The organism is Acidocella sp. (assembly GCF_050253495.1).
Taxonomy (GTDB): domain Bacteria; phylum Pseudomonadota; class Alphaproteobacteria; order Acetobacterales; family Acetobacteraceae; genus Acidocella.
Genome location: NZ_JBFWIX010000006.1, coordinates 101,563 through 155,879 on the forward strand (window position 1 = coordinate 101,563; position 54,317 = coordinate 155,879).

Annotated in this window: 57 protein-coding genes (2 of these 57 only partly in view); 26 read left to right on the forward strand and 31 right to left on the reverse strand. The window is 65.1% G+C overall.

Annotated features, from left to right (window positions below):
* The 3 genes from AB7D48_RS06865 to AB7D48_RS06875 all read right to left on the reverse strand — a co-directional run.
* A protein-coding gene (locus tag AB7D48_RS06865; RefSeq protein WP_427976902.1) for a glycine cleavage system protein R crosses the window boundary here: on the reverse strand, positions 1–252 show its 5' portion. 267 nt of this gene lie to the left of the window's left edge; the window shows 252 of its 519 coding nt (coding positions 1–252); it begins with the start codon at positions 250–252; its stop codon lies off the left edge, out of view.
* Between the two features lie 9 nt (positions 253–261).
* A complete protein-coding gene (locus AB7D48_RS06870; protein WP_427976904.1) occupies positions 262–1,038 on the reverse strand; it encodes a Bax inhibitor-1/YccA family protein in 777 nt (258 codons plus the stop codon).
* 395 nt (positions 1,039–1,433) lie between these two features.
* Positions 1,434–4,190 (reverse strand): Rne/Rng family ribonuclease, encoded by a 2,757-nt coding sequence (locus AB7D48_RS06875; RefSeq protein WP_427976906.1) that lies wholly within the window; start codon positions 4,188–4,190, stop codon positions 1,434–1,436.
* 275 nt (positions 4,191–4,465) lie between these two features.
* Between AB7D48_RS06875 and AB7D48_RS06880 the strand changes: the two genes are divergently transcribed.
* Together AB7D48_RS06880 and AB7D48_RS06885 are read left to right on the forward strand one after the other, a co-directional pair.
* Positions 4,466–5,815 (forward strand): glycosyltransferase family 2 protein, encoded by a 1,350-nt coding sequence (locus AB7D48_RS06880; RefSeq protein ID WP_427976908.1) that lies wholly within the window; start codon positions 4,466–4,468, stop codon positions 5,813–5,815.
* A gap of 87 nt (positions 5,816–5,902) precedes the next feature.
* Positions 5,903–8,056, forward strand: a complete 2,154-nt coding sequence (locus tag AB7D48_RS06885) for a malate synthase G (protein WP_427976910.1) — start codon at positions 5,903–5,905, stop codon at positions 8,054–8,056.
* 54 nt (positions 8,057–8,110) lie between these two features.
* On the opposite strand, the gene AB7D48_RS06890 is transcribed toward AB7D48_RS06885, so the two are convergent.
* Positions 8,111–9,130 carry an aldo/keto reductase gene (locus tag AB7D48_RS06890; protein WP_427976912.1) on the reverse strand — a complete coding sequence of 340 codons (1,020 nt, stop codon included), beginning with the start codon at positions 9,128–9,130 and terminating at the stop codon, positions 8,111–8,113.
* A 101-nt stretch (positions 9,131–9,231) separates the two neighbouring features.
* Here AB7D48_RS06890 and AB7D48_RS06895 point away from each other — a divergent pair, with 101 nt between their 5' ends.
* A complete protein-coding gene (locus tag AB7D48_RS06895; protein ID WP_427976914.1) occupies positions 9,232–9,690 on the forward strand; it encodes a hypothetical protein in 459 nt (152 codons plus the stop codon).
* Between the two features lie 63 nt (positions 9,691–9,753).
* Here the strand turns inward: AB7D48_RS06895 and AB7D48_RS06900 are convergent, their stop codons facing one another.
* From AB7D48_RS06900 to AB7D48_RS06915, 4 genes are read right to left on the reverse strand one after another with little or no spacing between them, the layout of a single operon-like run.
* On the reverse strand, positions 9,754–10,425 hold the full coding sequence (locus AB7D48_RS06900; protein WP_427976916.1) for a chloramphenicol acetyltransferase: 672 nt from the start codon (positions 10,423–10,425) through the stop codon (positions 9,754–9,756).
* Entirely contained in the window at positions 10,425–11,222 is a 798-nt protein-coding gene (gene phnE, locus AB7D48_RS06905; RefSeq protein WP_427976918.1) for a phosphonate ABC transporter, permease protein PhnE, read from the reverse strand. The genes AB7D48_RS06900 and phnE overlap by 1 nt, the downstream gene beginning before the upstream one ends.
* Positions 11,219–11,980, reverse strand: coding sequence for a phosphonate ABC transporter ATP-binding protein (locus AB7D48_RS06910; RefSeq protein ID WP_427976920.1), 762 nt, complete (start codon positions 11,978–11,980; stop codon positions 11,219–11,221). The genes phnE and AB7D48_RS06910 overlap by 4 nt, the downstream gene beginning before the upstream one ends.
* Position 11,981: 1 nt before the next feature.
* Positions 11,982–12,866, reverse strand: a complete 885-nt coding sequence (locus tag AB7D48_RS06915) for a phosphate/phosphite/phosphonate ABC transporter substrate-binding protein (RefSeq protein WP_427976922.1) — start codon at positions 12,864–12,866, stop codon at positions 11,982–11,984.
* Between the two features lie 219 nt (positions 12,867–13,085).
* Here AB7D48_RS06915 and phnF point away from each other — a divergent pair, with 219 nt between their 5' ends.
* Together phnF and AB7D48_RS06925 are read left to right on the forward strand one after the other, a co-directional pair.
* Positions 13,086–13,829 (forward strand): phosphonate metabolism transcriptional regulator PhnF, encoded by a 744-nt coding sequence (gene phnF / locus AB7D48_RS06920; protein WP_427976924.1) that lies wholly within the window; start codon positions 13,086–13,088, stop codon positions 13,827–13,829.
* On the forward strand, positions 13,826–14,950 hold the full coding sequence (locus AB7D48_RS06925) for an alpha-D-ribose 1-methylphosphonate 5-triphosphate diphosphatase (protein ID WP_427976927.1): 1,125 nt from the start codon (positions 13,826–13,828) through the stop codon (positions 14,948–14,950). Before phnF ends, AB7D48_RS06925 begins: the two co-directional genes overlap by 4 nt.
* 145 nt (positions 14,951–15,095) lie before the next feature.
* On the opposite strand, the gene phnN is transcribed toward AB7D48_RS06925, so the two are convergent.
* The 9 genes from phnN to phnG are packed head-to-tail and all read right to left on the reverse strand — an operon-like array spanning position 15,096 to position 21,747.
* Positions 15,096–15,611, reverse strand: coding sequence for a phosphonate metabolism protein/1,5-bisphosphokinase (PRPP-forming) PhnN (gene phnN / locus AB7D48_RS06930; RefSeq protein WP_427976929.1), 516 nt, complete (start codon positions 15,609–15,611; stop codon positions 15,096–15,098).
* Positions 15,608–16,273 (reverse strand): DUF1045 domain-containing protein, encoded by a 666-nt coding sequence (locus AB7D48_RS06935; protein ID WP_427976932.1) that lies wholly within the window; start codon positions 16,271–16,273, stop codon positions 15,608–15,610. Before AB7D48_RS06935 ends, phnN begins: the two co-directional genes overlap by 4 nt.
* Positions 16,266–17,384, reverse strand: a complete 1,119-nt coding sequence (locus tag AB7D48_RS06940; protein ID WP_427976935.1) for an alpha-D-ribose 1-methylphosphonate 5-triphosphate diphosphatase — start codon at positions 17,382–17,384, stop codon at positions 16,266–16,268. The genes AB7D48_RS06935 and AB7D48_RS06940 overlap by 8 nt, the downstream gene beginning before the upstream one ends.
* A complete protein-coding gene (gene phnL, locus AB7D48_RS06945) occupies positions 17,381–18,076 on the reverse strand; it encodes a phosphonate C-P lyase system protein PhnL (protein ID WP_427976937.1) in 696 nt (231 codons plus the stop codon). Before phnL ends, AB7D48_RS06940 begins: the two co-directional genes overlap by 4 nt.
* Positions 18,073–18,825 (reverse strand): phosphonate C-P lyase system protein PhnK, encoded by a 753-nt coding sequence (gene phnK, locus AB7D48_RS06950; protein WP_427976940.1) that lies wholly within the window; start codon positions 18,823–18,825, stop codon positions 18,073–18,075. The genes phnL and phnK overlap by 4 nt, the downstream gene beginning before the upstream one ends.
* The gene (locus tag AB7D48_RS06955; RefSeq protein ID WP_427976942.1) at positions 18,822–19,655 is read right to left on the reverse strand and encodes an alpha-D-ribose 1-methylphosphonate 5-phosphate C-P-lyase PhnJ; all 834 of its coding nucleotides are present in this window, start codon (positions 19,653–19,655) and stop codon (positions 18,822–18,824) included. Before AB7D48_RS06955 ends, phnK begins: the two co-directional genes overlap by 4 nt.
* Positions 19,642–20,733 (reverse strand): carbon-phosphorus lyase complex subunit PhnI, encoded by a 1,092-nt coding sequence (locus tag AB7D48_RS06960; RefSeq protein WP_427976944.1) that lies wholly within the window; start codon positions 20,731–20,733, stop codon positions 19,642–19,644. Before AB7D48_RS06960 ends, AB7D48_RS06955 begins: the two co-directional genes overlap by 14 nt.
* A 1-nt stretch (position 20,734) precedes the next feature.
* On the reverse strand, positions 20,735–21,301 hold the full coding sequence (phnH, locus tag AB7D48_RS06965) for a phosphonate C-P lyase system protein PhnH (RefSeq protein ID WP_427976946.1): 567 nt from the start codon (positions 21,299–21,301) through the stop codon (positions 20,735–20,737).
* Positions 21,301–21,747 (reverse strand): phosphonate C-P lyase system protein PhnG, encoded by a 447-nt coding sequence (gene phnG, locus AB7D48_RS06970; RefSeq protein ID WP_427976949.1) that lies wholly within the window; start codon positions 21,745–21,747, stop codon positions 21,301–21,303. Before phnG ends, phnH begins: the two co-directional genes overlap by 1 nt.
* Before the next feature lie 227 nt (positions 21,748–21,974).
* Between phnG and AB7D48_RS06975 the strand changes: the two genes are divergently transcribed.
* Positions 21,975–22,487, forward strand: coding sequence for a cytochrome b (locus AB7D48_RS06975; RefSeq protein ID WP_427977092.1), 513 nt, complete (start codon positions 21,975–21,977; stop codon positions 22,485–22,487).
* Between the two features lie 4 nt (positions 22,488–22,491).
* Here AB7D48_RS06975 and argF read toward each other — a convergent pair whose 3' ends face one another.
* Positions 22,492–23,430, reverse strand: a complete 939-nt coding sequence (gene argF / locus AB7D48_RS06980) for an ornithine carbamoyltransferase (protein ID WP_427976952.1) — start codon at positions 23,428–23,430, stop codon at positions 22,492–22,494.
* Entirely contained in the window at positions 23,427–24,617 is a 1,191-nt protein-coding gene (locus AB7D48_RS06985; RefSeq protein ID WP_427976954.1) for an aspartate aminotransferase family protein, read from the reverse strand. Before AB7D48_RS06985 ends, argF begins: the two co-directional genes overlap by 4 nt.
* A gap of 44 nt (positions 24,618–24,661) precedes the next feature.
* On the opposite strand from AB7D48_RS06985, the gene AB7D48_RS06990 reads away from it, so the two are divergent.
* From AB7D48_RS06990 to dnaQ, 4 genes are read left to right on the forward strand one after another with little or no spacing between them, the layout of a single operon-like run.
* Positions 24,662–25,882 carry a glycosyltransferase family 87 protein gene (locus AB7D48_RS06990; RefSeq protein ID WP_427976956.1) on the forward strand — a complete coding sequence of 407 codons (1,221 nt, stop codon included), beginning with the start codon at positions 24,662–24,664 and terminating at the stop codon, positions 25,880–25,882.
* Positions 25,789–26,613, forward strand: coding sequence for a shikimate dehydrogenase (locus tag AB7D48_RS06995; protein WP_427976958.1), 825 nt, complete (start codon positions 25,789–25,791; stop codon positions 26,611–26,613). The genes AB7D48_RS06990 and AB7D48_RS06995 overlap by 94 nt, the downstream gene beginning before the upstream one ends.
* Positions 26,610–27,194, forward strand: coding sequence for a dephospho-CoA kinase (gene coaE, locus AB7D48_RS07000; RefSeq protein WP_427976963.1), 585 nt, complete (start codon positions 26,610–26,612; stop codon positions 27,192–27,194). Before AB7D48_RS06995 ends, coaE begins: the two co-directional genes overlap by 4 nt.
* On the forward strand, positions 27,191–27,865 hold the full coding sequence (gene dnaQ / locus AB7D48_RS07005) for a DNA polymerase III subunit epsilon (protein WP_427976971.1): 675 nt from the start codon (positions 27,191–27,193) through the stop codon (positions 27,863–27,865). Before coaE ends, dnaQ begins: the two co-directional genes overlap by 4 nt.
* Here dnaQ and AB7D48_RS07010 read toward each other — a convergent pair.
* The 3 genes from AB7D48_RS07010 to thiS are packed head-to-tail and all read right to left on the reverse strand — an operon-like array spanning position 27,855 to position 29,524.
* A complete protein-coding gene (locus tag AB7D48_RS07010; protein ID WP_427977094.1) occupies positions 27,855–28,505 on the reverse strand; it encodes a VC0807 family protein in 651 nt (216 codons plus the stop codon). The two genes, dnaQ and AB7D48_RS07010, sit on opposite strands and share 11 nt — an antisense overlap.
* The gene (locus AB7D48_RS07015) at positions 28,502–29,293 is read right to left on the reverse strand and encodes a thiazole synthase (protein ID WP_427976974.1); all 792 of its coding nucleotides are present in this window, start codon (positions 29,291–29,293) and stop codon (positions 28,502–28,504) included. Before AB7D48_RS07015 ends, AB7D48_RS07010 begins: the two co-directional genes overlap by 4 nt.
* A 3-nt stretch (positions 29,294–29,296) precedes the next feature.
* Complete coding sequence (gene thiS / locus AB7D48_RS07020; protein ID WP_427976976.1) at positions 29,297–29,524, reverse strand: sulfur carrier protein ThiS; 228 nt, start codon at positions 29,522–29,524, stop codon at positions 29,297–29,299.
* A gap of 100 nt (positions 29,525–29,624) precedes the next feature.
* Here thiS and aroQ point away from each other — a divergent pair, with 100 nt between their 5' ends.
* The 4 genes from aroQ (at position 29,625) to AB7D48_RS07040 (ending at position 34,364) form a co-directional block, all read left to right on the forward strand.
* Complete coding sequence (aroQ, locus tag AB7D48_RS07025) at positions 29,625–30,077, forward strand: type II 3-dehydroquinate dehydratase (RefSeq protein WP_427976979.1); 453 nt, start codon at positions 29,625–29,627, stop codon at positions 30,075–30,077.
* Entirely contained in the window at positions 30,074–30,535 is a 462-nt protein-coding gene (accB, locus tag AB7D48_RS07030) for an acetyl-CoA carboxylase biotin carboxyl carrier protein (protein WP_427976981.1), read from the forward strand. The genes aroQ and accB overlap by 4 nt, the downstream gene beginning before the upstream one ends.
* Positions 30,536–30,633: 98 nt before the next feature.
* Entirely contained in the window at positions 30,634–31,974 is a 1,341-nt protein-coding gene (gene accC, locus AB7D48_RS07035) for an acetyl-CoA carboxylase biotin carboxylase subunit (protein WP_427976983.1), read from the forward strand.
* 74 nt (positions 31,975–32,048) lie between these two features.
* Positions 32,049–34,364 (forward strand): aminotransferase class III-fold pyridoxal phosphate-dependent enzyme, encoded by a 2,316-nt coding sequence (locus tag AB7D48_RS07040; RefSeq protein ID WP_427976986.1) that lies wholly within the window; start codon positions 32,049–32,051, stop codon positions 34,362–34,364.
* Between the two features lie 55 nt (positions 34,365–34,419).
* Here AB7D48_RS07040 and AB7D48_RS07045 read toward each other — a convergent pair whose 3' ends face one another.
* Positions 34,420–35,004, reverse strand: a complete 585-nt coding sequence (locus AB7D48_RS07045) for a hypothetical protein (RefSeq protein WP_427976989.1) — start codon at positions 35,002–35,004, stop codon at positions 34,420–34,422.
* A gap of 220 nt (positions 35,005–35,224) precedes the next feature.
* Between AB7D48_RS07045 and AB7D48_RS07050 the strand changes: the two genes are divergently transcribed.
* The 3 genes from AB7D48_RS07050 to rho all read left to right on the forward strand — a co-directional run bounded on the left by AB7D48_RS07050 (position 35,225) and on the right by rho (position 38,080).
* Positions 35,225–36,184, forward strand: a complete 960-nt coding sequence (locus tag AB7D48_RS07050) for a homoserine kinase (RefSeq protein WP_427976991.1) — start codon at positions 35,225–35,227, stop codon at positions 36,182–36,184.
* A 19-nt stretch (positions 36,185–36,203) separates the two neighbouring features.
* Positions 36,204–36,662 (forward strand): ribonuclease HI, encoded by a 459-nt coding sequence (gene rnhA, locus AB7D48_RS07055; RefSeq protein WP_427976994.1) that lies wholly within the window; start codon positions 36,204–36,206, stop codon positions 36,660–36,662.
* Positions 36,663–36,805: 143 nt separating this feature from the next.
* A complete protein-coding gene (rho, locus tag AB7D48_RS07060; RefSeq protein ID WP_427976997.1) occupies positions 36,806–38,080 on the forward strand; it encodes a transcription termination factor Rho in 1,275 nt (424 codons plus the stop codon).
* 57 nt (positions 38,081–38,137) lie between these two features.
* Here rho and AB7D48_RS07065 read toward each other — a convergent pair whose 3' ends face one another.
* Together AB7D48_RS07065 and AB7D48_RS07070 are read right to left on the reverse strand one after the other, a co-directional pair.
* Positions 38,138–39,001 (reverse strand): prephenate dehydratase, encoded by an 864-nt coding sequence (locus AB7D48_RS07065; RefSeq protein ID WP_427976999.1) that lies wholly within the window; start codon positions 38,999–39,001, stop codon positions 38,138–38,140.
* Positions 38,998–39,726: a 3-deoxy-manno-octulosonate cytidylyltransferase gene (locus AB7D48_RS07070; protein ID WP_427977001.1), complete on the reverse strand. Its 729-nt coding sequence runs from the start codon at positions 39,724–39,726 to the stop codon at positions 38,998–39,000. The genes AB7D48_RS07065 and AB7D48_RS07070 overlap by 4 nt, the downstream gene beginning before the upstream one ends.
* 92 nt (positions 39,727–39,818) lie before the next feature.
* Here AB7D48_RS07070 and AB7D48_RS07075 point away from each other — a divergent pair, with 92 nt between their 5' ends.
* Both AB7D48_RS07075 and AB7D48_RS07080 read left to right on the forward strand, forming a co-directional pair.
* Entirely contained in the window at positions 39,819–40,388 is a 570-nt protein-coding gene (locus AB7D48_RS07075) for a c-type cytochrome (RefSeq protein WP_427977003.1), read from the forward strand.
* Between the two features lie 47 nt (positions 40,389–40,435).
* Positions 40,436–41,239, forward strand: coding sequence for an inositol monophosphatase family protein (locus AB7D48_RS07080; RefSeq protein ID WP_427977005.1), 804 nt, complete (start codon positions 40,436–40,438; stop codon positions 41,237–41,239).
* Between the two features lie 81 nt (positions 41,240–41,320).
* Here AB7D48_RS07080 and htpG read toward each other — a convergent pair whose 3' ends face one another.
* A complete protein-coding gene (gene htpG, locus AB7D48_RS07085) occupies positions 41,321–43,111 on the reverse strand; it encodes a molecular chaperone HtpG (RefSeq protein WP_427977007.1) in 1,791 nt (596 codons plus the stop codon).
* A 122-nt stretch (positions 43,112–43,233) separates the two neighbouring features.
* On the opposite strand from htpG, the gene AB7D48_RS07090 reads away from it, so the two are divergent.
* Positions 43,234–43,698: a hypothetical protein gene (locus tag AB7D48_RS07090; protein WP_427977009.1), complete on the forward strand. Its 465-nt coding sequence runs from the start codon at positions 43,234–43,236 to the stop codon at positions 43,696–43,698.
* Between the two features lie 41 nt (positions 43,699–43,739).
* Here the strand turns inward: AB7D48_RS07090 and AB7D48_RS07095 are convergent, their stop codons facing one another.
* A complete protein-coding gene (locus tag AB7D48_RS07095; RefSeq protein ID WP_427977011.1) occupies positions 43,740–43,976 on the reverse strand; it encodes a YMGG-like glycine zipper-containing protein in 237 nt (78 codons plus the stop codon).
* Between the two features lie 97 nt (positions 43,977–44,073).
* Positions 44,074–44,331, reverse strand: coding sequence for a YMGG-like glycine zipper-containing protein (locus AB7D48_RS07100; RefSeq protein WP_427977014.1), 258 nt, complete (start codon positions 44,329–44,331; stop codon positions 44,074–44,076).
* A gap of 176 nt (positions 44,332–44,507) precedes the next feature.
* Here AB7D48_RS07100 and AB7D48_RS07105 point away from each other — a divergent pair, with 176 nt between their 5' ends.
* The 6 genes from AB7D48_RS07105 (at position 44,508) to ade (ending at position 51,432) form a co-directional block, all read left to right on the forward strand.
* Complete coding sequence (locus AB7D48_RS07105; RefSeq protein ID WP_427977017.1) at positions 44,508–45,545, forward strand: rod shape-determining protein; 1,038 nt, start codon at positions 44,508–44,510, stop codon at positions 45,543–45,545.
* Between the two features lie 55 nt (positions 45,546–45,600).
* Entirely contained in the window at positions 45,601–46,419 is an 819-nt protein-coding gene (gene dapF, locus AB7D48_RS07110) for a diaminopimelate epimerase (protein WP_427977019.1), read from the forward strand.
* 2 nt (positions 46,420–46,421) lie between these two features.
* Positions 46,422–47,342, forward strand: a complete 921-nt coding sequence (gene ftsY, locus AB7D48_RS07115; protein ID WP_427977021.1) for a signal recognition particle-docking protein FtsY — start codon at positions 46,422–46,424, stop codon at positions 47,340–47,342.
* 301 nt (positions 47,343–47,643) lie between these two features.
* On the forward strand, positions 47,644–48,957 hold the full coding sequence (locus AB7D48_RS07120) for a polymorphic toxin type 46 domain-containing protein (RefSeq protein ID WP_427977023.1): 1,314 nt from the start codon (positions 47,644–47,646) through the stop codon (positions 48,955–48,957).
* Positions 48,954–49,244 (forward strand): immunity protein Tsi6 family protein, encoded by a 291-nt coding sequence (locus AB7D48_RS07125; RefSeq protein WP_427977026.1) that lies wholly within the window; start codon positions 48,954–48,956, stop codon positions 49,242–49,244. The genes AB7D48_RS07120 and AB7D48_RS07125 overlap by 4 nt, the downstream gene beginning before the upstream one ends.
* 469 nt (positions 49,245–49,713) lie before the next feature.
* Entirely contained in the window at positions 49,714–51,432 is a 1,719-nt protein-coding gene (gene ade / locus AB7D48_RS07130) for an adenine deaminase (protein WP_427977028.1), read from the forward strand.
* Here the strand turns inward: ade and AB7D48_RS07135 are convergent.
* The 3 genes in view from AB7D48_RS07135 to AB7D48_RS07145 are tightly spaced (at most 13 nt apart) and all read right to left on the reverse strand, a layout consistent with a single transcriptional unit that may run on beyond the window.
* The gene (locus tag AB7D48_RS07135) at positions 51,429–52,220 is read right to left on the reverse strand and encodes an aminotransferase class IV (RefSeq protein WP_427977030.1); all 792 of its coding nucleotides are present in this window, start codon (positions 52,218–52,220) and stop codon (positions 51,429–51,431) included. The genes ade and AB7D48_RS07135 overlap by 4 nt on opposite strands.
* Positions 52,213–53,532 (reverse strand): aminodeoxychorismate synthase component I, encoded by a 1,320-nt coding sequence (gene pabB, locus AB7D48_RS07140; RefSeq protein WP_427977032.1) that lies wholly within the window; start codon positions 53,530–53,532, stop codon positions 52,213–52,215. The genes AB7D48_RS07135 and pabB overlap by 8 nt, the downstream gene beginning before the upstream one ends.
* Before the next feature lie 13 nt (positions 53,533–53,545).
* A protein-coding gene (locus tag AB7D48_RS07145) for a CobW family GTP-binding protein (protein ID WP_427977035.1) crosses the window boundary here: on the reverse strand, positions 53,546–54,317 show its 3' portion. The gene runs 188 nt beyond the window's last position; only the last 772 of its 960 coding nucleotides appear in the window; its start codon lies beyond the right edge, outside the window; its stop codon occupies positions 53,546–53,548.

Genomic DNA, 54,317 nt, shown 5'->3' on the forward strand with positions numbered 1-54,317 from the left:
GGGCGGGGTGGGCTGCGTGCCGGCGATAATCCGCACCGCCAGCCCCGTTTCCGACAAAGACGAAAGGGCGGCGGCCAAGGCCTCCGCCCCTTCATCGGGTACCCGGACAAGAACGATCCCCGCGAAGGTTCCCGCCAGATGCGCCAACCGGCTTTCCAGCCAGCTTCCGCCCCCGGCGGTAATCCGTTCAGAGAGGCTGTTCACCAGACCTGGCCGGTCGGGACCGGCCAAGCTGACAACCAGGGAAGCCATGCAGGCGGATCAGCGCTGGCCGCGCTGGCCGAAGAGTTGCAGCAGGAACATGAACAGGTTGATGAAGTTCAGATAAAGCTGCAACGCGTCATAGACCGAGCGCTTGCCCGCCATGTCCACCCCGTAGGAGGAGCCGAACTGAATATAGTCGGTCTTGATCCGCTGCGTGTCATAGGCGGTGAGGCCCAGGAAGATGAACACGCCCAGGATGGAGACCGCGAAGGACAGGGCGGAAGAATGCAGGAAGATGTTCACCACGGAGGCCAGGATGATGCCGATCAGCCCCATGAAGAAAAAGCTGCCCCACCCCGTCAGGTCGCGCCCGGTGGTGTAGCCATAGAGGCTGGTGGCGGCGAACATGCCCGCCGTGATGAAGAACACCGAGGCGATGGAGGTGGCCGTATAGATCACGAAGATATTGGTCATGGACGCGCCCATGGTGGCGCAGAAAATCCAGAACAAGGTTTGCGCGGCCGTGGTGGACAGCTTGTTCACGCCAAAGCTGAGCACCATCACGAACACCAGCGGCGCGAAGATGGCCGCATAGGCGAGAATGGTGGGGTGAAGCGCCATGCCGCCAGCGGTCTGGACCGGCTGGTAGAACAGGTTCATCAAGGACGTATTGGCGATGGCGAAGGCGATCAGTCCGGTCAGGACCAAGCCGGATGCCATCCAGTTATAAACGCGCAACATATAGGCGCGCAGGCCCGCATCCAGCGCGGCGCTGCCATAGGCGGCATAGCCCGCCTGCACAGTGCGGTAGGATTGATTCGGGTTGAAGGCCATGAGTGTTATTGCTCCTAGAGTCGTGCCCGAAGGGGACACACCCCTATGATTCGCAGGATTCTCTGGGTTTTCAAGTGAAATGGAGGCAAAAAACGCCATCATTGCGCGACGAAGTGTAAATTACGAAACCTTAACAAATGGCGCGCGCCGGGGTTCGCCGCGCGCCGGTTCAAATATCCATCCAGCCGGCAAGGCTGGACGCGGTTTCGTCCTCAGGCGCTGGCGGTGCCGCGCCAGCGCGGCCCCTGCCTTACAAGTCGTTGTTTGGGCTTGTTTTTAGGGGTGTTTGCGGCCCCTGGCCTGGTTCGGGGAAACTGCTTCGAACCGGATCGGCCCTGAGCTGGAGCCGTATCCGATCAGATGAGGTCATCTGATCGGATAAAGTTGTTCGCCAGTTAGCGGCGCCACCAGCCGGTTTTCTTCGCCGCGGGTGCCTCGCTGGCCCCGACCAGAATCGGCTTCACCGCGGAATCCTCCAGGTCGGTGGCGGGGGCGAGCTCGGCCACGGTGGCGTCTTCCGTTGCCACCGGCGCGGGTGCCTCCTCTGGCGTGGTCTTTGCCTCGGCTTCCATCTCGGCTTTCGTCTTGCGTTTGCGCACGGTGCGGCGGCGCTTCGGCGCGGGGGCTTCCGCCTCGGTGGAAGGGGCGGCTTCGGCGGGCGGCGCCTCGGCCTCTGGGGCTGCCTCGGCCACGGGGGCCGCTTCTGGCGCGGCCTCGGCTGCTGCTTCGGTCTTTGCCTTTGCCTCGGCCTCCATCTCGGCCTTCGTCTTGCGTTTGCGCACGGTGCGGCGGCGCTTCGGCGCGGGGGCCTCCTCCTCGGTGGAGGGGGCGGCTTCAGCGGGCGCCGCCGCAACCGGTTCCGGCGCTGGTGCGGCCGCTTCGGGTTCAGGCGCTTGCGGTGCCGACGTCTCGGCGGCGCCGGCGGGCTCAAGGGTCTCATCGCCGCCCAGCGCGGCCTCCAAGGCCAGATCCAGCGCCGAGGGTTCGTCGTTCACCGGTTCGCTGTCGCTCGCGGCTTCGGCCTCGCTCTCCGGCATGGCCGCGGTGCTTTCGGTCTGGCCGGTCTCGCCCCGGCGCCGGCCCCGGCGGCGGCGGCGGCGCTTGCGCTCCCCGCGATCCTGTTGCCCTTCGCCGTTTTCGGCCTCTTCCGTCTCGGCCTCGGCTTCGTCCGGTTCCGCCGCCACGGCTTCCAGCGGCCGTTCGGGCCGCACGGGGGCTGGGGCAGGCGGGGGGGCTGTCTGCGCTTTCAGGCGTTCCAGCTTGAAATGGCTGCCGGTGAGGGTGGCATCCGGGTTGAAGATCACCCGCATCGCATAGCGCCCCTCGATCTGGGACAGACGCTCACGCTTATGGTTGAACAGATAGAACGCGATTTCCGGCGGCAGGGAGACGGAGATCTCGGCGGCGCGGAACTTGGCGCCCTCATCCTCTATGGCCCGCAGAATATGCAGCGCCGCGCTTTCCGGGCTGCGCACATACCCCATGCCGTTGCAATGCGGGCAGGTGATGAGCGAGGCCTCGGTCAATGAAGGGCGCAGACGTTGGCGGGACATTTCCATGAGCCCGAAATGGCTGATGGACCCCACCTGAATGCGCGCCCGGTCATGCTTGAGCGCATCCTTGAGCTTACGCTCGACCGCATGGTTGTTCTTGCGGCTTTCCATGTCGATGAAATCGATCACGATCAGCCCGGCCAGATCGCGCATGCGCAACTGCTTGGCCACTTCTTCCGCGGCCTCCAGGTTGGTGCGCAGCGCGGTGTCCTCGATGCTCCGCTCGCGTGTGGCGCGGCCGGAATTCACGTCGATGGCCACCAGGGCTTCCGTCTGGTTGATGACGATATAGCCGCCGGAGCGCAGTTGCGCCACCGGGTTCAGCATCGCATCGAGCTGCGTCTCCACCTGATATTTTGAGAAAAGCGGCTGGCCTTCCTGCCAGAACTGCACCTTGCGGGCATTGGCGGGCATCAGCATGCGCATGAAATCCCGCGCCGCCTTGTAGCCGTCCTCGCCATCCACCAGCACATCCTCGACATCGCGGGTATACACATCCCGGATGGCGCGCTTGATGAGGTTGGCTTCCTCATAGATCAGCGCCGGCGCGCTGGATTCCATGGTCTTGTCGCGAATATCGTCCCAAAGCCGGAGCAGATATTCGCAATCCCGCTTGATCTCGGGCTTGGGCCGGTTGGCCCCGGCGGTGCGCACGATCAGCCCCATGCCTTGCGGAATATCCAGCTCGGCCATCGTCTCCTTCAGGCGGCGCCGGTCGGTCTGGGATGTGATCTTGCGCGAAACCCCGCCCCCGGTGGGGGAGTTGGGCATCAGCACGGAGAAACGCCCCGCCAGGGAGAGATAGGTGGTCAGCGCCGCGCCTTTATTGCCACGCTCCTCCTTGACCACCTGCACCAGCATGATCTGGCGGCGGTGAATCACGTCCTGGATCTTGTAATTGCGCAGGAAACGCTGGCGCATGCGGCGTTCGCGGGCCTCTGCGGCATCGTCGCCGTCGCCGCCCACTTGCTCGGGCGCCGGGGCCTCGGCGGTTTCGGTTTCGATGGTCTCGACGCTGTCTATCTCCCCGGCCTCGGCCGAGATCTCGGCCGGCATGGCTTCCTCGGCGGCGGCATCGGCGGGTGCCTCGGCATCCGGGGCAATCTCGGGGGCGCCGGCGGGCTCGTCCAACGCTTCGGCGATCATCGTGGGCTCGTCCAGAGCCTCGCCGGGCGGCGGCGCGGCGACAATCTCGATCGGCTTGATCTCAAGCGCCCGCGCGGTTTCGCCGGCCTCGGGCGTCTCGGGCGGGGCCTCTCCGGCGTCCTCCAGGGCCTCGTCCAGGCTGGCCTCGTCTTCCGCTTCGGCGGCGGCCTCGGCCTGCATATCCAGCAGTTTTTGCCGGTCGGCGACGGGGATCTGATAATAATCCGGGTGGATTTCGCCAAACGCCAGGAAGCCATGGCGGTTGCCGCCATATTCCACGAAGGCGGCCTGCAGGCTGGGCTCGACCCGGATAACCTTGGCTAGATAGATATTGCCCTTGATCTGCTTGCGGTTGACGGTCTCGACATCGAAATCCTCGAGACGGTTACCATCCAGAACCACCACGCGGGTTTCTTCCGCGTGGCTGGCATCGATCAGCATTTTTTTCGACATTAACGGCACAACTCCGGCGCGCGCGTGGCGGAGCGGCCCTTGCGGGGCGGCCCTGCGCCAAGGGCGCGTGATAGGGATGGAACAAAGGGGAAGCGGAGCCGAACCGGGCCTGAACCTTGAAAGACTTGGTAATTTCGGTAGGCGGAGCGGTCATCGGTTCCATAAACTCGCCAACGCCGGGGCGCTGGCCATGCGGTATTTTTTTCTTTGGACGCGGCGCGCCTGGCAGGCTGGTCAATCTCCTGCTGCGCGCTGCGCGCATCCTGACATTGTAGATGACGCAAAAACCCCGCTCCCGCAAGGGGGTTGTGAGGGAAAGGGTTTATGGTCAAAACAGCACGCGTATCGCAGGCGTCTCAGGCACGGGTGGGAACATGGCTTGGAAATACCGTTTCGTGATCGCCGCCTGTGCCCGCTGGGAAAGCCCTTATGCCGCCGAATGGCTGACCTATCACCGGGCCGTCGGGTTCGAGCATGTCTATCTTTATTGCAACGACGACGACCCGGCCGAGCTGTATGAGGCTATTCTGCCCTTCACCCAGGGGCCTGACCCGTTCGTGACCTTCCGTTATTTTCCCGAGCAGGGGATGCAGCGGCAGATGCTGATGCATTTCTGCGCCCATGACGGGCGGGATTCCGAATGGGTGAGCTTCCTGGACCTGGACGAGTTCCTGCGCCTGCCCCCCGGCCAGACGCTGCCGGACTATATGCGCGCCTTCGAGGACCAGACCGATTGTCTGATGTTCAACTGGGTGTATTTTGGCCCCAACGGCCATAAAACCCATCCCGGCACGCGCGTGCTCGCGACCTATACGCGGCGCGAGGCCCACTTGCACCCAAACACCAAATATCTGGCGCGCAGCCATCTTCTTCTGTCGCCGGATCTGTTCGTGAACTGCACGGATAACGCATTCGTTCACCAATTGGCGGGTTTCATCTCGCATCCCATCCGGGCAATGAACGTTCTGGCCGAGGATATGGCCGATTATTACGAGGCATTTCCAGATCGTGCCGCCGCGTTCGTTCATGATCCGTCGCGTTCGGCGCGAATTTTCGATGCGGCCCTTATCCATCATTACGCGTTCCGCTCGGAAAAAGCGTTTGAGGACCGGGTGGCGCGCGGTCTTAAAGGCAACTACGCCGCGGAAAAAATGTGGGGAGACGTTGCCGCGGACCCTGTGGGTTTTGCCAATCTCCTGACCCAGTTGAATGCCGTGGAGGATACCAGCCTGTCCCGCTTTTGGGATGGTTTGATCGCCCGCGCCTGGGAGAGCACGGTGGGCCCGGGCTCGGCCGTGGGGTTCGTCGTGGTGGAGCACGACCCCGCTCTCATCGACTCCATCCTGGCCGGGATGGACAAGGTCGTGCTCGTGCAGCCCGACGCCAGGCTTTATTATGCCCTGGCCGCGCGCTTCGCGGCGGAGATCGCCGAAGGCCGGCTGGTGCTGGAAAATTTCGCCCCCGCCCCGCGCGGCGGTGAAATCGCGATGCTCGCGCCCAGCGATGGCGGCCGGCCCTACCCGGTGGCCACCATTAGCTGGGACGAGCTGGTGGCCAAGCATGGCCGCCCCGTCCGGGTGCATATGGCGGCGGAAATCCCCGGTTTCCCGGCCCCGGTGGAATAAGCCGTTCCCCCGGCGCTTGCATGCCGCCCCGGCTTTGCGGCAAAAGCGCCGGGGGAAGGTGCCGCATATAAGTTAAGGAGTTCCGTAATGTCTGAACCCAGGACGTCTGTTTCCGGCCTTTCAGTCGCCACTGTTCTGTATGATTTCGTGAATCAAGAGGCGTTGCCGGGAACCGGGCTGGACCAGGCCGCGTTCTGGGAGGGGTTCGCGGCACTGCTCAAGCGCTTCGCCGCCACTAACGCGGTGCTGCTGGCCAAGCGCGATGACATCCAGGCCAAGCTGGACGATTGGTACAAGGCGCATAAAGGCCAGCCGCGCGACCAGGGCGCCTATGAGGCCTTCCTGCGCGAGATCGGCTATCTGCTGCCGGACCCGGCGCCCTTCAGCGTCGACACCTCGAATGTGGATGACGAAATCGCCCGCATTCCCGGCCCGCAGCTGGTGGTGCCGGTCTCCAACGCCCGCTACGCGCTGAACGCCGCCAATGCCCGCTGGGGCAGCCTGTACGATGCGCTCTATGGCACGGATGCCCTGCCGGAGACGGATGGCGCGGCCCGCGGCAAGGGCTTCAACCCGGTGCGCGCGGATGCGGTGATCGCCCGCGCGCGCGCCTTTCTGGATGCGAGCTTCCCGCTGGAGGAAGCCAGCCACGCCGATGCGCTGGGCTACCGGGTGGAAGGCTCCCGCCTGGTGGCGCTGCTGCCCTCCGGCGATGCATGGCTGAAAAACCCGGCTCAGTTCGCCGGTTACAAGGGCGAGGCCGTCAACCCCAGCGCCGTGTTGCTGAAGAACCATAATCTGCACGCGGAGATCGTCATCGACCCCACCCACCCGATCGGCAAGAACGATACCGCCCATATCGCCGATATCGTCCTGGAATCGGCCATCAGCACCATCATGGATGCCGAGGATTCCGTGACCGCCGTGGATGCCGAGGACAAGGTGCTGGTCTATCGCAACTGGCTGGGGTTGATGCGGGGCACGCTCTCCGCCCCGGTGGAGAAAGGCGGCAAGAGCTTCGAGCGCAAGCTGAACCCGGACCGTGACTACACCGCGCCGGACGGTTCCACCCTCAGCCTGCATGGGCGCTCCCTGCTGCTGGTCCGCAATGTCGGTCACCATATGCTGACGGACATCATCACCCAGGACGGCGCGGAGCTGCCGGAAACGGTGATCGACGCCGTGCTGACCTCCCTCATCGCCAAGCACGACCTCGCGGCGAAGCGCAATTCCCGCAAGGGTTCGGTCTATATCGTCAAGCCCAAGATGCACGGGCCGGAGGAAGCGGCCAACGCCAACGCCCTGTTCGGCGCGGTGGAGGAATTGCTGAACCTGCCCGCCAACACGCTGAAAATGGGCATCATGGACGAGGAGCGCCGCACCAGCGCCAATCTGAAAGCCTGCATTGCGGCCGCCAAGAGCCGGGTGGTGTTCATCAATACCGGCTTCCTGGACCGCACGGGCGATGAAATCCACACCTCCATGGAAGCAGGCGCCTTCCTGCGCAAGAACGACATCAAGTCCCAGCCTTGGATCAAATCCTATGAGGACCGGAATGTCGATTTCGGGCTGGAATGCGGCTTGCAGGGCAAGGCGCAGATCGGCAAGGGCATGTGGGCCGCGCCGGACCAGATGGAAGCGATGCTGGAGCAGAAGGTCGCGCACCCCAAGGCGGGCGCCAACACCGCCTGGGTGCCCAGCCCCACCGCCGCCACGCTGCACGCGCTGCATTATCATCAGGTGGACGTGTTTGCCCGGCAGAACGAGCTGAAGACGCGTCCCGCCGCCAAGCTGTCCGATCTGCTGACCGTGCCGCTGGCCCAGGGCGTGAACTGGAGCCCGGAGGAAATCCAGCAGGAGCTGGACAATAACGCCCAAGGGCTGCTGGGCTATGTGGTCCGCTGGGTGGACCAGGGGGTCGGCTGCTCCAAGGTGCCGGACATTCACGATGTCGGGCTGATGGAAGACCGCGCCACCTTGCGGATCTCCTCCCAGCACATCGCCAACTGGCTGCATCACGGCATCGTCACCAAGGATCAGGTGCTGGAGACGCTGAAGCGCATGGCCCTGGTGGTGGACAAGCAGAACGCGGACGATGCCGCCTATACCCCGATGGCCCCCGCCTATAACGGCCCGGCCTTCAAGGCGGCGATGGATCTGGTGTTCGAGGGGCTGACCCAGCCCAACGGCTATACCGAGTTCATTCTCACCCGCCGCCGCCGTGAGGCGAAAGCGGCGTAAGGACCAAGAATTTTCACGGCTTTGGGGGATTTTTCACAAATCCCCCAAACGCGTTCACCGCAGGCTGACCCTCGGCGTCTCGGCCTTGCGCGTCATGCTCACGCCCGCCACCGGATGCGGCGCATAAGGCGCTTCCAGCGCCGCCACGTCCTGCGCGGACAATGTCACTTCCAGCGCGCCCAGCGCATCCGTCAGATGAGACGGCCGGGTCACCCCGATAATCGGCGCGGTGATTTCCGGCTTGCGCAGCAGCCAGGCCATTGCCAGTTGGGCCCGCGCCACCCCCTTGGCGGCGGCCAGGCGCGCCACTTCCTCCACCACCTTGCGGTCCTGCGCCTCGGTCTGACCATAGATGGATTTCAGCACCGCATCCGTCTCGGCGCGCTTGGTGGTCTCCGTCCAGTCGCGGGTCAGCCTGCCGCGCGCCAGCGGGCTCCAGGGGATCACCCCCACGCCCATATCCGCGCAGAGCGGCAGCATCTCGCGCTCCTCCTCCCGGTAGATCAGGTTCACCTGGTTCTGCATGGAGATAAACGGCGTCCAGCCATTCATCATCGCGGTATATTGCGCCTTGGAAAACTGCCAGGCGGACATCGAGGACGCGCCGATATACCGGACCTTGCCGGACTTCACGATGTCATGCAGCGCCTCCATCGTTTCCTCGATCGGCGTGGCTTCGTCCCAGCGGTGGATCTGGTACAGGTCAAGATACTCCATGCCGAGCCGCTTCAGGCTGTCATCCACCGCCGTGAACAAGGCCTTGCGCGACAGCCCACCCGTGTTCGGCGCCCCCCGCCAGGGAAAAAACGCCTTGGACGCCACCACGATCTCATCCCGGTAGGCGAAATCCTTCAACGCCCGGCCGACGATCTCCTCGGACGAGCCGTTTGAATACATATTGGCGGTATCGAAGAAATTGATGCCCGCCTCCAAAGCCTGGCGGATGATCGGGCGGCTGGCCTCTTCATCCAGCGTCCATTCATGCGGGCCGCGCCCCGCCTCGCCAAAGCTCATGCAGCCCAGGCACAGGCGCGAGACGGTCAGCCCGGTGGGGCCGAGATTGCGATAATCCATGGCGTCGATTCTCCTTGGTTCACGCCGCAACATAGGAAGCCCGCCGGGTGGATCACAGAGGTGGTTTGACGGAAAGATCCGCCTTGTGTCAGGCTCGTTCCATGCTGAAAACCATGTTCATCGCGCTGCTTCTCGGATTGGGTCTGCTGCCCCCCTCGGCCGCGCGCGCGGCCGGGCTGTGCGCGGCGCATCCCAACGACGATACGCTGCGCCCGCTGCCCGCCGCCTTGGCGCCACGGGTCCAGCAGGCGTTCGGGCTGCGGGACATGACCGCCGCGCAGACCCAAAACATGACCGTGATGCGCTGCATGGATGGCAAACCCTATGCTTGTTTCGCGGGGGCCAACCTGCCTTGCGGCAAGGCCAACATGGCCACAAACCTGCCCGGCACGGCGCAATGGTGCGCCCGCAACAAGAACGCGGATTTCATCCCCGCTTATATCTCGGGTCACGATACCCCGTATCATTGGCGTTGCCGGGGTGGCGAGGCGGTCATCGTCGCCCCCACGGCGGGGCTGGATGTGCAAGGGTTTTTCACCCAATATTGGAAACCTCTATAGGTTTGGCCAGCCGCCGGGCTCAAACCAGCCCACCTCCAGGAGCCGATGCGGATGGAGACTGGTTCAAAGCGCGGGCGGTCCGCCTGGCGTGCAGGGAGCTGGGTTTGCCTCCGTCGCGTCATGGCGTTTGCAGAACCCTTCTATATCGCCGCTTTGAAACGCGCTGAGCTCGGCGAAGAGTTTCTCCTCCGGCCAGTCCCACCAGGCGATGGCGGCGAGCCGGTCGGCGATCGCGCGGGGGAACCGCTCACGGATCGGTTTCGCCGGCACGCCGCCGACAATGCTGTAAGGATCGACGTTTTTTGAAACCACCGCCCCGGCGGCGATCACCGCGCCATCGCCCACCCTCACCCCGGGCAGCAGAATCGCGGCATGGCCGATCCAGACATCATGGCCGACAACAACCAGATCCGCCCGCCGGTTTTTGAAAAACCCGGCATCGCGCCTGGCGCTCTCCTCGTAATATTCCGGCACATAGGTAAAGCGGTGCTGGCTTGGCCGCTCCATCGGGTGGTTGGGAGCGCCGATCCGTACTTTATTGGCGATGGCGCAGAATTTTCCAATCCGCGCATCCGCCACCTCGCAATGCTCGCCGAGATAGGAATAATCGCCAAGGCTGGCATATTCGATGCGTGAATGGCGCAGCACCTCGCATCGCCGGCCGATCCTGGCCTCGCGCAATTGCACGCTGGGGTCGATCGCCGTTTCAGAGAGTTTCGGCATGGTCTTGTCCATCACAGCATCCTCCTGCGCAGCATGGCGGAGCCGCGCTCCGCGCCGATCACCAGCACGAAGGTGACGATGATCAACAATGAGACGGTTCGGTAGTCGAACAGATTCATCGCGGTGAGAAGCTGAAAACCGATGCCGCCCGCGCCGACAAATCCCAGCACCAGCGAGGAGCGGATATTATCGTCCAGACGGTAAAGCGTGATCCCCAGCAGCGATGGCAGAACCGTGGGCACCACGGCATGCGCGAAAATTTGCAGCCTTCCGGCGCCGGTGGAGGCCAGGGCATCCATCGGCCCCATATCCATGTCCTCGATCGTCTCGGCCAGGAGCCGCCCCAGCATGCCGATGGAATGGATGGTCAGGGCCAGCGCCCCGGCAAAGGGCCCAAGCCCCACGGCGGTGACGAACAGCAACGCCCAGACCAGATCCGGCACCGCCCGGCAAATGCCGATGACGGCGCGGGTCGCATGATAAACCACCGGGGCGGGCGCGGTGTTGCGTGCCGCGAGCCAGGCCAGGGGCAGGGCCAGCGCCACGCCGAAAAACGTGCCGAACAAGGCGATGTCGATCGTTTCCAGCACGGGCCAGAGCTGTGCCGGCAGGCTGGCGAAATCCGGTGGAAAGGAGCGCGAGAGCAGATCCGCCATGCCATGCACGCCGGTGATCAACGCTCCAGGCTGGGCCTGCACCACGATCAAGGATTGCGCGATCAGGGCGGTGATCAGAATCACCACGGCGCCGCCCTTCAAGGCGGAGAACCGCGCCGCCGGCAAGGGGGAAGGGGCGGGCGGGGGCGTCATGACGGGCGAAACCCTTCATACAGATCGTTGATGGCCGCCGCCGGCACATGGCCCGGTGGCGCGTCGAAAACCATGGCGCCCTGGCGCAGCCCCAGCAGCCGGTCGGCATAGCGCCGGGCCAGCTCGGGCTGGTGCAGCACGCAGAGCACGGCCATGCCGTGGCCGCTGGCCAAGCCGCGTAACAGGCGCATCACCTCCTCGGCGGCTTCTGGGTCCAGGCTGGCCACCGGCTCGTCCGCCAGCAGGGCGCGCGGGCGCTGGGCCAGGGCCCGGGCAATGGCCGCGCGCTGGGCTTGCCCGCCAGACAGGGTGGAGGCGCGCTGGCGGGCATAGGGGGTCAGCCCCACCTGCTCCAGGCACGCCATCGCGTGGGGAAATTCGCAGGCCGGCAAGCCGCCAAGGGCGGTGAACATGGTTCTGTGCCGCCCCAGCGTGCCGGTGGCGACATTGGCGACCACCGATCGCCGCTTCACCAGATGCGCATGCTGAAACACCATGCCAAGGTTCATCCGCGCCTCGGACAGGGCGCGTCCATTCAGCCGGGTGATGTCCTGCCCGGCCACCCGCACCTCGCCGCCGCTGGGCTTCTGCATGCCCGCGATGATGCGCAGCATGGTGGATTTGCCACAGCCATTGGCGCCGAGAATCACGGCGAGCTCCCCCGGATGCACGGTCAGGCTGGCACCTTGCAGCGCCAGCCTTCCCGTCGGGTACCGCATGTTGAGGCCATGCGCCTCGATCAACGGAAGCTTCGACAATTTAGTTCAGCTTGCTCAGGTCGATATTGAGCACATGCACCAGCGAGCGGACCTGGTCATAGGCCGCGTCTGTGGTCGGCACGAGCGTGGCGGACTGGCTGCCGATGACTTTCTGCTCCGCCGGGGTGAGGTTGGCGAGGCTGAGAGATTGCAGCGCCACCGTCAGCTTTTCCTTCAGGGCCGGATTCAGCTTGCCATAGACCGTGATCGGATCCAGCGGGATCGGCTTGGACTGCCAAAGCACCACGAAATTCTTCGGATCGTAATCATGCTTCAGTTCCGCCGCCTGGATGGTCTGGCTGTTCAGCTCGCCCGCATCAACCTTGTGATGCACGAGTGTTTCATAGGAAGCCGTGTGCGAGCCGGCATAAAGCGCCTTCACGCCCTTTTCGGGGTCGATGCCGGCACTCTTCAGCGCGAAGGCGGGAAACAGATGGCCGGAGGTGGAGGCCGGGTCGGAATAAGCGAAGCTATGGCCCTTCACCCCAGCCAGGCTGGTGATGCCCGAGCCCGGCCAGGTCACCACCGAGGCGGTATAGGTGGATGGTTTGCCATCGGCGTCCGCCACGGTGGCCACGGCCTGTGCATCCGCCACCTTATGGGCCAGAACATAGCCAAGCGGCCCGAACTCGCCCACTTCCAGCTTGCCGGCGCGCATCGCCTCGATCTCGGCATTATAGGAGGTGGTGATGTTGATCTTGACCGGGCAGCCGATTTTGGCGCTCAGATCGCTGGCGATCTTCTGATAGATCGGCATGAGCAAGGCGGTGGATTCATAAGGCTCGACGCCAAAGCGCACGGTGCCGCCCGGTGGGCAGATCGTGGCCGCGCAGGCGGGCGACGCGGCTAGGGCGAGGCCGAGAACGGCCAGAACGGAATGCTTCATCGGTGAGGATTTCCCTGTGATGCTTTCAAGAGGGGCCATGCCCGCTCTGCCGTTTCGCGGCCCCCGTTACCTAGCGCCATTCCAAGACAGCACGTTGTCCATTCCATGAAGCTTTTATGACTCATTCGGATGTCTAGACAAACAGGAAAACATACCCGATAACACCCGGCCGGCCGAAGCGCTGGCGGCGTTGGCCTTTCAGGATGGATAGGGACAAGGATGGCGATGGAGTTTGAACGCAAGCGCGGCGAGGCCTTATGGAGCCAGATCGCGGCGAGGCTGGCCCAGGACATAGAGCAAGGGCATTACAAACGCGACGACAAGCTGCCGACGGAAGCGCAACTGGCCCTGGATTACGGGGTGAACCGCCACACCATCCGCCGCGCGCTGGAAGAGCTGTCCGCCGCGCGCATCATCCGCACCGAGCATGGGCGCGGCTCCTTCGTGAATGACGAGGTGATGGATTATCACATCGGCGCCCGGCCGCGTTTTTCCGAACTGGTGCGCCGTTATAATCGCACACCCTTGGGAGATATTCTGGAGCTTTCCGAAACCAGCCTGGGCGCCCTGCCCGAGGCCATGGCCGCCGCCAGCGTGCTCGGGCTCGATCCGGAGGATAAGGTGATCCTGCTGGAACGTCTGGGCACGGCGGATGCCAAGCCCATTTCGCTCTCCCGCCACGTCTTTCCCGCGGCCCGGTTGCCCGGTTTGATGGCGGCCCTGCAAGGCCATGGGTCCGTCACCGCCGCCCTCGCCGCCATCGGCGTTGACGATTATACCCGCCGCTGGACGCGTGTGGGGGCCCGCCTGCCGGATGCGCGCGAAGCCAGGCTGTTGCGCGTGGCCCGCACGGATGCGCTGCTCACCACGGAATCGGCCAATGAGACCCAGGATGGCGCCATCGTCGAATATGGCTCCTCCTGCTACCCTTCCACCCGCATGCAATTGGTGTTCGAACCATGATGGCCGATCTTGCCCTGCGTTCGGGGCTGAGCGCGGCGGGCGGTGTGTTCATCGCTCCGCGCGCGGCCGCCAGGCTGTGTTTCGACGATACGGGGCTCGACATTCTTCCAGGTTTCATCGACCTTCATGGCGACGCCTTCGAGCGTGCCCTGGCGCCGCGTCCGGGCGTGACGCTGCCCGTGGGCATCGCCATCGCGGAGGTCGAGGCGCAGCTTCTGGCGGCCGGGGTCACCACCGCCTATCTGGCCGTCACCCTCTCCTGGGAGGCCGGGCTGCGCTCGGCGGAGACCTACCGGCTCCTGCGCGATGCCCTGGCCAGGCGCCCGCCCGGCCAATTGCCGGATCTGCGGCTGCATGTACGGTTCGAGGCGGCCAATCTCGACGCGCTGGACATGCTGCTGGCCGACATCGCCAGCGGGCATGTGCACATGCTGTCCTTCAACGATCACACGCCCAGCATCGTGAAAAAGCTGCCCAATCCCGTCGCGGTGTCGAAATTCGCGGAACGGTCGGGCCAAAGCTACGAGGCCTTCTGTGCGGATGCGCGCCGCGCTGGCGAGGTGCCGCGCGCCCGGATCGAGGCGGCGCATCTGCGTCTGGCCGGGGCCGCGCGCGAGGCGGGCATTCCCATGGCCAGCCATGACGACCGCACGCCGCGGGAGCGTGCCTATTTTCGCGCTCTTGGCGCGCAGATTTCGGAATTTCCGACCACCGTGGAGGTGGCGCTGGCCGCCATGGCGTCTGGCGAGCCAACCGTGATGGGAGCCCCCAATGTCGTGCGCGGCGGCTCGCATACGGGTTGGCATGGGGCGGAGGCGCTGGTCAGGCGGCGTGCCTGTTCCATACTCTGCTCCGATTATCATTATCCGTCTTTGTTGCAGGCGGTGTACCGGCTGGCGCGCAATGCCAGCGCTTCCTTCGGCGAGGCCGTGGCCCTGGTGACCGGCAACGCCGCCGCCGCCGCCAACCTGAGCGATCGCGGCAGTCTGGAGCATGGGCGGCGCGCGGATTTTCTGCTGGTTGAATCAGGGGATTTACCAAGGATCGTGGCCACCGTCGCGGCCGGGCGGATCGCCTATCTCGCGCCCGGCGCGGCGGCCCGGCTGCAAACCAGCGCCTGAATAGGCCTGGATATTCAGGTTTTGAAGAAACCCCCGCCAAACCTCACGGAAATATTTGGCCGGCCGAGCATTCGCCGCCCCGCGCTCCATCATTGAGCGGCGCGCTTGTTCCTGAAATTCACTCGTGAATTTCAGGAACAAGACCCTAGCCCAGCAGGGAGAGAAACAGCGCGCCGGCGGCCTCGGGCGCGCCGTCATTCACGATCACCGCATCCGCCGCCATGGGTGGCGCCTGGCGTGCCAGCCTGGCCGCGATGTCGGCTGCGCTTTCCCGCCCGCGCGCGGCCAGGCGCTTGGCCAGAATGTTGGCGGGCGCGGTGATCTCGATCACCTTGCAACGATAGCGTGCCCGCGCCTCGCCGATCACGGCGCGCGAGACATTGGCGATGACGGTGCGCCCTTGCGCGAGATCCGTCTCGATCTCTTGCGCGATACCATAGCGCAGCCCATGCGCGGACCAGGAAAGCGCGAAGCACCGCCGCGTGAACTCGCCCTCGCTCACGCATTCATGCGCCTCGCCTGGTCCGGGCGGGCGGGTGACGACCCGCCGCGCGAACACCATGTCCTCACGCCCGGCAAGATGCGCCCGCGCATGGTCCAGAACCGTGTCCTTGCCCGCTCCCGAGGGGCCGGCCACCAGCACGAGCAGCCCTTGCCTCACGGCGCGAAAGCCAGCCGCCGGTAAAGCCGGAAGGGGGCGCCCTTTTCATCCTCGACGAATATGGCAAGGCTGTTCACCATGCGCGGGCATGCCAGCGCGGGCGCGAAATAGGCGCTGGCGGCTGGCTCATAGGGGTTGTCGTCCATTTTGTCCGTCAGGGTCATATGGAAACGGAATTCGTCGAACACCAGCGGATAGCCCCAGCGTCTGATATGTTCCACCTGGCTGGGGGGGCGTCCCTCGGCGCGCCGGGTCTGGGCGGCTTCGTCCTCCGGGGTGCGGTGCTGGTCCAGCTCCGTCACACAGGCATCGGCCAGTTGACGCAAGGGCAGGCAAGGGGCCGCCGGGCACAAGGCGAGGAACCCGCGCAAGTTCATCACTTGCAGGCGTGGCAGCGGGAAGGAGGCTTGCCTGGCGGCGAAATGCTCCGCCGCCTTCAGGAAGATTTCGAAACCGAAAAACGGGATGAACGGCGCCTTCAGGGTGGCATGAAACCCATATCGGCGCGGCGCCCGCGTCTGCGGCGGCAAGCCGGGCAGGGTGGGCTGCGCCACCGGGGCCCCGCTCTGCGCGTCGCGCCCCAGCCAGGCGCATCCGGCCCGCCAGAGCGGGTCTGTCTCCTCCGGCGCATAATAGAGCGCGGCGCGATAAGGTTCACGCAACGCGCCGTCCCTCCCGCCAGACGGAACGGATGACCGGCATGCCGTCATAAAGCCTGACCTGCAACAGATCCGCGCGCAGGCCGGGGGCCAGGCACCCGCGATCCGTCAGTCCCGCGATCTGCGCCGGGCCGGCTGTCACCAGCGCTAGCGCCCGCGGCAGGGACAGCGCGCCCAGCGCCGCGGTGGCGAAGGCGGCCTCCAGCATCGAGGCGGGCACATAGTCGGAGGCCAGCGCATCCAGCAAATCCCGCCGCACCAGGTCCAAGACCGAGACATTGCCGGAATGCGAGCCCCCGCGCACGATATTCGGCGCCCCGGCGATCACGCGCATGCCGCGCGCCTTGGCCTCCCGCGCGGCGGCGAGCGAGACGGGAAATTCGGCGATGGAGATGCCGTCCGCCTCGTTGCGGGCGATGTCCTCCTCGCTGTGATCGTCGTGCGAGGCCAGTGGAATGCCCCTTGCGCGCGCCAGCGCCACCACCAGCGCGCGGTTGGGCAGGTGGTTGTCATGGTGCGCGGCCTTCAGCTCGGCAATCACCTGGTCGATTTCCGCGCCACTGAACCCCTCGGCCGCGCGCATGCGCCGGTAGCGCGCCTCGTCCTTATATTGCCCGCCAATACCCGGGCTGTGGTCCATGATGGAGAGCAGCCTCACCAGCTCGTCGTCGATCACGGCCCGCAACATCCCGGGCATCTCGGCGGCGGGCAGTTCGCAGCGCAGATGCAGGAGATGTTCGACCTTCAGCGCCCCGGCGCGATGCAGCATGGCAAGGTCGGCATAGCCATCCTGAAAGGTCTGGTTGCGTTCCTTTTCAAACCCTATATCGCCGATGCAGAGCGCGTCGAACACGGTGGTGATGCCCGCCGCCGCGCATTGCGAATCATGGATCAGCAGCGCCGAGCGCGAGGGCCAGCGCGCATTGGTGCGCGGCTTGGCCTGGCGTTCCAGATTGTCCGTGTGCAGATCGATCATGCCCGGCATCAGGAAATCGCCTTCGAGATCGTATCCCTCATCTCCCTCCAGCGCCGCGATCACACCGCTTTCGGCGCGCAGCCCGCCCTCTTGGATTCCGTCGCGCAGCACGAGCCGGGCATTCTTGAAACTTGTCATGCGTCCTCTTTCACCGGCTCCAGGCGCAATGCTGTGTCGGCCACCGCATCGCGGATGAATTCATCGTGGAAAATGCCGATCAAGGCGGCGCCACGTGACTTGGAATCGTTCATCAGCCCGATCACCATATCACGGTTGGCCGGGTCGAGCGAGGCGGTGGGCTCGTCCAGCAGCAGCACCGGCCAATCGCAGACAAAGGCGCGGGCCAGATTCACGCGCTGCTGCTCCCCGCCTGAAAAAGTCACGGGCGGCAAATTGTGCAATCGGGGGTGCACATGCAGCCGGCCCAGCATGGCCCCGGCCTTCTCGCGGGCGGTTTGTGGGTCCTCTCCGCGTTCCAGCAGGGGAGCGGCGACAATCTCCAGGGCGCAGACACGCGGCATGGCCCGCAGGAATTGCGAGACATATCCCAATGTCTCGCGCCGCAGCGCCAGCACGGTCGTGGTGTCCGCGCGGGTGAGATCCACCATCTCCCCGCGATGGCGGATCGCGATCCGCCCGTCATCCACGAGATAATTGCCGTATAACGCGCGCAGCAGCGTGGATTTGCCAGCACCGGACGGGCCCGTCAGCGCCACGCATTGCCCCGCCCTGGCGGTGATCCCGGCGCGGTGCAGCACATCCAGGCGCATGCCGTTCTGCAGATGCAGGATGAAGCTTTTCCGAAGCCCCGTGGCGTGCAGCGCGATCATGCCGGCAGCACCGAGGAGACAAGCAATTGCGTGTATTCATGATGTGGGTCGTCCAGCACCTGGTCGGTCAGGCCCTGTTCCACGATTTCTCCGCGCCGCATCACCACCAGCCGGTCCGCCAGCAGCCGCGCCACGCCAATATCATGCGTCACCAGCACCACGGCGAGGCCGAGCCCGCGTACCAGGGTGCGGATGAGATCCAGAATCCGCGCCTGCACGGACACATCCAGCCCGCCTGTCGGCTCGTCCATGAACACCAGCTCCGGCCCCGTCACCAATGTCGCCGCGATTTGCAGGCGCTGCATCATGCCGCCGGAAAAATGCCTCGGATAATCGTCCAGGCGCGCCGGGTCGATTTCCACCGCCTCCAGCCAATGCCCGGCGGTTTCGCGGATCTTGCCGTAATGCCGGTTGCCGGCGGCCATCAGCCGCTCGCCGATATTGCCCCCGGCGGACACCGAGAGCCGCAGCGCCTGACGCGGATCCTGGTGGATATATCCCCAGCGCGAGCGTTGCAGTTTGCGCAGCCCCAGCTCGCCAAGTTCCGAAATGGGCGCGCCATGGTACAGCACCGTGCCCGCATCCGGCCGCTCCCGGCCGGAGAGCACGCCAAGCAAGGTGGATTTGCCCGAGCCGCTCTCGCCCACGATGGCGAGGATCTCATGGCGGCGCAGCGTGAGCGAGACATCGTGCAACGCCTCGATGGCGCCGAAGCGTTTTTGCAGATTTTTGGCTTGCAGCAACATCATGCGGCCTGCTCCCGGCGGGATTCGCAATAATCGGTATCGGAACAAATAAAGATCCGCCCGCCCTGGTCGTCGGCGACGATTTCATCCAGATAGCTCTCCGTGGAGCCGCACAGCGCGCAAACCTCATTGGCGCGGCCAGGATGAAACGGATGATCCTCGAAATCCAGCGGGCGCGCCTCCGTATAAGGCGGCAGCGCATAGATGCGTTTTTCCCGCCCCGCGCCGAACAGCTGCAAGGCTGGGTTCATCGAGAGCTTCGGAGTGTCGAAGGCCGGAATCGGCGAGGGCGACATCAGATAGCGCTCATTCGCCATCACCGGATAATCGTAGGAAAGCGCCACCCGGCCAAAACGCGTGATCTCCTCATAGAGTTTCACATGCATGGCGCCGTAATCGGCGGTGGCGTGCAGCCGCGCGGCTTGGCGGCGGCTTGGCTCCAGCCGGTAAAGCGGCTCGGGCTGGGGCACCTGGTAAACGATGATCTGCCCCTCGCGCAGGGCCGTTTCGGGAATCCGGTGGCGCGTCTGCACGATGCTGGCCCGTGTTGTGCGCGTCGTGACCGAAACATTCGCCACCCGCGCGAAGAATTGGCGGATGGACACGGCATTGGTGGTGTCGTCAGCCCCCTGGTCGATCACTTTCAGCACGTCGTCCGGCCCGATGATCGATGCCGTCACCTGAATCCCGCCCGTCCCCCAGCCATAAGGCAGCGGCATCTCACGCCCGGCGAAGGGGATCTGATGCCCAGGAATGGCGATGGCCTTCAAAATGGCCCGCCGGATCATCCGCTTCGTCTGCTCGTCCAGATAAGCGTAGTTATATCCTTCCATCTTCCGCCTCCCCATCTTCCGCTTCCTGGTCGGCGCGCATGGCGCGGATGGTTTGCAGCTCGCTCTGAAAATCCACGTAATGCGGCAGCTTCAAATGCTCCACAAAACCGGTCGCCTCGATATTGTCGCAATGAGAGAGCACGAATTCGCCATCCTGCGCGGGGGCGGAACTGTCCTCGCCCAGCTCGCCGGCGCGCATCGCCCGGTCCACCAGCGCCATGGCGATCGCCTTGCGGTCGCCCTGGCCAAAGCAGAGCCCATAGCCGCGGGTGAATTGCGGCGGGGCGGATTTGCTGCCGGTGAACTGGTTCACCATCTGGCATTCCGTCACCAGGATGTCGCCGATCTCAATGGCAAATCCAAGCTCCGGCGGCACGATGCGCACCGCCACCTCGCCCATGCGCAGCTCCCCGACGAAAGGATGGTGGTTTCCGTAGCCGCGCTGGGTGGAATAGCCCAGCGCCAGCAAAAACCCCTCATCCCCGCGCGCCAGGGCCTGCAAGCGTGCATCCCGCCCGGCGGGAAAAGCCAGCGGCTCCATGGTGAGGTCGTGGCGCGGCGTGGCGTTGGCCTCGCCATCGGGTTCGATCAGCGATTCCGCCCCCAGCATGTCCGTGGCGCGCGGCATGGGCGCCGGGCAGGCCTGGGCCATCCGCGCGGGGGGCGGGTCTTGCTCGGGCGCGAAATCCAGCAGCCGGTGCGTGTAATCCATCGTCGGTCCCAGGCGTTGCCCGCCGGGCAGATCCTTGAAGATGGCGGAAACCCGGCGGCGCGGCGCCATCGCGGCGGTGTCGATGGGGGCAGAATCCACCAGCCGCGGCAAGGTGGTCCGGTAGGCGCGCAGCAGAAAGGCCGCCTCGATCAGGTCGCCCTGCGCCTGGCGGATGGCCCGCGCCGCCAGCGCGCGGTCGTAAAGCGCGCCCTCGGCCATCACGCGGTCGATGGCCCGGCCAAGCTGCGCCTCGATCTGCTCCAGGGATAAAGCCGGGATTTCACGATTTCCCCGGCGTTCCTCCGCCATCCATCCATGCGCGGCGTCGATGGCGGCTTGTCCGCCCTTGACGGCGATATAAGCCATGCTACCCCTCCTCGATCCGCAGGCTGCGCGGCAGCGCCACCATCTCCATCCCCGCGCAAAGCACCACATCCACCCCGCGTGGCGCGGCGCGCGACTGTACCCGCCATTCCTGGACGAAGCCGTCGTCCAGCGGCAAAGCCGTGGTCGTCTCCTCCTTCAACCCCGGGCCGGAGAGGCGCATGGCCCGTCCCGGCGCGAAGGCCGGCAGGTCGAGGATCAGGGTGGCGCCATCCTCGGGCACCTCGTCGCTGCCCTGGCGCAGCGTGGCCAGGGCGGGACGCGTGGCGCTCACATGGAAATCGGCGTCCCGCGCGCCGGTCAGCCGCGCGCCGCTATGGAAAACCAGCCAGTCCCGCGCCGGGTGCGCCTCGTCCAGGGCGACCCGGGTCTGCGCGTCCGCCAGCGTCAGCAGCAGGGCGGCGCAGGCGCGGGAGAGGCCCGGCGGCGCCACCGCCGGGGGTACCGGCAGCGCCACGCGGTGCCCCGGGCGGGAAAACGCGCTCAGCACCGCGCGGAAACAAGCCTGTGCCTCCAGGGGCGAGCCAAAACCGGGGGAGAGATCGCGCATCAGCGCATCGCCGCCAGCGTGAAGAATTGCACATCGCTCGCCGCCGCCTTGGCGGCGTTCTGGGCCCGGCGGTCACGCTCGGCCTGGGCCAGCGGCAGCAGCACCTCCCGCTCATAGGCGGGGTAGAGTGCCGCATCCTGCAAGGCCGCATCCAGCCGCGCGATCAGTTCCACCAGCGCTCCGTCCCGTCCCGCCGCGTAGCCATGGCCGATCCGCCCCGCCTCGTCGCGGATGGAGCAGCGCGCCAGCGTCATTTCACCGAGATTGAAGGCCTCGCCGCCGCCGCCCGCCCGGGCCCGCACCATGGACATGCCGATCTCCGGTCCACGCAGCCGGCTGAAGCCGGGCAAGGGCGGGGTTTGCGACAATAATCTGTCCAAGCTTCGCGTGTCGCTGCGGGACAGCAGGCTGAGCCAATCCTGGCGGGCAAAAGGAGGATCAAACATGTCTAGACATCTATTCAAAATAAAAATGCCTGTAAATCCCGCCAGGCCGGATCCGGTCTCTTGTCACAAAAGCTTATCGGGTGCGCGAGGGGGGCGCCGGTGAAACGACGATGACATTTCAACCCGTCCATGGGGCGGGGCGCTTGCGGGCCGTGCGACAGGGGCGTAAGGAGTTAGTTATTAATAATGATTCTCATTTACAACAGATTGGCATGCCACATCCATCCATGGCCGCGCCCGGTTACAGCCGGGCCAGAATCCTTCTGCATTGGCTGTCGGCCGCCGTCATTTCATGGGCGACCATCACGGGGTTCGCAGCCTCTCTTTGCCCCAGGCAGACTCTGTTCCGTATGGCGATCGACCTGGTCAACCCGCAACTGACCACGTTGTTCATTCCGTTTTTTCTCTGGCGGACGGGCTTATATCTGCGGGCCCGGCCCTGGTCGCGCTGGGCCGGTGCCGGCCCGCGCGAGCGCGTGGCCATGCTGGTACACGGGCTGCTATACGGCGCGGTCCTGGTGGTTCTGGCCAGCGGCGTGCTGATGATGCCCCGCCCCTGGGCGTTGCTGGGCCTTTTGCCCATGCCGGTGCTGGGCGCCGGGCAGGCGGGGCTGTTCCTGCTGCACCGGGGGGCCTGCATGGCCCTGGCGGGGCTGATCGCGCTGCATCTGGGCGCTGTCGTCATGCATCTCGGTCTCGGCCATCCGGTTCTGCGCCGGATGAGCGTGGGCAGGGTCTGAAAGGTTACTCCATCGCCCAGGCCAGGATGGCCTTCTGCGCGTGCAGCCGGTTCTCGGCCTCGTCGAACACAACGGAGGCCGGGCCGTCGATCACCTCGGCGGCAACTTCCTCGCCCCGGTGCGCGGGCAGGCAATGCTGGAAGATCGCCCCCTTCGCGGCCTTGCCCATCAGCGCCGCCGTCACCTGATAAGGCGCGAACACATGGGCGCGCGCGGCGGCCTGGTCCTCGGAATCGGACATTGAGAGCCAGGTATCCGTCACCACGCAAGCGGCCTCCTCAACCGCCCAGTCGGGGTCGATGCCCACCTCCACGTCGGCCCCTTCCTCCTTCGCCCAGTTCAGCACCTCCGCGCGCGGCATATAGCCGGCGGGGCAGGCGAGGCGAAGGCTGAAATTGAACCGCGCCGCGGCCTCGATGAAGGAAGCGGCGACATTATTGCCATCCCCCACCCAGGCGATGCGCTGCCCCGCGATGGGCCCCTTATGCTCTTCGAAAGTGAGAATGTCGGCCATGATCTGGCAGGGATGGGAGAGTTCCGTGAGCCCGTTGATCACCGGAACGCTCGCATGGCGCGCCAGCTCGTGCAGCTTGGCGGCGCTGTCCGTGCGCAGCATGATCCCGTGCACGAAGCGCGAGAGTACGTTGGCGGTATCGGCGATGGTCTCGCCCCGCCCGATCTGCATGTCCCGCGAGGACAGCACCACCGCATCGCCCCCCAGCTCCTTCGCCGCCACCTCGAAGGAGACGCGCGTGCGCGTGGAGGGTTTCTCGAACACCATCGCCAGCATCTTGCCCGCCAGCGGTTTTTTCACCGGGTTGCGGCGGGTGCGCTTCAGCGCGGCGGCGGACTCGATCAAGGCGCGCAGCTCCGCGCCGGAAAAATCTTTCAGATCCAGGAAATGCCGGGGCCCGGATTCCCGCAGGGACAGCACAGCGCTCATTTCGCCGCCTCCGTTGTCTTGGCCAGCGCGCTGGCGGTCTTATCGAGCAGCGTGATAGCCGCGTCGCATTCATCACGGTTTATGATAAGCGGAGGAACCAGGCGCAGAACATTCTCGCCCGCCGCCACGCTCAGCAGCCCTTGCCTCAGGGCCTCGGCCTGCACATCGCCGTTCGGCACGGCGCATTTCAACCCCAGTAGCAGCCCCTTGCCGCGCAGCTCGGTGAAGACAGCCGGGTGGCGGGCCACCAGCGTTTCCAGCCCCGCATGCAGATAAGCGGCGGTGTCGTTCATCTGGTCCAGGAAGCCATCGGCCAGAATCACGTCCAGCACCGCATTGCCCGCCGCGCAGGCCAGCGGGCCGCCGCCGAAGGTGGTGCCATGGCTGCCCGGCACCAGTGCCTTGGCCACGCGCTCCTTGGCCAGCAGCGCCGCCATCGGGAAGCCCCCGCCAATGCCCTTGGCCAAGCTCGCCACGTCCGGCTCCACATCGCTCCATTGATGCGCCAGCAGCTTGCCGGTGCGGCCCATGCCGGTCTGCACCTCGTCGAAGCCCAGAAACAGCCCGAACTCGTCGCAGGTGGCGCGCAGGTCGCGCAGGAACTGCGTTTGCGCCGCGCGGATGCCGCCCTCGCCCTGAATCGGCTCGATCAGGATGCCCGCCGTCTCGGCGGTGATGGCGGCGCGCACGGCGTTGAGGTTATTGAAAGGCACATGGTCGAACCCTTCCACCGGCTTGCCGAAGCCCGCCAGATATTTCGGGTTGCCGGTGGCGGAAATGGTCGCCAGGGTGCGGCCATGGAAGGCGCCCTCGAAACAAATGATCCGCGTGCGCTCGGGGTGCCCGGCATCGGACTGCGCCTTGCGCATGGCCTTGATCAGCCCCTCATTCGCCTCGGCGCCGGAATTGCAGAAGAACACGCTGTCGGCGAAGCTGGCCGCCACGAACCGCGCCGCCAGCGTTTCCGCCTGCGGCACCCGGTACAGGTTGGAGACGTGAATCAGCTTGGCCGCCTGCTCGGCGATGGCCTTGACCAGATGCGGATGCCCATGGCCGAGCGAGCTGGTGGCGATGCCCGCGCCGAAATCCAGGTAACGTCGCTCCTGCATGTCGAACAGCCAGGGGCCCTGGCCATGATCGAAGGCGATGTCGGCCCGGTTGAAGTTCGGCATTAGCGCGGAAATCATGGATATGCTTTCTAAAGCGACAGAAAGCCCGGACTAAAGCGCACATGTCTGAAAAAAATCAACCCTCGGCCCGGCTGAAGCTGGCTCTGATCGTCGCCTTTTGCACCCTGCCCTCGCTGGCGGAGGGGGTGGCGATCCTGTGGGGCGCGCGCCAGGGCTATACCGGCAAGGCCTTGCGGGACGGGCTGGATTTCTGGGCCGGGGGATTTCTGTTCCTGCACCAGCAACTCGCCCTGCTGTTCAACCACACGGCCTATCAGAGCTTTTTGCAAGGCATGTATGGGCATTTGCCCTATCACCTCTGGAGCTATCCGCCGAGCTACGGGCTGCTCGCCGCCGCCTTTGGCTGGCTCTCCCCCTGGCATGCGGTGCTGGCCTTCGATGCGCTGTCCCTGCTGCTGCTGGCCGGTGTGCTGCGGCTGGCGGGGAAGGGCTGGTGGTTTATCGCCGCCATGCTGCTGGCCCCCGCCACGCTGGAAAACGCCATGGAGCATCAGAACGCGGCGCTGATCGCGGCATTGATCGGCGGCGGGCTGCTACTGGCGCGGGCCCGGCCGCGCCTGGCGGGCGGGTTGATCGGGCTGGCCAGCTTCAAGCCGCAGCTCGGGCTGGTGCTGCCGCTTTATCTGCTGCGCCGCGCCCCCCTGGCGTTTTGCTACGCGGCGCTGGCGGCGGTGGGGCTGGCGGCGGCGTCGCTCTGGGCGTTTGGCCCGGCGGCCTGGGTGGGGTTCTGGCATTATACCCGCCCGATGATGAGCAATGTGCTGCTCACCGGCCAGCCGCCGGAATTCGCGGGCGGGTTGATCAGCGTGTTTGCCTCGGTCAAGGCGCTGGCGGGGGTGCGCGCGGCGTTGGCGCTGCAAGGCGCGGTGTCGCTGGCCTGTATCCTCGCCGGGCTGTTGAGCCGGTCCGTGCCGGCGCTGCTGCTTCTCTCCGCCCTGGCCAGCCCCTATCTGCATGATTACGATTTGCTGGGCACCAGCCTCGCCGTGGCCTTGCTGGTGGAGCGGCGTTTGGCCGAAGGCGGGTTCAAGGCCGGGGAACCCTTGCTGTTCTTCCTGGCTTGGTTTGGCCCCGGCTTGCTGCCCTGGCATCCGGCCTATGCGCATCTGGCGCCGCTTCTGCTTTTGCTGCTCTTGGCAAGCGCCGGCCGGCGTGGTGGTGTCCGCCCATGCGACTCATCTCCGGCTCAGCCCGGCTCGCCGGCGTCACCGGCTGGCCGGTCGCCCATTCCCGCTCCCCCCGGATCCACAACACCTGGCTAGCCCGCCATGGGATCGACGGCGCCTATGTGCCCCTGCCCATCCGTCCGGATGATTTTCCCGCCGTGGTCCCGGCCCTGGCCAAGGCCGGGTTCGCGGGGCTGAACGTCACCATCCCGCATAAGGAGGCGGCCTTCGCCCTGTGCGGCAAGGTGGATGATTTCGCCCGCCGCGCCGGGGCGGTGAACACGCTCACCTTCACGCCGCGCGGCATCGAGGGGAGCAATACGGACGGGTATGGCTTCATCGCCAATCTACGCCGCCATGGCGTGAATCCGGCCGCCGGGCCGGTGCTGATCCTGGGGGCGGGCGGCGCGGCGCGCGGCATCGGCGCCGCCTTGCAGGACGAAGGGGCGGAGATCGCCTTCACGAACCGCTCGCCCGAGCGCGCCGCCGCCCTGGCCGCCGCCTTGCCGCCCGCGCGGGTGCTGCCCTGGGAACGGCGCGAGGATGCGCTGGGCGATTACGCGCTGCTGATCAACACCACCTCGCTGGGCATGGTGCATGAGCCGCCCTTGCCGATGGATCTGGACCGCGCGGCGGCGGGCATGGCCGTGGCGGACATTATTTTCGCGCCGCTGGAAACCAGGCTCCTGGCCGATGCCAGGGCGCGCGGCTTGAAGCCCGTGGAAGGGCTGGGCATGCTGCTCTATCAGGCGGTTCCGGGTTTCACCGCCTGGTTCGGCGTGGCGCCGCAGGTGGATGAGGAGCTGTACCGGATCGTCGCCGCATGAGGCGCCTTGGCCTCACCGGCGGCATCGGCATGGGCAAATCCACCGTGGCGGGCCTGTTCGCCGCGCATGGCGTGCCCGGCTTCAACGCCGATGAGGCGGTGCACGGCCTGCAAGCGCGCGACGGCGCGGCGCTGCCTGCCATCGCCGCCGCCTTTCCCGGCATGGTGACAGGCGGCGTGCTGGACCGCGCCGGGCTGCGCGCCCTCGTGCTGGCGGACCCGGCCCGCATGCGCGTGCTGGAAGACATCATGCATCCGCTGGTGCGCGCCGCGCAGGCGGATTTCGAGGCGCGGGCCAAGGCGGCCGGCCGCGCCGCCGTGCTGCTGGACATTCCGCTGCTCTTCGAGGGGCGGCGCCAGGCGGGGTTCGACAAGGTGATCATCGTGTCCTGCCCGTATGAGACGCAGATCGCCCGGGTGGAGCGGCGCGGCCTGCCCCGCGCGCAGATCGAGGCGCTCATCGCCCGGCAGATGCCGGATTCGCAAAAGCGCGCCCTGGCGGATTATGTGATTGAAACCGGCGGCACGCTGGCGGAAACAGAGGCGCAAGTGCGGGCCATCATCAAGGAGCTGGGGCTATGAGCCGTTCCGTTCTGTTCGATACCGAGACCACGGGCTTCGAGCCGCTGACCGGCGACCGGGTGATCGAGATCGCCGCCATCGAGCTGGATAACGACCTGCCGACCGAGAATAAATTCTACGCCCTGCTGGACCCGGAGCGCGATATCCCGGCGGACAGCACGCGCATCCACGCCATCACCAACGCGCATGTCGAGGGCAAGCCGAAATTCGCCGATGTGGCGGAGGAGATGCTGGCTTTCTTCGGCGATTCCCCGCTGATCGCCCATAACGCGCCGTTCGATTTCGGCTTCATCTCCGCCGAGCTGGAGCGTATCGGCAAGCCGCCGCTCGACAAGGCCAGGATGATCGACACGCTGGTGCTGGCCAAGGAGCGTTTCCCCGGCATGCCCAACAGCCTGGACGCGCTATGCCGGCGTTTCGAGATCGATCTTTCCGCCCGCACCACCCATAACGCGCTGCTGGACTGCAAGCTGCTGGCGGAGGTGTATGTGGAACTCACCGGCGGGCGCCAGCGCGGGCTGACGCTGGATACGGAAGCCTCGCTCTCCTTCGCGCGCTATGAGGCGCCCGCGAACCGGACCCAGCGCCGAATCGCGCTGACCGGCGCGCAACGCGAGGCCCATGCCGCCTTTATCGCCAAGATCAAGGATCCGGTCTGGCTCAAGGAGTAGGTCCGCCTGGCGGCACGGGGGCGGGGGCGCGCAGCACGCTCAAGGCCTTGCGCCGCGCGCCATACCAGACGCTCCAGAGCATCAGCAGGCCGAACAGGCCATAGCCGATGAACGGCGAGAGCAGCAGATAGCGCTCGATGCTCCAGACCCAGGCGAGGAGACACAGCAGCGCCGTCTGCAATATCAGCCCCGCGCCCCAGACGCAGGTCATGACCCGGAAGGTGCGGCGCACGTCCGGCAGGATCCACATGGCCTCGAACCGAGACGCCCCTTGCGCGGTATTGCGGGCGGAGACGGCGCGGGCCAGGTAGTAGATCAGCGGTTTTTTCAGCAGCAGCGAGGCCAGGAACAGCCCCCCGACCGCCCCCGTGACCAGCGCGTCGCGGATCTGGATGATTTTCGGCGGCCCGCCAAGGGCCGTGGCCGCCACGGTGAGCAGGATGCTGGCCACCACCAGGCAGGACACCGCATCCAGCCGCCGGGTTTTCACCAGTTCATAGCCGCTCCAGAGCAGTGGCGGCACGGCCGAGGCGATGAGCGCATTGGTGTCGCCCAGCCTGTTGTCCAGCGTTTCATAGACCAGATAGGGCGCCAGAAAATTCGCGGCGAGTTCCGGCGCGAGCCGCAGGGCGGAGTTCAGCTGATCAGCCCGGTCATGGGCGAGGAGGCGGCGGCATGACCCTTGCGCGGAATCCGTCCGGCCTCGAAGGCCAGCCGCCCGGCGATGACGCCATGCTTCATCGCCACCGCCATTTTCACCGGGTCGTCCGCCATGGCGATGGCGGAATTCACCAGCACCGCGTCGCATCCCAGCTCCATGGCGAAGGCGGCATCCCAGGCGGTGCCGACCCCGGCATCCACCAGCACCGGCACCTTGGCGTTCTCGATGATCATCTGGATCATCAGCGGGTTCTGCACCCCCAGCCCGGAGCCGATGGGCGCGCCCAGCGGCATGATGGCGACACAGCCCATCTCCTCCAGCCGTTTCGCCGCCACCGGGTCGTCGGCGCAATAGACCATCACCTCGAACCCGTCCTTGATCAGCGCCTCGGCGGCCAGCAGGGTGGCGGCCATGTCCGGGTACAAGGTGGGGGGCGGGCCAAGAACCTCCAGCTTCACCAGATTCCAGCCGCCCGCCTCGCGCGCCAGGCGCAGCGTGCGCACCGCCTCGTCGGCGGTGAAGCAGCCGGCGGTATTGGGTAAATAAGTGTAACGGCGCGGATCCACGAAATCCTGTAGCATCGGGGCCTTGCGGTCATGGACATTCACCCGCCGCAGCGCCACGGTGACCATCTCCGCGCCCGAGGCCGCGATGGCGGCGGCGGTGGTTTCCAGATCCTTGTATTTGCCGGTGCCGACGACCAGCCGGGACGCGAAATGCCGCCCCGCCACGGTCCAGCCGCCAGCGGTGTGCGCGATGCCGTCCATACCCTAACCCCCTCCGACGAAATGCACGATCTCCAGCGCATCCCCCGCCGCCAGCATTGTCGCGGCATATTGGGAGCGGGGCACGATCTCCAGATTGCGTTCCACCGCCAGCTTGCGCGTGTCCAGTTCCATCAGCGCGACCAGCCCGGCGACGTTGGTGCCCGCGGGCACCTGCATCGATTCGCCGTTAACGTTCAGCGTGATTGGCTCGATGGTTTGGCTCATACTCATATTATCGGCCGCCGCTCCTCCGCCCGCAAGGCGGGCTCTTGCAAAAAACGCATGCAAAAATTTGGCGGCGCGCGGGCACTATGCTACCGCAGCCGGCACCATGGCAGCACCGCTCATCCTGGTCCTCAACGGACCGAACCTGAATCTCCTCGGCACGAGGGAACCGGACATTTACGGTCACGGAACCCTGGACGATCTGGAAACGCTCTGCGCGGAGGTCGCGGAAGGGGCGGGGCTGTCCATCGATTTCCGGCAGAGCAACCATGAGGGTGAGCTGATCACCTGGGTGCAGGAGGCGCGCAGCAGCGCCGCCGGTCTGATCATCAATCCGGCGGGTTATTCCCACACTTCGGTGGCGTTGATGGATGCGTTGAAGAGCCTCGATATTCCGATCATCGAGGTGCATCTCTCCAATATCCATCAGCGGGAAGCCTTCCGCCACCATTCCTATGTGTCCCACGCCGCGACGGGGGTGATTTGCGGGCTCGGTTTCGCGGGCTACCGGCTCGCCCTGCTCGCCCTGTCCGAAATCCTGGAAGAAGACGAACAATGAGCCTTTCCTTCGACCCGAAGGCGCTTGCGGAACTCGCGGCGCTGCTGAACGAAACCGGCCTGTCGGAAATCGAGCTGGAGGAAGGGGACCGCAAGGTCCGCCTCGCCCGCGCCCTGGCGCCGGTGAGCCTGCCGGCCGCCATGCCCGTGGCCGGCGCGCCCGTCCCGGCGCCAGCCCCCGCCCCGGTCGCGTCAGCCCCCGCCGCCGCCGACCCGGCCAAGCATCCCGGCACGGTGAAATCCCCCATGGTGGGGGTGGCCTATCTCTCCGCCGAGCCGGGCGCGCCGCCTTATGTCGCGGTTGGCCAGACGGTCGAGGCCGGCGCCACCTTGCTGCTGATCGAGGCGATGAAGACCTTCAATCAGATCAAGGCCCCGCGCGCGGGCACCGTGAAGCAGATCCTGGTCGCCAGCGGCGCGCCCGTCGAATTCGACGAGCCGCTGATGATCATCGAGTAAGGCGGTTTTCGCCACATCCATCTTGACCCTGGGGCTGCGGCGCGGCGCGGCCAGCGCCTTCAGCCCCGGACCATTTCCGACAGGACCGGCCTGCTGACATGTTCAAGAAAATCCTGATCGCCAATCGCGGCGAGATCGCGCTTCGTGTGCTTCGTGCCTGCCGCGAGATGGGCATTGCCTCGGTCGCGGTGCATTCCACCGCCGACACGGATGCCATGCATGTGCGCCTGGCTGATGAGAGCGTGTGCATCGGCCCCGCCCTGGCGCGGGATTCCTACCTCAACATGCCCGCCATCATCTCCGCCGCCCTGGTGACGGGCGCGGAGGCGATTCATCCCGGCTATGGGTTCCTGTCCGAGAACGCGAAATTCGCGGACATGGTGGAGGCGCACGGCCTGGTGTTCATCGGTCCGACCGCCGAGCATATCCGCATGATGGGCGACAAGATCACCGCCAAGACCACCATGGCGGCTCTTGGCGTGCCGCTGGTGCCCGGCTCCCCGGGCGAGCTGGCCTCGTTGGAGGACGCGCGCGAGGTGGCGGCGCGGATCAAGTTCCCGGTGCTCATCAAGGCGGCGGCGGGCGGTGGCGGGCGCGGCATGAAGGTGGCGCAGTCCGAGGCTGAGCTGGAGTCCGCCTGGCGCGAGGCGCGTGCCGAGGCGCTGGCCGCGTTCGGCAATAACGCGGTCTATATGGAGAAATATCTCGACAAGCCGCGTCACATCGAATTGCAGGTTCTGGCCGATAATCATGGGGAGGTGGTGCATATCGGCGAGCGTGACTGCTCGCTCCAGCGCCGCCATCAGAAAGTGCTGGAAGAGGCGGGGTCCCCGGTCATCTCCGCCGAGGCGCGCGACGCGCTGGGAAAGACCGCGACGGATGCCTTGAAGAAGTTCGGCTACCGCAACGCGGGCACGCTGGAATTTTTGTACCAGGATGGGCAGTTCGCCTTCATTGAGATGAATACCCGCTTGCAGGTGGAGCATCCGGTCTCGGAAATGATTTCCGGGCTGGATCTGGTGCGTGAGCAGATCCGCATCGCCGCCGGGGAGCCGCTGGGCTATACCCAGGAAGATATTCATTTTTCAGGCCATGCCATCGAATGCCGCATCACGGCGGAAGATCCGGAGAGTTTCACCCCCTCGCCAGGCATGGTGGAGATGTTCCATCCGCCGGGCGGTTTGGGCGTGCGCGTCGATTCCGCGCTTTATGCCGGCTACCGCGTGCCGCCGCATTATGACAGCCTGATCGCCAAGCTGATCGCCTATGGCCGCGACCGCGACGAAGCCATTGCCCGCATGAGCCGCGCGCTGCGCGAATTCGTGATCACCGGGATCAAGACCACGATTCCGCTGCACCAGAAGATTCTGGAAAATCCGGAATTCCAGGCGGGCGATTATACGATCCATTGGCTGGAGCGTTTTGTCTCCAAGGGCTGAGATTTTTCACTGAAGCGCCCGGCTTTGTGTTCCAGGGTCTGGCTTGCCTGCCCGGCGCTGGCCTATGGGGGCGCATGACCGATCCAGAAAACCTTGTCGCCCTGCACACCAGCCCGCCCGCCTTCAGCCAGGAGGCGGCTGAACAAATGGCCGGGGAGATTTTTGGCGCGCCCGGCGAGGCGCGCCGGCTTTATGGTGAGCGAGACCAGAATTTTCGTATCAAGACCGCCGAAGGGCCCGGGATCATCCTCAAGATCCTAGGCCCGTCGGAATTGCCGGAGGCGGTGGATTTTCAGATTTCCGTCCTCGATCATGTCAAGATGATGGATCCCGGCCTGCCGGTGCCGCGCGTCCGCCGCGCGGCGGACGGGGCGGGTCATGTTTACGTTCAGGACGCGGCGGGCACCCCGCACATGGCGCGGGCGCTGGAATTTCAGCCCGGGCGGGTGATGGATTCCATCGAGCCCACGCCGGGCCTGCTGCGCGATGTGGGCGCCACGCTGGCGCGGCTGAACAAGGCGATGGCGAATTTCTTCCACCCCGGCGCGGGGCAGAAGATCGTGTGGGATTTGCGCGCCATTGAGACGATGCGGCCTTTCGCGGCGTTGATTGAGCCCGCGCGGGACCGGGCGCTGGTGGAAGACGTGCTGGACCGGTTTCTGGCCTTCCGCCCTGAGCTGGCCAGGCTGCGCCACCAGCCGGTGCATAACGACCTGCACCCCGGCAACATGCTGGTGAACGAGGATGCCAGCCATGTGACCGGGCTGCTGGATTTCGGCGATATGATCCATGGCCCGCTGATTTTCGATGTGGCCGTCACCGCCGCCGAGACGGTGGGGGAGACGCTGGATCCGGTTACCTACGCCACCCATGTGATCGCCGGGTACGATGCGGTGAATCCGCTGGAACCCGCCGAGTTCGAGGCGCTGTATGAGGCGATCATCGCCCGCCATGCGCTGGCCGCCACCATCATGGCCTGGCGCAAGCGGAACGACCCGGCGGGGGCCGAGAAGCTGGCGGCGCTGGCGGGCATCGGCATTGCCGCCATCCAGGCTTATCTGGCCGAGGGCAAGACGGCGGTGGTGGCGCGTTTCCGCGCCGCTTGCGCGACCCCCATGGAGGCGGACAGCGCTGCCCTGGCCGCGCGCCGGTTCAATGTGCTGGGCAAGGGGCTGGAGCTTTCCTACGAGCAGCCGGTGCATCTGGTCTATGGTCAGGGCGTGCATCTCTATGCGCCGGATGGCGCGGACTATCTGGATGCCTATAACAACGTGCCCTCCGTCGGCCATGGCAATGCGCATGTGGCGGATGCGATCTCCCGGCAGATGCGCCGGCTCTGCGCGAATACGCGTTATCTGCATGAGACCGTGGTGGAATATGCCGAACGCCTGACCGCCACCTTGCCGGACGGGCTGGAGCAGGTGCTGTTCGTCAATTCAGGTTCCGAGGCGAATGACGCGGCCTATCGCATCGCCAAGGCGCTGACGGGTAAGACCGGCGTGATCATCATGGCCTGCGCCTATCATGGCATCACGGATGTGGTGGCGGCGCTTTCGCCCTATTATGGCCCGTTCGCGCAACCCTTGGCGGATTTTGTCGAGGTGCTGGAGAATCCGGACCCGTTCCGGGGGCGGTTCTCGGGCCCGGAGGCGGCCCTGCTTTATGCGGCGGACGTGGACCGCGCCATCGCGGCGCTGGAGGCGCGGGGCCATGGCGTGGCGATGCTGCTGATCGATTCGGCCTTTGTCTCCAGCGGCATCATCGACACCCCGCCGGGCTATTTCGCGGCCGTGGCGCGGAAAGTGCGCGCGGCGGGCGGGCTGGTGACGGGCGATGAGGTGCAGTCCGGTTTCGGGCGCATGGGCGAGACGTTCTGGGGGTTTGCCCGTCATGGCGTGGTGCCGGACATGGTGAGCATGGGCAAGCCGATGGCCAATGGCCACCCCGCCGGCGCGCTGGTGACCAGGCCGGAGATTCTGGAGGCGTTCACCAGGAAGATCGATTTCTTCTCCACCTTTGGCGGCAATCCGGTTTCCGCCGCCGCCGCCCTGGCCACGCTGGAGGTGCTGCAACGCGAGCAATTGCAGCGCAACGCGCTGCGGACGGGCGCATTCCTGCGCAATGAGCTGGCGGGGCTGCAAGGGGAGTTTCCGCTGCTGGCGGATGTGCGTGGTGCCGGGCTGATGACGGGGGTGGAAATTTACGAGGAGGGCCAGCCCTCCCAGGCGCTGGCCAAGCGCATCGCCAACGGGATGCGCCAGGCGCGGGTGCTGATCGGCACAGAGGGGCCGGGCGGCAATGTGCTGAAAATCCGCCCGCCTCTGCCTTTTGCCCTCCAGGATGCCGCCCGGTTGCTGGAGGCGTTGCGCGGGGTGCTGCGCGGGTTGTGAACCGGCTGCTCGAACCCCCGCCCCGAACGCCCGCCGGGGCGGGGTTTACAGCAAATTACGGGGCCGCGTTGGGGTGGGCGGCGGCGTAGGAAAGCTGTTCCGGCGTCATCTCGAACCCGGTCAGGATTTCCAGCTTGGCGCTGTCCGGCGTGGCGGGCAGGTCGATCTTCACCGGTTTCGAGGTGGCCGCCGTGGTGCTCATATTGCCGTTGAATTTGAGGGTGATCCGGTACTCTTTCTTGTCGAGGATATGGCTGCCCTGGGTGATGGCCACGAACCAGGGCAGCGTGACGGGCTGCCCGTTATTCGCCGGGCCGTTATCGGCCAGGAAATTATTGGTGAATTTCACTTCGAGCAGGGGGGCCTTGTCTTTTTTCTTGAAGGCGCAGGCGCCGGAGAGGGAGGTGATCTGCGCGGTGGACAGCCGCGAGGCGACATCGCTGCGCCCGGGGGTGAAGAGCGTGACCGTCTGCGCCTGTTGCAGCACGGCCACTTGCGGGCAGAAATTCAACGGGTCGGGTGCGTTGGCGGCCAGGTCGGGCTTGTGCTGGTCAGCGCCGCCCCCGCCACCGCAGGCGGCGAGGCTCAGCAGAGAGATCAAGGAGGCGGCGGGCAGAAGGACGGACCGTAAATCTTTCATGCCTGCTCCCTTGCCAGAATTTTTGTCCCCGGTCATCTAGGGCGGCGGATTTGAAGGCCGCCTTGCCGTGCCGCGCGCAAGGCGGGGCCGGCAAGACCACGGAGCGCGCGGAGATGGCTCCGGCTTGTTGTTTGGTGAGCGATGTTGTCCGGCCGGATATTGCTCGAACCGGGAGTATCAGATGCTGTTGCGACTTGTGGAACTAGGGCGCTAATCCGCCATGGCCGTTTACACGGAAGTCACCGACGAGGCGCTGAGCGCGTTTCTGGCGCTCTACGATATTGGGACGCTCACCGCCTTTCGCGGCATCGCCGAGGGGGTGGAGAACAGCAATTACGCGTTGAAGACCAGCGCGGGGGATTTTATCCTCACCCTCTATGAAAAGCGGGTGAACAAGGAGGATTTGCCCTATTTCCTGGGTTTGATGGAGCATTTGCGCGCCCGCGGGCTGACCTGCCCGCAGCCGGTGCGCGCCAGGGATGGCCGTAATTTGCAGGAGCTGGCCGGCAAGATGGCGGCCATCACCACGTTTTTGCCCGGTGTCTGGCCGCGCCATGTCAGGCTGGAGCATTGCGAGCCGCTGGGTGCCGCCCTGGCCCGGCTGCATCTGGCGGGGCAGGGCTTTGCCATGACCCGCCGCAATGGGCTGGGCCCGGATGCCTGGGGCGCGCTGCTGGACAAATGCCTGCCGCAGGCCGACAGCGTGCTGGGCGGGCTGGGCACGGAATTGCAGGGCTGGCTGGCGCGGATTCTAGCCGATTGGCCGCAAGGCCTGCCGGTGGGGCAGATCCACGCGGATTTGTTTCCCGACAATGTGTTCTTCCTGGAGGGCAAGCTCTCCGGGCTGATCGATTTCTATTTCGCCTGCACGGATATTCTGGCCTACGACATCGCGGTCTGCCTGAACGCCTGGTGCTTTGAGACCCATGCGGAGCTGAATGTCTCACGCTCCATGGCCTTGCTGCGGGGCTATCAATCCGTGCGGCCATTGGCGGATGCGGAAATCGCCGCCTTGCCGGTGCTGGCGCGCGGGGCTGCCTTGCGCTTTTTGCTGACCAGGCTGTACGACTGGCTGAACACGCCCGAAGGGGCGTTGGTCACGCGCAAGGACCCGCTGGATTATTACCGGCGGCTGCGGTTTCACTTCGCGGTTTCGGGGGCCGGCGCCTATGGGCTCTGAGGATATGGGGTCAGGGGATATGGGCTCTGGGGATCAGGCCGGTATTGTCGAGATCTGGACGGATGGCGGCTGCAAGCCCAACCCTGGCCCGGGCGGCTGGGCGGCCATTCTGAAGTTCAAGGGGAAGATGAGGGAACTGTCCGGCGGGGAGACGGACACCACCAATAACCGCATGGAGCTGACCGCCGCCGCCGAGGCGCTGGGCGCGCTGAAGCGCCCTTGCGTGGTGAGGCTGCACACCGATTCGGAATATTTGAAAAACGGCATCACGCGCTGGCATCAGGGCTGGGTGCGCAAGAACTGGCGCTCCTCCACGGGCGATCCGGTGAAGAACATGGATCTCTGGAAGCTGATCCTGGAGGCGGCGAAACCCCACCAGATCGAATGGCTCTGGGTGAAGGGCCATTCCGGCGACGCGATGAACGACCGGGCCGACGAGCTGGCCACCGCCGCGCGGGAAAGCTTGAAGGGGTCTTGATCTTTTGACGCCAAGGCACCATTAGAACGTTAAGGCCCCCCGAGTCTTGGCGCCCCGTCCTGGGCTGCGCGTTTTTCTTATTTTCACCATCATGCCTTGGCGTTCCGCCTTGGCGTCTCCTGTCACTGGATTTCTGGTTTCCCATGCATCTCGCCGAATTGAAGGCAAAATCCCCCACCGATCTCCTGGCCCTGGCCGAGGAGCTGGAGGTTGAAAACGCCTCCTCCCTGCGCAAGCAGGACATCATGTTCGCCATCCTGAAAGCCTGCGCCGAGAACGACCAGGCGATTCATGGCGATGGCACGCTGGAGATCCTGCCCGATGGGTTTGGCTTCCTGCGCAATCCGGAAGCGAACTTCCTGCCCGGCCCGGAGGATATTTACGTCTCCCCGCAACAGGTGCGCCGTTATGGGTTGCGCACCGGCGACACGGTGGATGGCGAGATCCGCGCGCCGAAGGAAGGCGAGCGTTATTTCTCCCTGGTGGGCGTCGAAAAGATCAATTTCGAGTCACCGGAAGCGGTGAAGCACCGTATCAATTTCGACAATCTCACCCCGCTTTATCCCACCTCGCGCCTGAAGATGGAGGTGGAACTGCCCGAGCCCACCACCAAGGGTCAGGCCAAGGAGATCACCGGGCGGGTGATCGATCTGGTGGCGCCGATCGGCAAGGGCCAGCGCGCCCTGGTGGTCGCCCCGCCGCGCACCGGCAAGACGGTGATGTTGCAGAACATCGCCTCCTCCATCACCGCCAATCATCCGGAAGTGTTCCTGATGGTGCTGCTCATCGATGAGCGGCCCGAGGAAGTGACCGACATGTCCCGTTCCGTGCGCGGCGAGGTGGTGGCCTCCACCTTCGACGAGCCCGCCGCCCGCCACGTACAGGTGACGGAGATGGTGCTGGAGAAAGCCAAGCGCCTGGTCGAGCATAAGCGCGACGTGGTGATTTTGCTGGATTCCATCACCCGCCTGGCGCGCGCCTACAACACCGTCGTGCCTTCCTCCGGCAAGGTGCTGACCGGCGGCGTGGACGCCAACGCCCTGCAACGGCCCAAGCGGTTTTTTGGCGCGGCGCGCAATATCGAGGAAGGCGGCTCGCTGACCATCATCGCCACCGCGCTGATCGATACCGGCTCGCGCATGGACGAGGTGATCTTCGAGGAATTCAAGGGCACCGGCAATGCCGAGCTGATCCTTGACCGCAAGCTCTCCGACAAGCGCACCTTCCCGGCCATCGACATCACCAAGTCCGGCACCCGTAAGGAGGAGCTGCTGGTGGACAAGGCCGTGCTCTCCAAGATGTGGGTGCTGCGCCGGATCCTGAACCCGATGGGCACGACGGATGCGATGGAGTTCCTGCTCGACAAGCTGAAATACTCCAAGACCAACAACGATTTCTTCGAGGCGATGAACACCTGATCAGGCGGGTGGCCCAACGACGAAAAGCCCGGCGGTCATTGCCGGGCTTTTCTCGTTTCAGGCCGGGGTGGCATCCGGTTTTGGGTGATGCAGCCGCCGGTACGGGTCCATCTTGTATGTGCCGAGAATTTTGAAGGCGGTGCAGAAAAACCCCAGCTCCTCGAAGGCGAGCTTGAGGTGGGGCTGTTCCGGATGGCCCTCCACCTCCGCCAGGAACTGCGTGGCGGTGAAGCTGCCATTCACCATATAGCTTTCCAGCTTGGTCATGTTCACGCCGTTGGTGGCGAAGCCGCCCAGCGCCTTGTAGAGGGCCGCGGGCACGTTGCGCACATTGAACACGAAGGTGGTCATCAGCCCCGGCGTGGCCGGTTCCAGCATCAGGGGGTCGCGCGCCATGATGTAGAAGCGCGTGGTGTTGTGGGGTTCGTCCTCCACGTTGCGGCGCAGGATTTCAAGCCCGTACATCTCTCCGGCCAGGGAGGAGGCGATGGCGCCATCCTCCTTGCTGTTCAGCTTGGCCACGATCTCCGCGGCACCCGCCGTGTCATATTCCACCACCGGGATGGCGCCCAGCTCGGCCAGCAGGTTGCGCACCTGCCCCAGCGCCACGGTGTGGGAATGGATGCGCCTGATGTCGCCGATTTGCGTGCCCTTGGGGGCCAGCAGGCAATGTTCCACGCGCAGGAAGGTCTCGCCGATGATGGACAGGCCGCTGCCGGGCAGCAGCGCATGCATGTCCGCCACCCGCCCGGCCAGCGAGTTTTCCGGTGGCAGCATGGCAAGATCGGCCCGGCCCTCCCGCAGCTCCGCCATGGCGGCCTGGAAGCTGGCACAGGGCAATGTGGCCGCGCCCGGAAAGGCGATGCGGCAGGCGAGGTCGGAATAGGCGCCGGGTTGGCCCTGAAAGGCGATGATGCTCATATGCGCAGCGCCTCCCTGGCGCGGTCCAGATCTTCCGGGGTGTCGACGCCGAACGGCGCCTGCGGCACGCGGGCGGCGCCGATGCGCAAACCCGCCTCAAGGGCGCGGAGCTGCTCCAGCTTCTCCCGCTGTTCCAGCGGCGAGGGGGGCAGGGCGACGAAATGTTCCAACGCCGCGCGGCGATAGGCATAGATGCCGATATGATGCCAGAACGGCCCCGCGCCGCTGGGGACGAGGGCGCGGGAGAAATACAGCGCCGGGGCGATTTCGGCATCGCCAGCGAAGGCGCAGGCGCATTTCACCACGGAGGGGGCGTTGCGTTCCGCCTCGGTGGTGATGGGGGCGACGAGGGTGCCGATATCGTGCCCCGCGGCCAGGGGCTTGAGCACGGCGGCCAGATAGGCGGGCGGAATGGAGGGCAGATCGCCTTGCAGATTCACGATCACGTCATGCCGGCCTGCCGGGTCCAGTTTTTGCAGCGCGGCGAAGATGCGGTCCGAGCCGGAGGGCAGGTCAGGGTCCGTCAGCACCGCGACGCCGCCGGCGGCTTCGACCGCCTCGGCCACTTGCGCCTCGCCGCAGGCCACCGCGACCGGGCCCAGCGCGGCGTCCAGCGCCCGGGCCAGCACATGCGCGATCATTGGTTTGCCGCCAATATCGGCCAGCACCTTGCCCGGCAGGCGCGTGGAGCCGAGACGGGCGGGAATCAGGATGAGAGGTGTCAAAACCTTGTGCTCACGTTGTTCTTGCCGCCCTGCCTAATTCGCTCTACGCCTGAGCGCAATAACGCGTCCAGAAGACGAACCCGGGGGAAACCATGAATCAAACGGGCAAGGATGGTCTGCTTGGCAACAAGATCGTGGCGGCGGTGCTGACGGCCGGGTTGGTGCTGTGGGGGGCTGGGCGTGTCGCGCAAAGCCTCATGCGGGATGAGCCGCCGGACAAGCCCGCCATCCAGATCGCCGCCTTGCCCAGCGCGGCGCCGGCGCAGGCGGCGGGGCCGGCGGGGCCGCAAAGCGTGCTGGCGCTGCTGGCCAAGGCGGATGTGGCCAGGGGCCAGGCCTTCGTGCAGCAGCAATGCGCGGCCTGCCATACGTTCGACCAGGGCGGTGCCAATGGCGTGGGGCCGAATCTCTACGGTGTCATGGGCGCGCCGATGTTCGCGCATGCGGGCTTTAGGTTTTCCGCGGCGGTGACGTCCAAGGCGCATGGCGATTGGACTTATGACGCGATGAATGAATGGCTCTACGATCCGGATCGATTCGCGCCGGGCACGGGCATGTCCTATGCGGGCATTCACAATACCCAGGCCCGGGCGGATGTGATCGCCTATTTGCGCGGCCTCTCCACTCGGCCCTTGCCGCTGCCCGTCATTCCGGCATCCTGACCGGCGCGGTTTGTGCTGAACCGGCGCATGGTCTATCCGGGGCACGCATGAATTCACGAGAGGCCGGGATGCAGGATCTCATCGCCATCGCGAATGCGGCGCTCGATGCCAGCGGCGCCGTCATTCGCCCTTATTTCCGCACGGGACTGGGCGCGGACGATAAATCCGACGAAAGTCCCGTCACCGCCGCTGACCGCATGGCCGAGGAAAGCTTGCGCACCGCCCTGGCCAAGGCGACGCCCGATTTCGGGATCATCGGGGAGGAGTTTCCCGCTCATAACACCAAGGCCCGGTTCGTGTGGGTGATCGACCCGATCGACGGCACGCGGGCCTTTATCACCGGGCGGACCAGCTTCACCACGCTGCTGGGGCTGCTGGAGGATGGCGAGCCGGTTCTGGGATTTATCGACCAGCCCATCACGCGTGAGCGCTGGGGGGGCGGGCGCGGCGTCAAGCCGCTTTTCACCGGCGGGCTGGGTGGCAAGCCGGGCACGCGCCAGGGGGTGAAGCTGGGGGGGGCGGAGCTGTCCGCGACCTCGCCGGAGATGATCGCGGGCGCGGGGCCGGAGGCGGTGATGCGCTTCGACCGGCTGAAACATGCCGCCAAACGGATCTATTGGGGCGGTGATGCGTATTCCTACGGGTTGCTGGCGCTGGGGCAGATCGACCTGATCGCCGAGCACGACCTCAAGCCCTGGGATTGGGCGGCTTTGGGGCCGGTGATCGAATCCGCCGGCGGGGTGGTCACGGATTGGTCCGGCGCGCCCTTGAAGCTGGGGTGCGACGGCTCCGTGCTGGCCAGCGCCAACCGCGCCCTGCATGACGAGGCGCTGGAAATTCTAAATAAATAAGGGTTTTTGGAGGCGCGGGAACTTTTTGCAAAAAGTTCCCGCGAAGAGGCGGCTTTTTTCAAAAAGCCGCATCAAAGATTTTTAAGCTTTTCCGGCCAGCGCGGCGGCGATCTGCTTCACGAATTCCGCCGGGTTCTCCGGCAGGTCGCCATCCTGCAACTTGGCCAGGTCGAGCAGCAGGTGGGCATCCTCGCGCACATCCTCCTTGGCGGCCAGGGCTTCCACCAGCCTGTGGGCGGGGTTGATCTCCAGCTTCGGCGGCAGGCCGAACACCGGGCGCCCGGCACGCTTGAGCAGGCGCTGCATGGCGAGGTCCGGCCCCGCCTCGGCCGCCACCAGCATGGCCGGGCTGTCCTTCAGGCGGGAGGAGGCGGCGACATCAGAAACCTCTTCGCCCAGTGTCTCCTTCAGCTTGGCGCAGAGCCTGGCGATGGCTTCCGGCACATCGCCGGCCGCGAACAGATCCCCCGCCTGGGAGACGGAGACGAGCTTCTTCTCCTTGTATGTGCCCAGACGGCCGGGCCAGAATGCGTCGATGGCATCGCCCAGAAGCAGCACCTCATAGCCTTTCCCGGCGAAACCTTCGAGCTGTGGGGAGGTCTTGAGGTGCGCGGCATCGCCCGCGAGATAATAGATGTCGCTCTGCCCTTCCGGCATGCGGGCGATGTAATCGTCCAACGTGGTGGCGTCCTCCTTGGTGGAGGCGAAGCGCAGCAGGCCGGCGATCTCGGCGGCGTGGCCGGTATCCTCGTAAATGCCCTCCTTCATCACCGCGCCGAAGGCTTCCAGGAAGCTCTTGAAGGCCGCTTCGTCCTTGGCCTTGGCCTTCAACTCGGTCATCACCCGGTTGAGCAGGGCCTTGCGGATTTTTTCCAGGACCGGGGTGGCCTGCAAAATCTCGCGCGAGACGTTGAGCGGCAGATCCTCGGTATCCACCACGCCGACCACGAAGCTCAGCCAGCTTGGCAGCAATTTCGCCTCGTCGGTGATGAACATGCGTTTCACATGCAGCCGCACCTTGCTGTCGCGGCTTTCCTCCACGGGCATGAAGGGCTTCTGCGAGGGGATGAAAAGCAGCGCGTTGAATTCCACCGTGCCTTCGGCGCGCCAATGGATGGTGGCGAAGGGCTCGTCGAAATGATGCCCGACATGGCGGTAGAAATCCGCGTAGTCCTCCGGCGTGATCTCCGAACGGTTCTTGCGCCAGAGCGCCTGGCCGGATGTGGCGGCCTCGAACTTGCCGTCTTCCTCGATCTCCACCGGCCAGGTGATATGGTCCGCCCATTTGCCGATGACGGTCTTCAGCCGGATCGGCTCCAGATATTCCAGCGCGTCCGGCTTGAGATGCAGCAGGATGCTGGTGCCCGGCGCGCCGCGTTCGGCGGTTTCCAGCGTATATTGCCCCTTGCCGTCGGAGGTCCATTTCCAGGCTTCGTCCGTGCCGGCCTTGGCCGAGATCACCTCGACCTTATCGGCCACCATGAAAGCGGAATAGAAGCCGACACCGAACTGGCCGATGAGGCTGGGGCGCTCCTCCGGCGTGGCCGAGGCGAGCTGGGCGGTGAATCCGGCCGTGCCGGATTTGGCGATGGTGCCGAGATTTTCCGCCAACTCCTCCTTGCTCATGCCGATGCCGCTATCCTCGATGCGGATGGTCTTGGCTTCCTTGTCCGCGCTGATGCGGATGGCGGCATTCTCCGGCAGGGCCAACGCGCCGTCCGACAAAGCCAGGAAGCGGCGCTTATCCGTGGCGTCGGCGGCGTTGGCCACCAGCTCACGTAGAAAAATCTCGCGGTCGGAATAAAGCGAGTGAACGACGAGGTCGAGCAACCTTCCGACTTCGGTGCCGAAATGTCGTGTTTCCGCGGTCATGCAGTCCTCCTGTTTGTTCACAACCGGCGCATTTAATGCGTGCGGCTGGCGGGGCCAAGAGGGCGCTGGCAAGCCCCGGGCGGGATTGTTATGAGAGCGCGGACAGGAAAAGGGAACATCGCATGCCGGCCATAGCCTCATTCGTCCGTCTGCCCAGGGAGGAGCTGACCGAGCTGGCCAGGGCCGTGACGGGAGACGACCCGCAGGGCGTGGCGGATTTTCTGGCCGCCAATGGCACGTCGGTGGTGGAATTCGAGGAAGGGGGCGAGATCTTTTCGGTATTGCTGCCCGTGCTGGCGGAGGATTACGACATCGATCTCGAAACCAGCGAGAACGCCATCGTCGCGGATCTGGCCGAGGCGTCCGAGGCGCTGGTGTTCATTCTGACGGAAGAGGAACAGAGGAAATATCTGGAGGCGCTCGACCCGGAAAATTTTTCCGCCGGGGAACTGGACGAAGCCTATGAGGATTTCGCCGAGGAGGAGGCGGACGGCGCGGGCGAGGCCATGCTCGCGGGGGTCGCGGCGCTGCACCAGGCCTTGCAGGAGGTGGACGCCGATCATGTGGTGATTGTCGCCGTCACATGACGGCAAGGCGGGCCCCGGGTTTCCCTGGGGCCCGTGCCGGATCAGTTGCCGAGATTGACTTGGTTATGCGTGGTGGCGGCACCGGTCACGGCACCCGCGGCGCCGCCGATCAGGGCGCCAGTGCCCGCCCCCATGCCGGTGGCCGCGCCGATCACCGCGCCGCCGCCCGCGCCGATGGCGCCGCCCGTGAGGGCGCGATGGCCAGGCGAATAGCCGCACCCGGCCAGAGCAGTCAGGGAAGCGGCCAGAACGAAGCCAGTGGTGACTTTACGAAGCATTTCATGAACTCCCTTTACCGGAATGATTGGGGATATTTAACCTGGAACGGCGATTTCAAGCGCGCGGCGCGTGCCTGACAACTCCTTCATGTGCCGTTCAGTTACCCACCAGCGGTTTGCCGAGATTTAATGTGTGGGGGCTGATGGCCGCGCCCGCCACGGCGCCCACGCCGCCGCCGATGGCCGCGCCCGCCGCCGGGCCTATGCCGGTGACCGTGCCCAGAACAGCGCCCGCGCCCGCGCCGATGGTGCCGCCCGAAAGCGCGCGTGAACCGGGAGAATAACCGCAGCCCGCAAGGCTGATTCCGGCCAGGGCGAGCAGAACGGCGGGGGTCATTTTTCTCGTCACGTTCATATCTCCTTGATGATTCAACATTCCTGATAATACCACCCATATGGTGGGCGAAATATGGCGAAGGAAGGGCCCGATTGGGGCTCTTGCTCCGATGCTGAACGGGCTGTAAGGCCAGCGGCCAGACTCCACGCACGGAGGCGCGGCGACGATGCCGCCGCCTTGCAGAAAGGGATTTGATGTTTTCCAAACTTCTCGGCCTGATGTCGGCTGACATGGCGATCGATCTCGGTACCGCGAACACGCTGGTCTATGTGAAGGGGCGCGGCATCGTGCTGGCGGAGCCCTCCGTCGTGGCGATCCAGGATGTGAAGGGCCGCAAGCAGGTTCTGGCCGTGGGGGAGGACGCCAAGCTGATGCTGGGGCGCACGCCGGGCAATATCCAGGCCATCCGCCCGCTGCGCGACGGCGTGATCGCCGATTTCGAGGTGGCGGAGGAGATGATCAAGCATTTCATCCGCAAGGTGCATAACCGCCGGGGCTATGCCTCGCCGCTGATTATCATCTGCGTGCCGTCGGGCTCCACCGCCGTCGAGCGCCGCGCCATTCAGGAATCCGCCGAGAGTGCCGGGGCGCGCAAGGTGCTGCTGATCGAGGAGCCGATGGCGGCGGCGATCGGCGCCAATCTGCCCGTCACCGAGCCGTCCGGCTCCATGATCGTCGATATCGGCGGGGGCACCACCGAGGTGGCGGTGATTTCGCTGGGCGGCATTGTGTATGCGCGTTCGGTGCGCGTGGGCGGGGACAAGCTGGACGAGGCGATCATCTCCTATATCCGCCGTACCTTTAACCTGCTGATCGGCGAAAGTTCGGCCGAGCGGATCAAGATGGAGATCGGCGCCGCCTGGGTGGACAGCAACCAGGACAGTCCCAGCCGCTTCGTGAAGGGGCGCGACCTGATCAACGGTGTGCCGCGCGAGGTGACCGTGACCCAGCGCCAGATCGCCGAAAGCCTGGCCGAGCCGGTGGGGCAGATCGTCGAGGCGATCAAGGTGGCGCTGGAGAATACCCCGCCGGAGCTGGCGGCGGATATTGTGGACAAGGGCATCATGCTCACCGGCGGCGGCGCGCTGCTGCACCGGCTGGACGAGGTGCTGCGCGTCTCCACCGGCCTGCCGGTGATGGTGGCGGAGAACCCGCTGCAATGCGTGGCGCTGGGCACCGGCCGCGCGCTGGAGGAACGGGCGCTGCGCGCGGTGACGTCCTCCATCTACTGACGGCGCGGCCAGGGGCGGCGTTTGCCGCGACCGGCCGGGCGGGTTAAGGAAGGGCATGCTCCCGTTCCTGAAAATGCACGGCGCCGGCAATGATTTCGTGGTTCTGGACAGCCGGGCCGCCAAGCTGACCCTGGCGCCTGAAACCGTGCGCCATATCGCCGACCGGCGCCGGGGCGTGGGGTGCGACCAGCTTGTCATCATCGAGCCCGACGATGCCGGGGCGGATGCGTTCATGCGGATTTTGAACGCGGACGGCACCGAGAGCGGCGCCTGCGGCAATGCCACGCGCTGCGTGGCCGCCTTGCTGGCTGAGGAAAGCGGGGCGCAATGGGTGAATATCCGCACTGTCGCCGGGTTGCTGGTGGCCGAGATTCTGGGCCCCGGCCTAGTGGAGGTGGATATGGGCCCGCCGCATCTGGAATGGGGCGATGTGCCGCTTGCCATCCCGGCCGACACGCTGCATCTGCCGCTGGCCCTGGGCCCTGTTTCCGACCCGGCCGCCTGCTCCATGGGCAACCCGCACGCGACCTTCTTCATCGACGATTTCCAGCATCTGCCGATCGAGACCATCGGCCCGATGCTGGAGAAAAACCGCATCTTTCCCGAGCGCGCCAATATCGGCTTCGCGCGGGTCGATAGCGGCGCGCGCATCCGCCTGCGCGTGTGGGAGCGTGGAGCCGGGTTGACTCTGGCCTGCGGCTCCGGCGCCTGCGCCACGCTGGTGAACGCGCATCGCAGGGGGCTGACGGGGCGCATGGCGGTGGTGGAGATGGATGGCGGTGAATTGCTGATCACCTGGGCGGAAAACGGTCATGTGCTGATGCGCGGCCCCGCCGAAACCGCTTTTGCGGGTGAAATACCCGGGATTTTCTGACAATGGCTGTATCCTCGTTTTTCTCCCGGCTGAAAACCGGGCTGTCCCGTTCGGCCGCCAAGATCACTGGCGGCATCACCCGTGTGTTCACCAAGCGCAAGCTGGATGACGAGGCGCTGGAAGAGCTGGAGGAGCAGTTGATCGCCGCCGATCTGGGCCCGGCCGTGGCGGCGCGCATCATCAAGGGGTTCCGTTCCACCCGGTTTGGCAAGGAAGTCACGGACGAGGAGGTGCGCGAGACGCTGGGCGCGGAAATCGCCGAAGTGCTCGCCCCCGTGGCCAAGCCGCTGGAGCTGGACCGCGCCCACAAGCCTTATGTGATCCTGATGGTGGGGGTGAATGGGGCGGGCAAGACCACCACCATTGGCAAGCTGGCCTCGGTGTACCGCGAGCAGGGCCTGACGCCGATGCTGGCGGCGGGCGATACGTTCCGCGCCGCCGCCGTGGAGCAGTTGCAGGTCTGGGGAAGCCGCGCGGGGTGCGAGGTTGTTACCGCGCCGGCGAATACAGACCCGGCCTCCCTCGCGCATGACGCGCTGAGCCGCGCCCAGAAAACCAGCGCGGATGTGCTGCTGATCGACACGGCCGGGCGGCTGCACAACAAAACCGCCTTGATGGAGGAGCTGCGGAAGATCATCCGCGTGATCCGCAAGCTGGACCCCAGCGCTCCGCATGCCACGCTGCTGACCCTGGACGCCACCACCGGCCAGAACGCGGTGACGCAGGTGGGTATTTTCAAGGAGATGGTGAACCTGAACGGCTTGATCGTCACCAAGCTGGACGGTTCGGCGCGCGGCGGCATCGTGGTGGCGCTGGCGGAGAAATATGGCCTGCCCATCCACGCCGTGGGCACGGGCGAGCAGATTGCGGATTTGCGGGCGTTCGACGCGGCGGAGTTCGCGCGGGCGTTGGTGGGGGAATAGGGGGATCGACCCTACCCGGCCATAGGGAGGCCGCGACGGGAATCCCAAGACCGGTCATTCGCGGGGCTGGATCCTATCCCCGAAAGCAGCCGTTCCCCCAAAAACAGGACATAAGTGTCGCTAATTTTGTCGTGTGTCAGGCGGGTTCTGCAACAAAAACGCACGACAAATGAATCCAAGTAAAAACAATGGGTTGTGGTTCACCGCAGCCTATTGCACAATTTACAAGTTATGAGACTTGGATGTAATCCAGGGTTGTGATGGATTGAGCCATGGATTGCGTTCATAGTACGGTTTCGTCATGAGCGCATATGCCGGGCAAGATCAGAGAAGAAAAGCTCTCAACCATTTCCCGCCGCATCCGTTTCTGACGATCCGGTTGCACACCGGGACGTTGCTGATCCTCCCGCAAAACCATGAGTCCTTCGACATGCGAAGGTTTCAAATCTATCGGGAATGGCATCTCGGCCGTGGCGCGGGCGTTTATGAGCTCGAAAATCTCCGCAAACTCGATTGGCAGATCGCCGCTCAGATCAGGGATTTCTACAACAGCTTGCTTGGCGGCGGCGCCAACCGCCTAACCGATCAACAAATGCTGGACTGGCTGCGGAGCGAGGTGCAAAGCACCGCGCTCGCGGCATTTTGGCTTCAGGATGAGTGGATGCTGGCTGGGGCAGTCACGGCCCCGGCGGCGTCTCTCTCCCCGCCGCCGGCAACGCTGTCCGTGGCGCAATGGACCGTCAAGCACAAGATCGAAGCTATGTTCGCGGCGATCCCGGGCCACCTAGGACCGGCGGCGAGAGAACAGTTCAATGCCTTTCTCACGCCCCAGAATCTAGCCATTATGGTTGGGTTTCTGGTGGCCGGGTTAGCCATCCAAGCAATTCCCGGCGCGGACGCGGTGGCCGATGCGATCATCGCGGGCTTGGCTTATGCCATGTATGGTTGGGCAGGGCTGGTGGCTGGGTATGAGTTTACCAAGGCGGTGATTCAGGCAGGAAGGGCGCAGAGCCAGCCTGATATCGACCATGCGGCACAAGAAGCAGCGGATGCTTTGATCACGCTTGGGGTGACGCTGTTTTTGGCTAAGCTTCTTGAAAAGATCAAGGTTGATAGCGGGAAAGAGCCCACGAAGCCCGCCAAGACAGAGCCGTTGAAGAAACCGGCACCGCCTTCCCGCGTCGGGCAGCTGCTAAAGTCTGACAGCGAAGCATCCTTGCAAGCTGCTCGCCGAACAACAGCTCAAGATTTTTATGCGCAGACAGGGTGGCCACAAGCTCGGATTGACTCGCATCTATCCGGGATAGATTTTAGCCAAGACGTACGTGTTGTAGAATTGAAGCAAGGCGATACAGTATACCAATGGGTCGATCCGGCGCGTGGTGTCGGACAATATTTTTCACCAGAGGGAATGACACCCGACCAACTTGGTATATCTGGAGATGGACGCGTCTTACAAAGCCTTACAGTTTCGAAGAATGTTCAGGTTCTTCAATCTACGGCGGCTCCAGTAGTAGACACATGGTCCGGACCGGCGCCTGTAGTAACATCTGGCGGCGGCACGCAGTGGTTTACGCTTAACAAATCAATTTTCATACAAACAGGTTCGCCATGAGTACCGATAACGCCAACGCCATGATCCAGAAAGCCACCCAATTAGTGGAGGTAAAGCTGCGAGAACGCCCTGATTTTCGTCCCTTGCTATCGATCAAGGCGCAATTAGCTTACCTTGCGGATTATATTTCTGGGGTAGCAGAAGGCAGTCGTCTCAAGGATATCAATATCGGATTGGTAGCGGCACGTGAAATCGAAGGCTGGGACGACGATCTGGCGGATCTTCTACATCAAATCGCCGTTCAGGTGCGCATATTGCAAATGGCAGACGCCTTGAAGAACCAATGAAACTCAACCTATCCGTCCACGTTAACCGAAAACGCGACAAACAATGCCCCGCCCCGTAATTTTGGTTTTATTACAGTGCCTCCCAGCAGATCCTAACGAATGTCCGCTGATCACCGCTGGTTGCTCCAAAGCCGCTATTCCGCTCTCGACCCGATCTCGCCATAAATTGCACGTCTGATCCTTATTTTCCGTAGCCGTGAGTAGACCGGCAGAAATCCCCCCGATCCCGTCATTACGAGCGCAGCGAGGCAATCCCCTTCTTCCAACGGAATTTTATTGCTTATTCAAACCAGATCGTGTCAACGATTTTCTGTGAAAAGTAAAAATCTCTCACTATCAAAAAGTAAAACATCGTTTTTGCCTAAATTCCCCATCGATGCTCCACGCGGAACATTTTAAGAACTTCCTGTCGTCACCCAGGCATGAAAATTTTCTCTGGCCCGTCACCGTCAAATCTGTATCATGGGTCATGGAGAAGAAGAGTAAATTGCCTCCGGGCTTTCTTGAGCGCTGTATTGATCAGGCCATCGGCCGCATGCCCGCCGATCTTGTCATCAAGGGCGTGAAATTCCTGAATCTTGTCACCGGTGAGATCGCCCAGAGCGACATCGCCATCACCGGCGAGCGCATCATCGGCACCTATGAGAGCTATGAGGGCACGCGCGAGATAGACGGGCGCGGGCTCATCGCCGTGCCGGGCTTTATCGACACGCATGTCCATTGCGAATCCACGCTGGTCGCCCCTTCGGAGTTCGACCGCATCGTGCTGCCGCGCGGCACCACCACCGCCATTTGCGACCCGCACGAAATCTGCAACGTGCTGGGCACCGAGGGGCTTTCCTATTTCGCGGATTCCGCCTCGGCCCTGGCGATGGATCTGCGGGTGCAACTTTCCTCCTGCGTGCCAGCCACGGGTATGGAGACCTCGGGGGCGGAGCTGCGCGCGGGGGATCTGCTGCCCTATCTCAGCCACCCGAAAGTGCTGGGCCTGGCGGAGTTCATGAATTTCCCCGGTGTTTTGCATAAAGACCCGGTGGTGATGGAGAAGCTCTACGCGTTCTCCGGCGAGCAGATCGACGGTCACGCGCCCAAGCTTTCAGGGCGTGATCTCAATGCGTATCTTTCCTGCGGTATTCGCAATTGCCACGAAACGACCTCCTTGCCCGAGGCGTGGGAGAAGCTGCGCAAGGGCATGCATCTGCTGATCCGCGAAGGCACGGTCACGCGCGATGTCCGCACGCTCAGCCCCGCGCTCACGCCGGAAACCTCGCTGCAATGCTCCTTCTGCACGGATGACCGCAACCCGCTGGATATTTTCAGCGAGGGGCATCTGGATTTTCTGGTGCGCAAGGCCATCGCTTCCGGGGTGCCGACATTGCATGCCTACCGCGCCGTGTCTTACGCCGCCGCGCGCGGGTTTGGCCTGCGCGACCGCGGGTTGATCGCGCCGGGGCAGCGCGCGGATATCGTGCTGCTGGAGGATCTGGAGAGCTGCGCGGTGAAACGCGTGATCGCGGGGGGGCGGATTGTGGACGAGATCGATTTCGCCGCCCGTGCCATCCCCGCCTTCGTGGGGCTGAACAGCATGAAGCTGGACCCGGTGAGCGCGGAGGATTTCATCGTTCCCGCTTCGGGGCCCACCACCGCCGTGATCGGGATCGAGCTGGACAAGATCGTCACCCATCACCTCACCATGACCTTGCCTTACCGGAATGGCCGCCGGCAGGTGGATCTGGAGAACGACGTGATGAAGATCGCGGTGCTGGCCCGCCATGGCAAGAACCGCAATATCGGGCGCGGGTTCGTGAAGGGGTTTGGCTTCAGGAACGGCGCGCTGGCTTCCTCGGTCGGGCATGACAGCCATAATGTCTGCGTGGCGGGGACGGACGACGCACAGATGGCGCTGGCGGTGAACCGGCTGATCGAGCTGGGGGGTGGGTTTGTCGCGGTGTCCAACGGGCAGGTGGTGGGAGAGATGTCCCTGCGCATGGCCGGGCTGATGTCGGTCAAATCCGCCGAAACCGTGCGCGACGAGTTGCAGGCCCTGCGTATTGCCACCCGCGCCATGGGCTGCCCGCTGGGCGAGCCGTTCCTGCATCTGGCCTTCATGCCCCTGCCGGTGATCCCGCATCTGAAGATCACCGATATGGGGGTGGTGGATGTCGATAAGTTCGAGCTGGTGGCCTAAAGCCCGGCCAGATCATCGACGGGGGCGGCGGGCAGGGTGGCCCCCTCCAATGCGGTGATGGGGCGCAGGGCGAGGACATTGCAGACGCAAAGGGATGTGGCTCTTCTCAGCGTGTCCTGGTCGATGGGGGCTTGCCTCACCTTGCCGCTGGCCAGTAGCCGCGCGCGGCGGATGCCGGGCAGCGCGCCCTCCGTCACCGGCGGGGTGAGCCAGATGCCGCCGGCGCGGACCAGGATGTTGCCGATGCTGGCGCCGGCGATGCGTCCGGCATGGTTGAGCAGGATGGCTTCTTCCGCGCCGCGCTCCTGGGCTTCCAGCCGCGCCAGAATGTTCGGCAGATAATTCAGTGTTTTGACCCGTGAGAGCGGCGAGGCCTCGTCGCGGGCGATGGAGGTGGCGATGATGGCGGCGATCTCCACCGCGCGGGCCGGGGGCGCAAAGGCGCTGACCAGCACGGTGGGGCGGGGCGATATTGGCGGCGGCAGGCCACGCGGGCCAGGGCCGCGTGTCAGGGTCAGGCGCAGCCCGCCATCCCTCAGATGATTGGCGGCGGCGGTTTCGGTCAGAATCGCGCCCATGGCGGCGGCATCGAACGGCAAGGGCAGGCGCAGCAGCTTGGCCCCGGCGGCCAGCCGGGCGAAATGGGCGGGTGTGTCGCGTACCGTGCCGTCTTGCAGGCGCAGCGTTTCGAACAGCCCGTCGCCCAGCGTGAACCCGCGATCCGTGGCTGGAATCAGCACCTCGGCGGCGGGGAGCAGGCGGCCATTCAGCCAGGCAAGCTCAGCCATGGGCAATCAGGGGCGAGAGTTTCAGCATCATCTCCTCATACTCCGCGCTGGGCACGCTGTCCCAGGTGATGCCGCCGCCCGCCTGGGCGTAAAGTGTTTCCGGCGTGGCGACGAGCGTGCGGATGACGATGGAACTGTCCATCGCGCCATCCAGCCCGATCCAGGCGATGCTGCCGCAATAGGCGCCGCGCGGGGTCTCTTCCAACTCGTCGATGATCTGCATGGCCCGGTATTTCGGCGCGCCGGTGATCGACCCCCCGGGAAAACAGGAAAACAGCAGATCCGCCGCGCCAAGGCCCGCGCGCAGCCGCCCGGTGACGGCGGAGACCAGATGGTGGGCCTGCGCATAGCTTTCCACCGCGAATAATTCCGGCACCTGGACCGAGCCGGTTGCGCAGACCTGCCCGAGATCGTTGCGCAAGAGGTCGGTGATCATGAGGTTTTCCGCGCGCTCCTTGGGGTTGGCGCGCAGGGCGGCGGCGTTGGCTTGGTCCTCGGCGGGGGAGGCGGCGCGCGGGGCGGTGCCCTTGATCGGCCTGGTTTCCACCCGGCCTGTCGTATCCAGGCTGAGAAAACGTTCCGGCGAGGCGCTGCACAAGGCCATGCCCGTGCCGGTGTCGATAAAGGCCGCGAAGGGGGCGGGGCTGCGCGCGCGCAAGGCCGCATGGAAGGAAGCGGGGTTGAAGCCAGGGGGGCGGGGGGCGGTGAAGCAGGCGGTGAAATTCGCCTGATAAACATCGCCGGCGGCGATATAGGCGCGCAACCGTTCCACCTGGGCTTCATAAATATGCCGGGGAAGCGTTTCCACCCATTGCAACGGAGGGATTGGCGGAAACGAGGCCGCCGGGGGGGCGAGGCGCGCCGCCAGGGCCATGAGGCGCGCGCCAGCATTGTCGGCGGGCCGTGCCGCCGCCAGGGCGAAGCAGCGCCGGGCGGCATGATCGAAGCCCAGAACCAGATCGAACATGCCGAACCATCCGGCGGGCAGGGTTGGAAAAGGTGGATGGCGCGAGGAGAGGCCCAGCGGCGCCAGCCCCGCATCGTAGCCCAGCCAGCCCATGGCCCCGCCCTTGAAGGGAAAGGGCCAGTCCGGTGGGGCGGTGTTATCCTCCGGCTTGGCGGTTTCCAGCCAAGCGGGGAGGGGGGTGGCATTGTCCAGCCGCAGCGTGGCGCGCGGGTCGATGCCGATATAGCTGATTTGGGCCCGTGGATCGCCCGTGGCGGCGCTGTCCAGAAACACCAGCGGGCCTTGCCCCGCCAGGGCCTGGAAGGCCGTGCCGGGGTCTATCCAGGCAAGCTCACGGCATTGCATCCGGCGGCGAGGATCAGGCGGCGCAGGATTCGAAGCCCCGGCGCAGTTGCGGGCGGTTGAGGTCGCGCCCGATGAACACGATCCGGCTCGTGCGTTTTTCCTCCGGTTTCCAGGGGCTGAGGAAATCCCCGTCCGCGATCATGTGCACGGCCTGGAAGGCGAAACGCTTCTCCTCCCCGGCATAGGAGAGAATCCCCTTGGTGCGCAGGATGTTCTGGCCCTGGGTCTGGAGGATATGGCCGATCCAGGCATTGAATTTGTCGGAGGAGACGGGCTTGTCGGTGGAGAGGCTGATGCTGGTCAGATGCTCGTTATGGGTGTGGCTGTCTTCCTCCAGGAAGTCCGGCACGTTGGCGAGCACGCGTTTCAGGTCGAAGGCGCCCAGGCCGAGAAGCTGGTCCGCCGGCACGTCGCCGCGCGTGACCTTCTTGATCTCGGCATAGGGGTTGATGGATTTGAGCCTGGTTTCGACCTCTTCCAGCTCCCGCGGGGTTACGAGATCGAGCTTGTTCAGCACGATCACGTCAGCGAAGGCCACCTGGTCCGCCGCCTCGGGGGAGTCTTGCAACCGGGCGAGGACATGCTTGGCGTCCACCACGGTCACGATCGCGTCCAGCCGGGCCTTGGCCTTCACGTCTTCGTCCATGAAGAAGGTCTGCGCCACCGGGGCCGGGTTGGCGAGGCCGGTGGTCTCGACGATGATGCCATCCAGCTTGCCGGCACGTTTCATCAACCCGGAGATGATGCGGATGAGATCGCCGCGCACGGTGCAGCAGATGCAGCCA

Bases quoted from the DNA above. Each gene is read 5' to 3' on its own strand.
- AB7D48_RS06870 (WP_427976904.1), bottom strand. From the start codon at position 1,038: ATGGCCTTCAACCCGAATCAATCCTACCGCACTGTGCAGGCGGGCTAT.
- AB7D48_RS06875 (WP_427976906.1), bottom strand. From the start codon at position 4,190: ATGTCGAAAAAAATGCTGATCGATGCCAGCCACGCGGAAGAAACCCGC.
- AB7D48_RS06880 (WP_427976908.1), top strand. From the start codon at position 4,466: ATGACGCAAAAACCCCGCTCCCGCAAGGGGGTTGTGAGGGAAAGGGTT.
- AB7D48_RS06885 (WP_427976910.1), top strand. From the start codon at position 5,903: ATGTCTGAACCCAGGACGTCTGTTTCCGGCCTTTCAGTCGCCACTGTT.
- AB7D48_RS06890 (WP_427976912.1), bottom strand. From the start codon at position 9,130: ATGGATTATCGCAATCTCGGCCCCACCGGGCTGACCGTCTCGCGCCTG.
- AB7D48_RS06895 (WP_427976914.1), top strand. From the start codon at position 9,232: ATGCTGAAAACCATGTTCATCGCGCTGCTTCTCGGATTGGGTCTGCTG.
- AB7D48_RS06900 (WP_427976916.1), bottom strand. From the start codon at position 10,425: ATGGACAAGACCATGCCGAAACTCTCTGAAACGGCGATCGACCCCAGC.
- phnE (WP_427976918.1), bottom strand. From the start codon at position 11,222: ATGACGCCCCCGCCCGCCCCTTCCCCCTTGCCGGCGGCGCGGTTCTCC.
- AB7D48_RS06915 (WP_427976922.1), bottom strand. From the start codon at position 12,866: ATGAAGCATTCCGTTCTGGCCGTTCTCGGCCTCGCCCTAGCCGCGTCG.
- phnF (WP_427976924.1), top strand. From the start codon at position 13,086: ATGGCGATGGAGTTTGAACGCAAGCGCGGCGAGGCCTTATGGAGCCAG.
- AB7D48_RS06925 (WP_427976927.1), top strand. From the start codon at position 13,826: ATGATGGCCGATCTTGCCCTGCGTTCGGGGCTGAGCGCGGCGGGCGGT.
- AB7D48_RS06940 (WP_427976935.1), bottom strand. From the start codon at position 17,384: ATGACAAGTTTCAAGAATGCCCGGCTCGTGCTGCGCGACGGAATCCAA.
- phnL (WP_427976937.1), bottom strand. From the start codon at position 18,076: ATGATCGCGCTGCACGCCACGGGGCTTCGGAAAAGCTTCATCCTGCAT.
- phnK (WP_427976940.1), bottom strand. From the start codon at position 18,825: ATGATGTTGCTGCAAGCCAAAAATCTGCAAAAACGCTTCGGCGCCATC.
- AB7D48_RS06955 (WP_427976942.1), bottom strand. From the start codon at position 19,655: ATGGAAGGATATAACTACGCTTATCTGGACGAGCAGACGAAGCGGATG.
- AB7D48_RS06960 (WP_427976944.1), bottom strand. From the start codon at position 20,733: ATGGCTTATATCGCCGTCAAGGGCGGACAAGCCGCCATCGACGCCGCG.
- phnH (WP_427976946.1), bottom strand. From the start codon at position 21,301: ATGCGCGATCTCTCCCCCGGTTTTGGCTCGCCCCTGGAGGCACAGGCT.
- phnG (WP_427976949.1), bottom strand. From the start codon at position 21,747: ATGTTTGATCCTCCTTTTGCCCGCCAGGATTGGCTCAGCCTGCTGTCC.
- AB7D48_RS06975 (WP_427977092.1), top strand. From the start codon at position 21,975: ATGGCCGCGCCCGGTTACAGCCGGGCCAGAATCCTTCTGCATTGGCTG.
- argF (WP_427976952.1), bottom strand. From the start codon at position 23,430: ATGAGCGCTGTGCTGTCCCTGCGGGAATCCGGGCCCCGGCATTTCCTG.
- AB7D48_RS06985 (WP_427976954.1), bottom strand. From the start codon at position 24,617: ATGATTTCCGCGCTAATGCCGAACTTCAACCGGGCCGACATCGCCTTC.
- AB7D48_RS06990 (WP_427976956.1), top strand. From the start codon at position 24,662: ATGTCTGAAAAAAATCAACCCTCGGCCCGGCTGAAGCTGGCTCTGATC.
- AB7D48_RS06995 (WP_427976958.1), top strand. From the start codon at position 25,789: ATGCGACTCATCTCCGGCTCAGCCCGGCTCGCCGGCGTCACCGGCTGG.
- coaE (WP_427976963.1), top strand. From the start codon at position 26,610: ATGAGGCGCCTTGGCCTCACCGGCGGCATCGGCATGGGCAAATCCACC.
- dnaQ (WP_427976971.1), top strand. From the start codon at position 27,191: ATGAGCCGTTCCGTTCTGTTCGATACCGAGACCACGGGCTTCGAGCCG.
- AB7D48_RS07015 (WP_427976974.1), bottom strand. From the start codon at position 29,293: ATGGACGGCATCGCGCACACCGCTGGCGGCTGGACCGTGGCGGGGCGG.
- thiS (WP_427976976.1), bottom strand. From the start codon at position 29,524: ATGAGTATGAGCCAAACCATCGAGCCAATCACGCTGAACGTTAACGGC.
- aroQ (WP_427976979.1), top strand. From the start codon at position 29,625: ATGGCAGCACCGCTCATCCTGGTCCTCAACGGACCGAACCTGAATCTC.
- accB (WP_427976981.1), top strand. From the start codon at position 30,074: ATGAGCCTTTCCTTCGACCCGAAGGCGCTTGCGGAACTCGCGGCGCTG.
- accC (WP_427976983.1), top strand. From the start codon at position 30,634: ATGTTCAAGAAAATCCTGATCGCCAATCGCGGCGAGATCGCGCTTCGT.
- AB7D48_RS07040 (WP_427976986.1), top strand. From the start codon at position 32,049: ATGACCGATCCAGAAAACCTTGTCGCCCTGCACACCAGCCCGCCCGCC.
- AB7D48_RS07045 (WP_427976989.1), bottom strand. From the start codon at position 35,004: ATGAAAGATTTACGGTCCGTCCTTCTGCCCGCCGCCTCCTTGATCTCT.
- AB7D48_RS07050 (WP_427976991.1), top strand. From the start codon at position 35,225: ATGGCCGTTTACACGGAAGTCACCGACGAGGCGCTGAGCGCGTTTCTG.
- rnhA (WP_427976994.1), top strand. From the start codon at position 36,204: ATGGGCTCTGGGGATCAGGCCGGTATTGTCGAGATCTGGACGGATGGC.
- rho (WP_427976997.1), top strand. From the start codon at position 36,806: ATGCATCTCGCCGAATTGAAGGCAAAATCCCCCACCGATCTCCTGGCC.
- AB7D48_RS07065 (WP_427976999.1), bottom strand. From the start codon at position 39,001: ATGAGCATCATCGCCTTTCAGGGCCAACCCGGCGCCTATTCCGACCTC.
- AB7D48_RS07075 (WP_427977003.1), top strand. From the start codon at position 39,819: ATGAATCAAACGGGCAAGGATGGTCTGCTTGGCAACAAGATCGTGGCG.
- AB7D48_RS07080 (WP_427977005.1), top strand. From the start codon at position 40,436: ATGAATTCACGAGAGGCCGGGATGCAGGATCTCATCGCCATCGCGAAT.
- htpG (WP_427977007.1), bottom strand. From the start codon at position 43,111: ATGACCGCGGAAACACGACATTTCGGCACCGAAGTCGGAAGGTTGCTC.
- AB7D48_RS07090 (WP_427977009.1), top strand. From the start codon at position 43,234: ATGCCGGCCATAGCCTCATTCGTCCGTCTGCCCAGGGAGGAGCTGACC.
- AB7D48_RS07095 (WP_427977011.1), bottom strand. From the start codon at position 43,976: ATGCTTCGTAAAGTCACCACTGGCTTCGTTCTGGCCGCTTCCCTGACT.
- AB7D48_RS07100 (WP_427977014.1), bottom strand. From the start codon at position 44,331: ATGAACGTGACGAGAAAAATGACCCCCGCCGTTCTGCTCGCCCTGGCC.
- AB7D48_RS07105 (WP_427977017.1), top strand. From the start codon at position 44,508: ATGTTTTCCAAACTTCTCGGCCTGATGTCGGCTGACATGGCGATCGAT.
- dapF (WP_427977019.1), top strand. From the start codon at position 45,601: ATGCTCCCGTTCCTGAAAATGCACGGCGCCGGCAATGATTTCGTGGTT.
- ftsY (WP_427977021.1), top strand. From the start codon at position 46,422: ATGGCTGTATCCTCGTTTTTCTCCCGGCTGAAAACCGGGCTGTCCCGT.
- AB7D48_RS07120 (WP_427977023.1), top strand. From the start codon at position 47,644: ATGAGCGCATATGCCGGGCAAGATCAGAGAAGAAAAGCTCTCAACCAT.
- AB7D48_RS07125 (WP_427977026.1), top strand. From the start codon at position 48,954: ATGAGTACCGATAACGCCAACGCCATGATCCAGAAAGCCACCCAATTA.
- ade (WP_427977028.1), top strand. From the start codon at position 49,714: ATGGAGAAGAAGAGTAAATTGCCTCCGGGCTTTCTTGAGCGCTGTATT.
- AB7D48_RS07135 (WP_427977030.1), bottom strand. From the start codon at position 52,220: ATGGCTGAGCTTGCCTGGCTGAATGGCCGCCTGCTCCCCGCCGCCGAG.
- pabB (WP_427977032.1), bottom strand. From the start codon at position 53,532: ATGCAATGCCGTGAGCTTGCCTGGATAGACCCCGGCACGGCCTTCCAG.